The following is a 57,671-nucleotide window of genomic DNA, read 5'->3' as shown; positions in this document are numbered from 1 at the left end:
GGCGAACAGCTCCGTCGCGACGACCTCTTCGACGACGGCCTCGATGAGGCCGATCCGGCCGCCGAACCGGTTGAAGATCGTGGCCTTGCTGACCCCTGCCGCCTCGGCGACCTCCTCCAGCGGGACCGTCAGGCCGCGGCCCTGGAAGGCGCCGATCGCGGCGGCGCGGATCTGCTCGGAGTTGCGCCGGGCGTCGGCACGCAGCCCGGACTTCGCAGGAACCGCTCCGGCCATGGATCCGCACCCTCTTCCGCTGTCGTCGCGACGTAACTTGACTCCCTTGGTCAGCTTACCTACGGTCGTCGGCGGAAGAGAAACTGACCTGCTTGGTCAATTTATGGTTCCGCCCACCTCCGCTCCGGACGCCGTGGGCGCACGGAAAGGGGCCAGGAAGATGATCGTCGTCACCGGTGCCACCGGTAATCTGGGCAGCGCCACCGTCGAGCACCTCCTGCGGCGCGTACCCGCCGACCGGATCGGCGTCAGCGTCCGCGACACCGCCAGGGCGCGGCACTTCGCCGACCGCGGCGTGCGCGTGCGGCAGGGCTCCTACGAGGATCCGGCAGCGCTGCGCGAGTCCTTCGCCGGCGCCGAACAGGTCCTCCTGGTGTCCGGCAACGACCCGGCCGCCGACATGGTCGCCCTGCACCGCAACGCCGTCGAAGCAGCCGTCGCGGCCGGCGTCCGGCGGATCGTCTACACGAGCCAGCACGGCGCCGTCCCCGGCAACCCGTACCGGCCCTCCGACTTCCATCTCGCCACCGAGGCGCTCCTGCGCGGCTCCGGCGTCGCCTGGACCGCGCTGCGCAACGGCGCCTACGGCCCGCTCGACCTGGTGCTCGGCCCGTGGCGGCGGACCGGCGGGATCGCCGGGCCGCAGGACGGCCCCGTCCCCTACACCGACCGCGCCGACGTGGCCGAGGCCACCGCGGTCCTCCTCGCCGGCGACCGCGCCGTCGACGGCCCCGTCGCCCTCACCGCACCGGCCGCCGTCACCCTCGACGATCTCGCCGAGACCGCCTCCCGCCTCACCGGCCGCACCGTCGCACGCGTCGTCCAGGACGACGAGGAGTGGGTCGCCGGACAGCTTGCGGCCGGCGTCCCGGAGCAGCCGGCCCGGCTGATGCTCGGCTGGTACCGGGCCGCCCGCGCCGGCTTCTTCGCCGAACCCGGCCCCCTGCTGACCGAACTTCTCGGCCGCGAGCCCCGCACCGTCGCCGACCGGCTCGCGGCCGGTGCCGACGGCTGAGGCGCGCCCGGCTCAGGGGAAGTCGAGGGCCCCGGCGGGCAGCTGCGGGACGAGGCCGACCTCGGCCGCGCGGTCCAGCAGTCCGCGGACGGCGGCGTAGCCGTCCTCGCCGAGGTTCTCGGTGAACTCGTTGACGTACAGCGCGATGTGCTGGTCGGCCACCGCCGGGTCCATCTCCTGCGCATGGGCCAGCACGTACGGGCGCGAGACGGACGGGTCCTGCCAGGCGGCGCGCACCGAGGCCCGCACGGTCGCCGCCAGGGCGCCCAGCGTCTCCGGGCCCAGCTCCCGCTTGGCGATGATCGCGCCGAGCGGGATCGGCAGCCCCGTCGTCCGCTCCCAGTGCTCGCCCATGTCGGCCAGGCAGTGCAGCCCGTAGTTCTGGTACGTGAAGCGGGCCTCGTGGATGACGAGCCCCGCGTCGACGGCGCCGTCCCGCACCGCGGGCATGATCTCGTGGAACGGCAGGACGACGATCTCGCCGACGCCGCCCGGCACCTCGTCCGCCGCCCACAGCCGGAACAGCAGATACGCCGTCGACCGCTCGCTGGGCACCGCGACCCGCTTGCCGCTCAGCCCGGCCGGCGAGGGCGTGCCCGCGGATCCGGGGCGGGTCAGCACCAGCGGGCCGCAGCCCCGGCCCAGTGCTCCGCCGCAGGGCAGCAGCGTGTACCGGTCGAGGACCCACGGGAGTTCGGCGTACGAGACCTTCAGCACGTCGAGCTCGCCCCGCTCGGCCATGCCGTTGGTGACGTCGATGTCGGCGAAGGTGACGCGCGGCGCCGCGGCCCCCGGCACCCGGTCGTGCGCCCAGGCGTCGAAGACGAAGGTGTCGTTGGGGCACGGCGAGTACGCGATGGACAGCGCGGGCAGCGGCACGGAGCCGGAGCCCGCGGCCTCGGCGGCGGCCGAGGGAGAGGAGGGGGCGGGGGTCGCGGGGTCGCTTACGTCCATGGTGGTGCTCCTGCTGATGACCGGATGAGCGGCCCCATGGCGGCCGTGAGGGCGTCCAGGGCCTCGGCGATGCGCCAGGCGGACCGGTCGCGGGGCCCGACCGGATTGGAGACGGCGCGGATCTCCAGCACGGGAACGCCGTGGCCGGCGGCGGCCTCGGCGACGCCGAAACCCTCCATGCCCTCGGCGACGGCCCCCGGGTGACGGGCGCTCAGCTCGTCGGCGCGCTCGGCGGTGCCGGTCGTCGTCGAGACGGTGAGCACCGGCCCGGTACGCGCGCCGACGGCCCCTGCCACGGCGCGCACCAGGGCGGGATCGGTGCGGTGCTCGGCGGTGCCGAAGCCGAGTTCGGCGACGGAGGTGAAGCCCGTCGCCGTCCCGGGGGTCTGCGAGCCCAGATCGGCGGCGACGATCCGGTCGGCGACGACGAGATCGCCCGGCCGGGCCCCGGCCGCCGCGAACCCGCCGCCGATGCCCGCCGAGACGACCAGGGTGAACGGCCGGCCCTCGCTCCCGGCCAGGGCCAGCGCGGTCGCCGTCCCCGCCGCTGCCGCCGCCGGGCCCACACCCGGGGCACGGACCTCGACCTCGGTGCCGGCCTCGGCGGCCAGTCCCGCGCGGACGGCGTCCCGCTCCGGAGCGACGGCCGTGACGACCAGCACCCGCTGCGGCCCCCGCGGGGCCGGGACGTCCTCCCGGCGCACGGCACCCGGCACGCCTCGCTCCTTCCCGGACCCGGACCGGCGCCCGGTCCCCCGGGACGCCGCGGTCGTACGGGCCCGCCCCGTCGTCCTAGCCGTCGCTGTTCTTCAGGTGGAAGTGCCAGATGCCCTTGAAGTCGCCACCCGAGGTCTCCACGACGCTGACCTGCACGCTCTTCTTGGCGCCAGCGGGCTGGCCGGTCGCGGACTGCTGCTGGAAGAAGGCCTCGCCCGGGAAGGAGTAGTACGTCTTCTTCACCGCGTCGGGCAGCGCCGGCTTGCCGTCGACGAGGACGAGCCAGCCCGAGTCGGCCGTCTCCGGCTCGACACCGATCCGCAGCTTGTCACCGGTACCGACGGAGACGGTCTCCTCGGCCTTCTTCTCCAGGCAGCTGCGCACCTCCTTCTCCGGGATGGCCTTGCCGTCGTCGTAGCAGGCGGCCTCGGTGGAGACCGAGTCGCCGTTGACCGCCGCCGTCACCATCGGGGTCGGCTTGTCGCACGCGGAGAGCGCGACGAGGCCGAGGGCCACGGTGCCGAGTGCGGTGGCGGTGCGCACGCTCCGCCGCGACTGTGACGACATGCGGCTGTGCCGCGTGAGCTTGCTCATGCGGGCAGGCTATCGGGCGGCCCGGGCCCCGCGACGCGGGGGTGCGGCGTGCCGCCGTGCCGCCCGGACACCACGACCACCCGGCCCCACGAGCCCCGACGCGCCCTCCGGCCACCGCCTTCCTCTCTTCCCTCTCTTCCCTCTCCTCCTCTGGGACGCGCCCCTCCTCCGTCCTTCGGCGCGCTCGGCCCGTCGGTCCGTTCCTCCTGTCGGCCCGTTCCGCCTGGAGGTGCGTGACGCTCGATCAGCCCGCTGAGGTGCGACACGCGCCCGCGCCCCGGGTGGCCGGGCCCGTCCGTGTGCCCGTCCGCGTGTCCGTCCGTGTGCCCGTCCGTGTCCGTCCGTGTGTGTCCGCGCCCGCGCGCGGGAGCCGTGCCGAAGAGAGCCGCACCGCCGGTCACGGCGCGGAGCACGGAGTGGGGACGTGGTGCGGGCGGCTGCGGATTCCCCGCGCCGGGCCGTGGGGTAGCGTGGGTGGCCGGTGCGCACCGCATGGCCCCCGAGCACGGGCGCGGACGTCGCAGCGGCCACCCGGTCCCGCTCCGTCCCCGATCCCGCCACCTTTCTCCGTGGCCGTACGGGAGGCGCACGCCGACAACGGCGCGACGGCGTAGGAGAGACGATTCTTGTGAGTGCTGCATGAGTGCCGCGACGCGGAGCGCGCCCCGTGGCGCGCGGAGCCGACGCGCCCCGGACCGGCTGTGTGCCGAGGCCGTCGACCTCGCGCGCGAGGCGGCGGAGGAGACGGCGGCGCCGAGCACGGTCGGCGAGTGGATCGAGGCCGTCGCCGACGGGGACCGCGTCGTCACTCACTACTTCGAGGCACATGAGCCCGGCTACCGCGGCTGGCGCTGGGGCGTGACCGTGGCGCGTGCTTCCCGCGCGAAGAAGGTCACCGTCGACGAGTCCGTGCTCCAGCCGGGGCCGGACGCACTGCTGGCCCCCGCCTGGCTGCCGTGGAACGAGCGGCTGCGCCCCGGCGACCTCGGCCCGGGCGACCTGCTGCCCACCGAGCCGGGAGACGTACGCCTGGAGCCGGGCTGGACGGGCGAGGACGAGCCGCCGCCCAATTCCGTCGTCGCGGGGGAGGAGCCGGCGGCGCCGGGCCGTGCCGCCCTCGGAGCCGTCGCCGAGGAGCCGGGCATGGGACGCGCCCGGGTGCTCTCGCGGCTCGGGCTCCAGGAGGCGGCCGACCGCTGGGAAGAGGCGTACGGCCCCCGCACGGCCATGGCCCAGTCCGCCCCGGCGAACTGTGTGAGCTGCGGATTCCTGATGCCGCTCGCGGGCTCGCTGCGGCAGGCGTTCGGCGTGTGCGCCAACGAGTTCAGCCCGGCGGACGGCCATGTGGTCTCGCTCGCCTACGGCTGCGGCGGCCACTCCGAGGCCGCGCTCATGCCGCGTACGCCGCAGCCCCCGCCTCCCGTGATCGACGAGACGCGGAACGACCCGTTCTCGCTGACGGCGGGCCCGGCCGTGGCGGAGCCGTCCGACGGCGAGGACACGGGCCGTGCAGCGGACGCCGACGGTGCGGGCGAGGCCCCGGGCGCGGGCGAGGCCGGTGACGCGGGTGGTGCCGCCGCGGCCGAGGGCGCCGACGCCGGAGCGTCCGCGGAGGCGGCCGGGGCTGAGAATTCGGTGAAGTCGGCGAAGTCGGCGAAGTCGGCGACGACCGCCAAGTCGGCGAAGCCGGTGAAGGCCGCGAAGTCCGGCAAGGCCGGGGCGGCCGAGAAGACCGGGACGACCCGGAAGTCCGGCAAACGGTCGGCGGATTCGGCGGAGCCGGGTGCGGCTGCCGAGGCGTCGGAGCCGGCGGAGCCCTCGACGCCGGAGGCGTCCGGGAAGACCGGAGCGACCCGCAGGTCCGGGGCCGCCAAGAAGGCCGGAGCGTCCCGCAAGTCGGCTGAGCAGTCGGCGGCGTCGGCGGAGTCCGCCGAGGCGCCGGAGCCGGAATCCTCGAAGTCCTCGAAATCTTCGAAGTCCTTGCCGTCCGCGAGTTCCTCGGCGTCCTCGGCGTCCTCGGAATCCGGGGCTTCCGGCAAGTCCGGGAAGACCGGGGCATCCCGTCGGGGCGGGGCAGCCAAGAAGACCGGAGCCGCGCGGAAGTCCGGTGCGCGGTCGGCCGATTCGGCGGGCCCGGAGGAACAGGCCGAGGCGGAGCCCTCGGCGCCGAAGACGTCCGGGAAGACCGGGGCGTCCGGCAGGTCCGGAGCCTCCAGGAGGTCCCGGGCGTCCGGGAAGTCCGGTGAGCGTTCGGCGGACCCGGACGGAACGACGGAGTAGTCCGGGACAGCGGGCCCGACGGAGGCACAGCCCTCGAAGCCCGCGGCACCCGGATCCCGGCGGAACCGAGTGCCCGGCGGAGTCCGGTGCCTGGCACGTCCCGGGTTTCGGGCGTGCCTGCGGCGTCCGGCAGTTCCCGCGTGTCCGGCAACTCCCAGGTGCCGGGCAGGGCCTGAGCGTCCGGCAGCTCCCCGGGGTTCGGCACGTCCCAGGCTTCGGGCAGGCAGCTCCAGGTGTCGGGCCGTCCCAGGCAGGGGCGATTCCGGGTGTGGGGCCGTCCCCGGTACGGGCTTCCGGGTTCCGGCACATCCCAAGTGCCGGGCGGGCCCGAGGCGTCCGGCAGCTCCAGGCGTCGGGCCGTCCCAGGCACGGGCAGCTCCAGGCGTCGGGCCGTCCCAGGCACGGGCAGCTCCGGGTGTCGGGCCGTCCCAGGCAGGGGCGATTCCAGGTGTGGGGCCGTCCGAAGCACGGGCGAATTCGGGTGTCGGGCCGTCCCAGGTGTGGGTGTGTTGCGGGGGCCGGTGGCTCGCGGGTGTCGGGGGGTGGGAGCGGGGGGCGGCGGGGGTGGGGGGTGTCGTGCCGTACTCTCTGGTGGCCCTGGAGACCGTCGTGGACGCGGCCGGTGCCGGGCCGGGGCGGCGGGGAGGGTTCCCGCCGGTTGTCGGACGCGCGGGCGGCCGCGTGGATGAGGAGCCGAGTGGTGACGGACACGTACGGGACCGAGCGGTTGCGGCGCGGTGTGCTGGACGCCTGGACGGCCTCCAGCGCCCGTTTCCGGGAGGATGCCAACGCCGAGCAGGACCTCGCGCTGGGCGGGTACCGCGACCGGCTCGTCGTCGAGCTGGCGCAGAACGCCTCGGACGCGGCGGCCCGCGCGGGCGTCACGGGCCGGCTGCGGCTCACCCTGGACGGTGACGCGCTGACGGCCGTCAACACGGGGGCGCCGCTGGACGCGGCCGGTGTGGAGTCGCTGTCGACGCTGCGTGCCTCCGCGAAGCGGGAGACGCCGGACGCGCGGGCCGTGGGCCGGTTCGGGGTGGGGTTCTCGGCCGTGCTGGCGGTCACCGACGCGCCGGCCGTGGTCTCCCGTGAGGGGGGTGGCGAGGGGGTGCGCTGGTCGCTGGAGGAGGCGCGGCGGCTCACCCGGGAGGCGGCGGCAGGCAATCCGGAGCTGGCGGCCGAGTTGGAGCGGCGCGAGGGCCATGTGCCGCTGCTGCGGCTGCCGTTGCCGTACGAGACCGGGCCGGGCGCGGTCCCGGAGGGCTACGACACGGTGGTCCGGCTGCCGTTGCGGGACGAGGCGGCGGTGGCGCTGGTGCGCCGGCTGCTGGATGCGGTGGACGACTCGCTGCTGCTGGCGCTGCCGGGCCTGGTGGAGGTCGTCGTCGACGACGGTGCGGGCACGGTGCGGACGCTGCGCCGGCACACCGACCCGGACGGCCCGTATGTGCGGATCGAGCGCTCGGGCGGCCCGTCCGGCGAGGAGCCGGGCACCACCCGGTGGCGACTGTGCTCGGACAGTGGGACGGCCGACCCGCAGCTGCTGGCGGACCGTCCCGTGGAGGAGCGGGCGCGGCCGTACTGGTCGGTGACGTGGGCGGTGCCGGTGGACGCCGAGGGCGCGCCGGTGCGTCCGTCGACGGCGGCGTGTGTGTACGCGCCGACGCCCACGGACGAACCGCTGGGCATGCCGGCGCTGTTGCTGGCCTCGTTCCCGCTGGAGCCGACGCGGCGGCATGTGGCGCCGGGTCCGCTGACCCGTTTTCTGCTGGAGCGCGCGGCCGAGGCGTATGCGCGGCTGCTGCGCGAGTGGCGGCCGGTGTCCGCCGGCACGGTCGGCCTGGTGCCGGGCCCGCTCGGACTGGGCGAGCTGGACGGGCAGTTGCGCGGCCTGGTGCTGGAGCGGCTGGCCGAGGTGCCGTTCCTGGCGAGCGCGGCCGTGGCGGACGAGGCGACGGGCGAGCCGTGGCCGCTGCGTCCGCGGGACGCCGAGCTGATCGAGGGGGCGGGGGCGGAGACCGTCGCCGTGCTCTCCGAGCTGTTCCCGCAGCTGTTGCCGGCCGGGCTGGAGCGCCGCAGCGAGCTGCGCGTCCTGGAGGTCGCGCGGGTGCCGCTGGGTGAGGCCGTGGACCGGCTGGCGGGTGTGGAGCGTCCGGCGGAGTGGTGGTGGCGGCTGTACGAGTCGCTGTCGGGCGTCGATCCGGACCGGCTGACGGGGCTGCCGGTGCCGCTGGCGGACGGCCGGACGACGGTGGGCCCGCGGCAGGTGCTGCTGCCGCTGCCGGACGGGACGGTGCCGGCGCGGCGGCTGGCCCGGCTGGGGCTGAAGGCCGCGCACGCGGACGCGGTGCATCCGCTGCTGGAGAAGCTGGGCGCGACGGCGGCGACGCCGCGTGCCGTGCTGACCACGCCGCAGGTGCGGGCCGCGGTGGCCGCCTCGCTGGAGGCGGACGACGACTGGGACATGGGACCCGCCGACGCCGACGACGCCGACGGCCTCGGTGGCGGCGGCCCCGTCGGCGCCGAGGAGCTGGCAGAGATCGTGCTGACGCTGGTGCGGGACGCGGCGCTGGCGCCGGGCGACGAGCCGTGGCTGGGCGCGCTGGCGCTGCCGGACGAGGACGGTGAGCCGGCGCCGGCCGCCGAACTGGTCTACCCGGGCAGCGCGTTCGCCCGCGTCGTCCGGGAGGGCGAGCTGGCGGCCTGCGACCAGGAGCTGGTCGACCGCTGGGGCGAGCAGCCGCTGACGGCGGTCGGTGTCCAGGCCGACTTCGCGCTGGTGCGCGCCACCGATGTGGTGCTCGACCCGGACGAGATGGAGCCGCGCGAGGGCGACTGGCCGGAGCCGGACGACGTCGGCCTGCTGGACGCGGTGGACGTGTGGTGCGAGGACGTGCTGGACCGGATCGCGGCCGAGGACGGCACCGGGGGCGGCGGCGCCCCCGCCGTGCCGCCGACGGCCGCCGAGCTGGTCGCCGTCCGCGATCTCGACCTGGTCGACGACGACGCCTGGCCGGAGGCGCTCGCGATGCTGGCCCGCCCGCCGCTGCGGGACGCGCTGACGGCGCCGGTGCGGGTACGCCTCGCCGACGGCACCTCGACCACCGTCCGCCCGTACACGGCCTGGTGGCTGCGCGGCCATCCGGTGCTCGACGGGCGGCGCCCGGCGGGCCTGCGCGCCACGGGCGGCGACCCGCTGCTGCGCGGCCTGTACGAGGAGGCCGACGCCGGGGACGTGCGGGACGCGGCCGTCCTGCGGGCGCTGGGTGTGCGTACCTCGGCGGCGGCGCTGCTGGACGAGCCCGGCGGCCCGGCGGAGCTGCTGGCCCGGCTGGCCGACCCGGACAGCGAGGTCGAACCGGACCAACTGCACGCCCTGTACACGCTGTTGACGGAGGCGGGGCTGGACGCCGAAGCGTTGACCCTGCCGGACGCGCTGCGCGCGGTGCGGGCCGCCCGGCCCGGTGAGACGTGTGTGGTGGACGCGGAGGAGACGCTGGTGGCGGACGCACCGGATCTGCTGCCGCTGGCCGGGGACCGTCCGCTGCTGCCGGTGCGGCCGGAGGGCGCGGGCGAGCTGGCGCATCTGCTGGAGGTGCGCCGGCTGAGCGAGGCCGTCCCCGGCGAGGTCGCGGGAGAGGGCACGGAGCACGAGGTGCCGGCGGCGGTGCGTGCGCTGCTGCCGCAGGCCCCCGCGCACTACCGGGAGCACGACGAACTGCGCGTCGACGGCGTCGAGCTGGACTGGCGTCTGGCCGCCGACGGGACGCTGCACGCCGCCACCCTGGAGGGTGTCGCGGCCGGGCTGGCCTGGGCGGCCGGGCACTGGGCGCGCCGCTTCGAGGTGGCGGCCCTGCTGGAGGACCCGACCCGCACCGGGGAACTGGCCCGCGACCGCTGGTTCGACTGAGCGGCCGGCCTCCCTCCGGGCGGCCCCGCGTCCCCGGCGAACCGCACGGGGGCGCAACTCCCCGGTGCCTACCGCCCGTTGGCACCGCCCGCTGTGTCGTCCCCCTGTGTCGTCCCGCTGTGTCGTGCCGCTGTGCCGGAGGGCCCGCCTCACCCCCGTGAGCGGGCCCTCCGGGGCCTCGGCGCCGGTCAGCCGGCGCGGCCGAAGACGGCGGCGAGCGGCGGTGCCTTCGACCCCGCGGAGGGCGAGGTGATCTCGTCGGCGCCCAGGTACAGCCGTCCCTCGGCGTACCGGTACCGGTTCTCGCCGATCTCCATGTCGGACTCGACCTTGTACGTCTCCGAGGCGTTCTGGAGCAGCTGCTTCTTCGTGCCGCCGGCCGGGTCGAGCCGCCAGACGCCGCCGCCCCGCTCGTCGAACATGTCGCTCTTCTGATAGGCGAGCACCTTGCCGGAGCCGTCGAGGCCCATCGGGATCAGCTCGCCGGCTTCGGTCCCCTCGACGGTGCCCTTGGCTTCGCCGGTCTTGAGATCGAAGCTGACGAGGGAGTTCTCGGCGTCCGAGCCGCTCCCCACGGGCTTCTCTGTGGCGAGGTGCAGCAGCCCGGCCTTCGGGTCGACGGCGAGCTGCTTGCAGCCGGTGATCTCGGAGGAGGGGCAGTCGGCGGTGTACTTCCCGTACTTCCCGCCCTTCGCGTCGATTCTGCCGCGGAGCCGGCCGCGCGGCCCGCTGTCGTCGACGCTGAGGAACTCCGAGACGCCGGAGCCCCCTTGGGCCTTGCCGTCGTCCACGGCGAGGACGAGCGGCCGGACGGAGACGACGTGCACGTACTCGGTGCCGGCGGGCAGCGGGAACGTCGACTTCGGGGTGCGGCTGCGCGGGTCCAGGGTCTGCACCTTCAGCCGCGGGTGGTCGGTGCTGCCGCAGTCGCGCACGGCGACGAGGCCGTCGCCCTCGCCGGCGTAGCCCCGGACGCCGCACGTGCGCTCGTACTCGGGTGCCCACAGCGGGCGCCCGCCGAGCGTCCAGCCCGCCGTGCCGCTGGTGCCGCCGGCGGCGACGGTGCCGGCCCCGATGGTGACCTCGTCGAACATCTGGGCGCTGCCGTCCTCCTTGCCTTCGCGCTGCCAGCGCAGCCGGCCCCGGTTCAGATCGACGAGGCCGACCCGGGTGCAGCCCTTCGCCGCGTCCTTCGGGTCCTTGAAGAGAACGGCCACCATGCCGTCCTCGGTGGCCTCCGGCGTGGACCAGCACAGCTCACCGCCGAGTCGCACCGTCCACGCGGCCTGGCCGCCGTCCAGCGGATATCCCACGATCTTTCCGAGGTCCGCTTTCACGAAGTGCTTGTCGGTCGTCCACATTCCCATCGTGCCGGCCGCGTTCCGCACTTTCGCGGCCGGCGAGGGGACCTTGTGCAGCAGCTCCGCCCGCGGTGCCCGCGCCGCCGCGTCGCCGTCCGCCCCGTCCGCTCCGCCGCCGTCCTCGCCGCAGCCGGCCGCGAGCAGGGTGACCGCGAGGGCCGCGCCCCCGAGGGCCGCCCTGCGGGGGTCGCGGGCGCGGGCGGGGCCCACCGGACGGCCGGTGGCCTCCCGGCGCCGCCGGACGGACAGGGGAGACGGATGGGACATGTCCTGCTCCTTCGCACATGCGCACCGCCGTGCGCGCGCACGCCAACCGCGGTGGGAATTCCTGGGATTGATTTCCGGGCCGCTGAACGACGGCAGCGGCCGCCCGGGAATTCTGCACGGCGGCTTGTTCCGGTTCAACGGAATTCGCCTGTCAATTGGTTCAGTTGAAATGTCCGGGAGTGCATTTCGGTATTCCGTCCGCCCGGGCCGGAATCCGCTCAGGCCGGAAAACTGCGTCCCACCCGCCGCCAGGCCACCTCCAGCAGCACGGCGGCGACGGCCGCGACACCGACGGCCGTCCACGGCAGCGTCGTCCCCACCAGCCGGAGCGCGAAGAAGTCCTGGAGCCAGGGCGTCACCAGCACCACGACGAACGCGAGCCCCATCGCCAGCACCAGTCCGATCCGCCACCAGGTGTACGGCCGGGCCACGATCGCCAGCACCCACATCGCCGTCAGGAAGAGCGTCAGCGTCGCGGCGCTGGTCTCGGCCGACAGCGCACCGGCGCCGCTGTAGTGGTGCCGCGCCAGCAGATACGTCACGAAGGTCGCCACCCCGGCGATGAGCCCGGAGGGAACGGCGTACCGCATCACCCGCCGGACGAAGTGCGGGCGTGCCCGCTCCTTGTTGGGCGCCAGCGCGAGGAAGAACGCGGGCACGCCGATGGTGAGCGAGGACAGCAGCGTCAGATGGCGGGGCAGGAACGGGTAGGGCACCTGCCAGCAGATCACCAGCAGCGCCAGCAGCACCGAGTAGACCGTCTTCGTCAGGAACAGCGTGGCGACGCGTTCGATGTTGCCGATGACGCGGCGCCCCTCGGCGACCACGGACGGCAGGGTGGCGAAGCTGTTGTCGAGCAGCACGATCTGCGCGACGGCCTTGGTCGCCTCCGAGCCGGAGCCCATGGAGACACCGATGTCGGCGTCCTTGAGAGCGAGCACGTCGTTGACGCCGTCCCCGGTCATCGCGACGGTGTGCCCCCGCTTCTGAAGCGCGCCGACCATCTCCCGCTTCTGCTGCGGCGTCACCCGGCCGAACACCGCGTGCGCCTCCAGCTCCTGAGCCATCTCCTCGGGCTGCTCCGGGAGCCGGCGCGCGTCCACCGGGGACTCGGCGCCCGCCACCCCGAGCTTGCCGGCCACGGCGCCGACGGAGACCGCGTTGTCGCCGGAGATCACCTTCGTCCGTACGTCCTGCTCGGCGAAGTACGCCAGGGTGTCCGGGGCGTCCGGCCGCAGCCGCTGTTCGAGGACGACGAGCGCGACCGGCTCGGCGGCCGAGGCCGCGTCCGGGGCGTCCAGCGCGCCGGACGCCCGGGCCAGCAGCAGCACCCGCAGCCCCTCCCGGTCCAGCCGGCCGGTCTCCTCCAGCGCCGGGTCGCCCTGCGGCAGCAGCACATCGGGCGCACCGAGCAGCCAGGCGCTGCGCTCGCCGCCCGGCTCGGTGAAGGCGGCGCCGCTGTACTTGCGGGCCGAGGAGAACGGCAGCGTGTCCGTGCAGCGCCAGCCGGCCCGCTGCTCCTCGCCCAGCGGATAGGCGTCGATGATCGCCTGGAGGCTGGCGTTCGGGTTCGGCTCGGCGGCGCCGAGCGCGGTGAGCACCTCGCCGACGCGGTCCGGCTCGGCCCCGCCCAGCGGACGCACCTCGCTCACGTCCATGCCGCCCTCGGTGAGCGTGCCCGTCTTGTCGAGGCAGACGACGTCCACCCGCGCGAGGCCCTCGATGGCCGGCAGCTCCTGCACGAGGCACTGCTTGCGGCCCAGCCGGATGACGCCGATCGCGAAGGCCACGGAGGTGAGCAGCACCAGCCCCTCCGGCACCATCGGCACGATGCCCGCGACCATCCGCCGGATCGCCTCGTCGGCGTGGTGCCGCTCGACGACGAGCTGGCTGAGCACCAGCCCGATCGCGGCCGGGACCATCATCCAGGTGATGTACTTGAGGATCTGGCTGATGCCGCCGCGCAGTTCGGAGTGGACGAGCGTGAACCGGCTGGCCTCCTCGGCGAGCCGCGCCGCGTACGCCTCGCTGCCCACCTTCGTCGCGGTGAAGGCCCCGCTCCCGGCGACGACGAAGCTGCCGGAGAGGATCGCGTCGCCCGGGCGCTTGACCACCGGGTCGGCCTCACCGGTCAGCAGCGACTCGTCGATCTCCAGGCTGTCGGCCTCGGCGACCTCGCCGTCCACGACGCACTTGTCGCCGGGGCGCAGCTCCACCAGGTCCCCGAGCACCAGCTCACCGGTCGGCACCTCGGTGCTCCTGCCGTCCCGCCGCACCCGTGGCCGGGACTCGCCGATGACGGCCAGATTGTCCAGGGTCTTCTTCGCCCGCAGCTCCTGGATGATCCCGATGCCGGTGTTGGCGACGATCACGAAGCCGAACAGCCCGTCCTGGAGCGGGCCCACGATGAGGATGATCAGGAAGAGGACGCCGATGATGGCGTTGAAGCGGGTGAAGACGTTGGCGCGGACGATGTCCGCCGCCGAGCGGCTGCTGCGCACGGGCACGTCGTTGACCTCGCCGCGCGAGACCCGCTCGGCGACCTCGGCCGCGGTGAGCCCGCCGGCCCGCGCCCCGGCCCGTCCCCGGCCGTCCTCACCGTGCTGACCGGATGCGCCGGGCTGCCCGGATCCGCGGTGCTCGCCGTGCTCGCCGCTGCCGGCGCGGTGCGTCGTCATGCAGCGACGGTACGGCGGGTTCGGGGGTTTTCGGGACGATCCGTACGCGGTTCGGCCGCCGCCTGTCGTGAAACCGCCGTACCGTGCCGCCCGGCCGGGCGGCGGGTGCTACTCGCGTTCGGCCGCGGCCCTGCGGATCGCCGCGTCCCGCTTGCGCACGTACCAGACACCGACGCAGCCGAGGCCGGCGCCCGCCGCACAGGTCCACAGCCACCAGGTGTGGCCGTGGTCGGCGAACCAGCCGTAGAAGGGCAGTTGGCCGAGGAAGAGAACGAGCCAGGCAATGGTGCCGGTGACGATGGTGGCGACGACGTTGCCCTCCAGCGGCTCCGGCGCCTCCCGCTTCCCGTCCGTCCACTTGCTCATGAGACCCATCGCGGCGCTTCCCTCCCCTGTGCACAGTGCCCTCGGCGGCCCGTGGCAGCCCGACGGCAGCCAGCCTACCGAGTGGCCCGACCGGGCCCCGCGGGGACCGACCGGGCCGCTCCCGGGAGGTCTACGCGCGGAGATGGCGATCACGCCATTTGTTTGTTCATACTGAAGCCAATTGGATCTGACTGGTTTCTTTCGTTCGATCAACCAAGCTGATCCATCCGCTGACCGCGGTGCCGCGCGGTCAACGCAGTCCCCAGCCTCTCCAGGCCAGCACGCAACCCGAGGTCACGCATGTCCGCTTCGGCCGAACCGGTCGATTCCGAGGCGTCCCCGACGCCTCCGTCCGCCCCCCGCTCCCCGCTGGACCGCTTCTTCCAGATCACCGCCCGGGGCTCGACCGTCGGCCGGGAGCTGCGGGGCGGGCTCGCCACCTTCTTTGCGATGGCGTACATCATCGTGCTGAACCCGATCATTCTCGGGGCCGGTCACGACAAGTACGGCCACTATCTCGACAACGGGCAGCTCGTGACCGCCACGGCGCTGATCGCCGGGCTCACCACCGTGCTGATGGGCGTCATCGGCAACGTGCCGATCGCGCTCGCCGCCGGGCTGGGCATCAACGCCGTCGTCTCGCTCCAGCTCGCGCCCAAGATGAGCTGGCCCGACGCGATGGGCATGGTCGTCCTCGCGGGCATCGTGCTGATGCTGCTGGTCGTCTCCGGGCTGCGGCAGCGGGTGATGGACGCGATCCCCGACGGGCTGCGCCGGGCCATCGCGATCGGCATCGGCATGTTCATCTCGCTGATCGGCCTCGTCGACTCCGGCTTCGTCTCCCGCAACCCCGACTCCGCCGACACGACCGTGCCGCTCGGTCTCGGCCAGGGCGGGCAGCTCCAGGGCTGGCCGGTGCTGGTGTTCGTGCTCGGGCTCGCCCTGATGTTCATCCTGACGGTGCGCAAGGTGAAGGGCGCGATCCTCATCGGGATCGCCTCCATGGCGGTGCTCGCGATCGTCATCAACGCCGTCGCCGAGATCCCGGACAAGGCGTGGGGGCTGTCCGTTCCGGACGTGCCCGACTCCATCGTCGGCTCGCCGGACTTCGGGCTCGTCGGCAACATCAGCCTGTTCGGCGGCTTCCACGAGGTCGGCTGGCTGACCGGCTGCCTGTTCGTCTTCACCGTGCTGCTGTCCGGCTTCTTCGACGCGATGGGCACGATCATCGGCGTCGGCCAGGAGTCCGGGCTGGCGGACAAGCACGGGCAGCTGCCCCGTATGGGCCGCATCCTGTTCATGGACGGGATCGGTGTCGCCGGCGGCGGGCTGGGCTCCTGCTCGGCCAACACCTGCTTCGTCGAGTCCACGGCGGGTGTCGGTGAGGGCGCGCGCACCGGCCTCGCCAACGTCGTCTCCGGCGGGCTCTTCCTGCTGGCGCTCGTCTTCACCCCGCTCGCGAAGGTCGTCCCCTCGCAGGCGGCGACGCCCGCGCTGCTCGTCGTCGGCTTCCTGATCATGTCCTCGAACGTCCGGGACATCGACTGGAGCGACGCCTCGGCCGGCATCCCGGCGTTCCTGACGATCGCCTGTATGCCGTTCACCTACAGCATCACCAACGGCATCGGCATCGGCGTCATCGCCTACATCGTGCTGCGTGCGGCCAAGGGCAGGCTGCGCGAGGTGCCGTGGCTGCTCAATGTGGTCGGGCTGTGCTTCCTCGTCTACTTCCTGCTCAACCCGATCGAGCAACTGGTCGGGGTGGTGTAGCCGGTGGCGGGCCGGCGGGGCCGTGCGGCCCCGCGGAAGCCTCAGGCCGAGCGGCCGTAGAAGCGTTCCGTCTCGTCGACGGCGGACTGGAACCGCTCGTCGAAATCCTCGCGAATGAGCGTCCGGACGACATAGTCCTGGACGCTCATTCCGCGTTTTGCGGCGTGCGCGCTGATGCGGTCGAAGAGCTCCGTCTCCACGCGCAGGCTCAGCACCTGGGAATCCGGGCGGCCGCCGTGCCGGCCGTGGCTCGTCGGGATGGTCATACGAACCACCGTCGCGGGGCGCCCCCGACCGCTGTCCGCGAAATGTGGCAGGTCTCACCCGAACGTGTGAGGTCCGACCCCGAATTCCGGTAGTAGTTAGGCGCAGTAATGAGTTAAGCTAACGACTATGTCGGAACAGCTCTCCCCTCCGCCTTCGGCGGGCGGGCCCCCGCAGGGTGCCGCAGACACCACCGGCGAGACCGGGACGCCCGGCGCGTCCGATCCCGCCGGTGCGCACGGGGCGCCCGGCGACCCCGCGGACGACAGCGGCATCGGCGCCGACGGCGGCGTGAGCGGAGCCGACCAGGCGGCCGTCAACGCGCTGCGGTCCTCCGTGATGCGGTTGTCGCGGCGGCTGAAGCACCAGCGGGTCGACGAATCGCTGAGCCCCACGGAGATGTCCGTGCTCGGCACCCTCGCCCGCTGCGGCAGCGCCACCCCCAGCGAACTGGCCCGCAAGGAACATGTGCAGCCGCCGTCGATGACCCGCATCGTCGCCATGCTGGAGGCCAAGGGGCTGGTGCGGCTGGATCCGCACCCGGAGGACCGCCGGCAGAAGGTGGTCAACCGCACCGAGCAGGCCGAATCGATGCTCGCCGCCGCGCGCACCAAGCGGAGCGCATGGCTGGCCGAGCTGTTCGCCTCGCTGGACGAGGACGAGCGGGCGACGCTGCGCGCCGCGGCGCCCGTGCTGGAGAAGCTGGCGCACTTGTAAGGAGCACGACCGAGCAGGCAGGAGGCGAACCCCCACGTGAGTACGGGCAACGGAGCAGACTCCGCACCCGCACCATCCCCGACCGATTCCACTTCCCGCATCCCCCACCAGACCCGCGGCCCGGCGCCCGGCGCCCCCGCCGCACCCACCCCGCCTCCTGCCGAGCCGGACGGCCCGGACACCGGTTCCGTCCGCGACGATAAGAACCCCCCGGAAACCCCGGACGAGAAGGACACCCCGGCCGGGAAGGACTCACCCGCCGGGAAGGACGCTCCGGCCGGGAAGGGCTCCCGGGGCGAAAAGGGCGCCAGGACCTCGATGTTCAGCTCGTTGCGGATACGCAACTACCGGCTGTTCGCGATGGGTCAGGTCGTCTCCAACACCGGCACCTGGATGCAGCGCATCGCCCAGGACTGGCTGGTGCACAGCCTCACCGGCTCCTCCACGGCCGTCGGCGTCACCACCGCACTCCAGTTCCTGCCGATGCTGCTGTTCGGGCTGTACGGCGGTGTCATCGCCGACCGCTGCTCCAAGCGCAAGCTGCTCCTCGTCACCCAGGGAGCCATGGGCGTCACCGGCCTGGTGCTGGCCGCGCTCACGCTCAGCGGCCAGGTGCAGGTCGCGCACGTGTACGCGCTCGCCTTCGTGCTGGGCCTCGTCACCGTCGTCGACAACCCGACGCGGCAGACCTTCGTCTCCGAGATGGTCGGCCCCGCGCAGATCCGCAACGCCGTCTCCCTCAACTCGGCGAACTTCCAGAGCGCCCGGCTCGTCGGCCCCGCCGTCGCCGGGGTGCTGATCTCGGCCGTCGGCGGCGGCTGGGCGTTCCTGCTCAACGGGCTGTCCTTCGCCGCGCCCATCGCCGGGCTGCTGCTGATGCGCTCCGCCGAGCTGTACCCGGCCAAGCGCGTCGAACGCGGCAAGGGGCAGCTGCGCGAGGGGCTGCGCTATGTGCGCGGACATCCCGAACTGCTGTGGCCCATCGTCCTCGTGGGCTTCATCGGGACCTTCGGCTTCAACTTCCCGATCTGGCTGACCGCCTTCACCAGCGACGTCTACGACGCCGGACCCGGCACCTACGGCACGCTCAACTTCCTGATGGCCGTCGGCTCCGTCGCCGGTGCGCTGCTGGCCGCGCGCCGCGGGCACTCGCGGATGCGGCTGATGGTGGGCGCCGCGCTGGTCTTCGGCGTGCTGGAGATCGCAGCCGCGCTGTCCCCCTCGTTCTGGCTGTTCGCCGCCCTCATGGCGCCGATCGGACTGGCCGGCCTGACGTTCAACGTCACCGCCAACTCCAGTGTCCAGATGGCCTCCGACCCGGAGATGCGCGGGCGGGTCATGAGCCTGTTCATGATGGTCTTCGTCGGCGGCACCCCGATCGGCGGGCCCGTCACCGGCTGGATCACCGACACCTGCGGCTCCCGGGCCGGCTTCCTGTCCGGCGGGTTGATCTCGGCGCTCGCCGCCGTCGCCGTCGCCGCCGTACTGGCCCGGCTGGCGGGCCTGCGCCCCGCCATCGACCTGCACCGGGGCCGGCCGCACGTCCGGTTCGTGCCGACCCGCGGCGCCGCCGAGGCCGACAAGCCCGTGCCCGAGCCCGCGTGAGCCGGGGCCCGGCGCCGGACGGCCGCGAAGGGCCGGACACGGCGCCGGGCGCCCCGCCGCGTGCCTTTGAGAAGGTGCCCCCATGAGACTGTTCGCGGCCGTGTTCCCGCCGTCGGACGCCGTGGGGGAACTCGCCCACGCGCTCGTCCCGCTCGGGCGCCTGCCCGGGGCCGAGGCCCTGCGCTGGACCGGCCGCGACACCTGGCACTTCACCCTCGCCTTCTACGGCGAGGCGGACGAGGAGGAGACGGCCGACCTCACCGCCCGGCTCGCCCGCGCCGCCCGCCGCTGCGCGCCCGTGCCCCTGCGCCTGGGCGGCGGCGGACGCTTCGGCGACCGCGCCCTGTGGGCCGGGCTCGCGCCGGACAGCGGGCGGACCGGGCTGATGCGGCTGGCCCGCTCGGCGACCGCCGCCGGCCGCCGGGCCGGGCTCGTCCCCGAGGAGGACCGCCCCCGCTTCCGGCCGCACCTGACGGTGGCGCGCTCCCGCGGCCTCGTCGATCTGCGGCCCTACGTGGACGAACTCCAGCGCTTCCAGGGCTCGTTGTGGACGGCCGGGGAGCTGGTGCTCGTGCACAGCGTGCCGCCTCCCGGCGGGGTGCCCGGAGCGCGGCCCCGCTACGAGGCGCTGGAGCGGTGGGCCCTGGAGGGCTGAACCTTGCCGCACCGGCTGCACCGGCTGCACCGGCTGCACCGGCTGCACAGGCCGAGCAGGCCGAGCAGGCTGTGCAGGCCGAGCAGGCTGTGAGGTCGTGCAGGTCGTGCCGGTCGCACAGGTTGAAGCAGGCCGGGCGCGCTGATGCGGCCGGAGCCGACGGGGCTGCCGGGGCCCTCGGAGCAGGGGGTGGGCGACGTGGCCCGGTGCGGCCGGTCTACCGTATTGGGCGTGAATGCGAAGACCAGGATCCGGATCGTCACCGGGGGGCTCGTGCTCCTCTTCGTCGTGGTCGTGGTGGCCTCGGCGCTGGGCGGGCACTGAGCGGACCGGCGACGCACGCCGGCCCGCCCGGGCGCCCGCCGTCTCACCAGGCGAAGGACTCCGGGGACGGACCCGTCCCGGGGAAGAGCCCGTCGAGCGCCGTGAGCAGCTCCGGGTCGAGGCGCAGCCCGACGGCGTGCAGTGCCGAGGTGAGCTGGTCCTCGGTGCGGGGGCCGACGATCGGGCCCGTCACCCCGGGCCGGGTGAGCAGCCAGGCCAGCGCGACCTCGCCGGGCTCCATGCCCCTCTCGGCCGCCAGCTTCTCGTAGGACTCGATGCGCTCGCGCACCGCGGGATCGGCGAGCGCGTCCGCCGCCCGGCCCGAGCCGGTGCGCCCGGCACCGCCCTCGCGTGCCTTGCGGACGGCCCCGCCCAGCAGGCCCCCGTGCAGCGGTGACCAGGGGATGACCCCGAGCCCGTACGCCTCGGCCGCCGGGATGACCTCCATCTCGGCGCGGCGCTCGGCCAGGTTGTACAGGCACTGCTCGCTGACGAGGCCGAGGGAGCCGCGGCGGGCGGCCGTCTCGTTGGCCCGGGCGATGTGCCAGCCGGCGTGGTTGCTGGAGCCGGCGTAGAGGACCTTGCCCTGCTGCACCAGGACGTCGATGGCCTGCCAGATCTCCTCCCACGGCGTCGCACGGTCGACGTGGTGGAACTGGTACAGGTCGATGTGGTCGGTCCGCAGCCGGCGCAGGCTGGCCTCGACGGACCGCCGGATGTTCAGCGCGGAGAGCTTGTCGTGATTGGGCCAGACGCTCTCACCGTCCGCGGCCATGTTCCCGTACACCTTGGTGGCGAGGACCACCTTGTCGCGCCGGCCGCCGCCCTGCGCGAACCAGCTGCCGAGGATCTCCTCGGTACGCCCCTTCTCGGCGCCCCAGCCGTAGACGTTGGCCGTGTCGAAGAAGTTGACGCCCGCTTCGAGGGCCGCGTCCATGATCGAGTGGCTGTCCGCCTCGCCCGTCTGCGGCCCGAAGTTCATCGTTCCGAGGACGAGCCTGCTGACCTTGAGTCCCGTACGTCCGAGCTGTGTGTACTCCATGCGGTCACGCTAGGCACTTGGAGTGCGCTCGAAGCAAGGGCGCGGGGAGGTCGTGCCCGCCGCTCCCGCCGCCTCGGTCGGCCCGGCCGCCCCGTGTTCCGCCCCGGCGGGCGGATCACGCGCGGGTGAAGACGCCGGCGACCGCCGCGTGGTAGGCCGCCTCGGCCGCGGTGTGGACGAGCTGGTCGTCGAGGGGACGGCGGACGATCAGGAGCCGGTAGTAGAGCGGTGCGCCCAGCGCGGCGATGACCTCCTCGCCGTCCGTCTCCGGGGGCAGCTCACCGCGCTCCACCGCGCGCTGCACGAGCGTCGAGACGTACCGCAGCCGCTCCCCGAACGCCTCGCGCAGCACGGTGTCGGCACGCGGGTCCCGGGCGGCCGCCGCGACGACGGAGGAGAGGAGGTGCTCGTTGCGCGGGACGCCGTGGAAGGCGGCGATGGACTCGGCGAGCGCACGCAGATCGGAACGGAACGCTCCGGTGTCCGGCACCGGGATGGTGGTCCGGCTGCGCTCGGCCAGCAGATCGCACAGGACGCCCTCGACGGTCTGCCAGCGCCGCCGGATCGTGGCCGCGTGCACCCCGGATCTGCGGGCGATTCTCTCGACCGTGAGCCGGGCGAACTCGTCGTGTTCCAGCTCCTCAAGAACTGCTGCCAGTACGGCGATTCGGGTGCGGGCCGTGCGTCCGCCGGGGCGTACGGAACCGTGCGGGCGTGGTTGTGTCATGGGCTCAGCGTTGCGTAGAGGCTTACGTTCCGGTTAGTGTCCCACTCAGTTAGTGCGCGTCAAAGTGCATTAGTCGGGGGGATCGCGAGCGCTCCGTTTCCCGGTTCGGAAGAGCCGGGCGGGGCGCTCGCGGCGTTTCCGGGGCGCTGCCCTCCCCGGCGCGCCGTGGGGGCACTGTCCTCCCCGGCTCGCGGCCGGCCGCCGTCGCGTGCGTACCGGCCGCCCACGCCCCAGCCCTGGTGCAGGGCCTGCGCGAAGGCCGCGGCGATCCGGTGCTCGCCCTCGGGGGAGGGGTGTGTGCCGTCGTAGGTGTCGCGGGTGAGCGTCCAGTCGGGCGGGGGCGAGGCGCACAGCAGCGGCGAGCGCGGCCCGGACCGCTCGGCGACGGTCTTCTCCAGCAGGGTGTTGAAGCGGGCGCACGCCTCGGCGAAGGCGGCGTCGTGCGCCGCGCGGACGTTGGGCACGACGGGCAGCAGCACGGCCGCCGTCCCGGGACGCGCCTCCACCACACCGTCGAGGAACCGCTCGACGTTCTCCAGGGTCTGCTCCGGATCCGTGTAGAACCCCAGATCTATGAGGCCGAGCGCGACGAGCAGCACATCCGGCGCATACCGGCCGACGGCCTCCCCGACGAGCGGCGCCATGTGCAGCCAGCCCTCGCCCCAGCCGGCCAGATGGGCACGGGCGTGCGGCGGAAAGTCCGGACCGGCGTAGACGTGCGACCCCTCGTGCAGAGCCGTACGGGGGCCGACGAACCGGGGGCCGGTGGACCGGGGGCTTGCCCGTTGCCCGTCGGTGGGCTCTGCGCCGGTGGGCTGCTGAACGGCCGTCGTCGGGGCCGGGGGTGTGAGTGTGCGGGTCAGGTGCTGCCAGAGGCGGTACCGCCAGGTGAAGTCGCCGGCGGCGCCGATCGTCATGGAGTCGCCGACGAGCAGGAAGCGCATCCGCACATCCTGCTCGATCATGGTGCGGCGGCACCGTGACCGGGGCCACCTTCGATGCTGGAGACTGGTGCGCATGTCTGTGCGTGCGCGTGCTGTCGGGGCGGGAGTCGGTGCGGTGCTGTTCGGCGGGGTGATCCTGGCCCAGGGCGCCGGGCCGGCCGTCGCGGCGGCCGGGGCGAAGAGCCCCGAGAAGTTCACCATCGAGGACCCACGGATCACCGAGTCGAGCGGCCTCGCCGCGAGCCGGGCCCACAAGAACATCTACTGGACGCACAACGACTCCGACGACGGCCCCTACGTCTACGCCGTCGACGGCCGCACGGGAAAGACGGTCGCCACCGTCACCCTGCGCGGCATCGACCCGCGCGACGTCGAGGCCGTCTCCGTCGGCCCGGACGGCGACGTCTACGTCGGCGACATCGGGGACAACCTCGACGGCACCTGGCCCGAGGTGTGGATCTACCGGTTCCCGGAACCGGAGAAGCTGCGGGACACGACCGTCACGCCCACCCGCTACACCGTCCGCTACGAGGGCGGGCCGCGGAACGCCGAGTCGCTGATGGTGCACCCGAAGACGGGACGCGTCTACATCGCCAGCAAGAGCAGCAAAGGCAAGGGCGGGCTGTACGCCGGCCCGCGGAAGCTGACCGCGTCCGGCGTCAACACCTTCCGGCGGATCGCCGGAGTCGACTTCGAGGCCACGGACGGCGCCTTCTCGCCGGACGGGACCCGGCTCGTGCTGCGCGCGTACTTCAGCGCGACCGCCTACCGCTGGAAGAGCGGAGGAGACGGCGGAATCGAACGCCTCGGCTCGGTGCCGGTGCCGTTGCAGCGCCAGGGCGAATCGGTGACGTTCGCACCGGACGGCCGGACCGTGCTGTTCGGCTCGGAAGGCCGGGCCAGCGAGGTCGAGCCCGTCGAACTGTCGGGCTCCGCGCTGCCGTCGTCCGCGCGGGAGGGCGGCGGAGGCGGCGGCGACGGGAGTGCCGGCAGCGACGGCAGCGACGATAAGGGGGGCCGCGGGGCGGGTGAGGGCGAGGACGGGCACAGCAACCTGCTGCTCGCCGGGGCGACGTTCGCCGGGGCGGTGGTGGTGTGGGCGGCGCTGCGGCGGGGGGTTCGGAGGGGGAGGGGGTGAGGGGGTGAGGGGGCATGGGGGTGCGCTTTGTGGGCCCACCCATCAAGGAGCCGCGCCCACCACCCGCCACCCCCTGACCTGCGAAAACCCTACCCCCAGCCGACCGCACTCCCAGCCGCTCGCCCCACCGCCCCCACCCTCACTCCCGCCAAACACCCGGATCGAGTGAACCCGGCCTACGCCTCACCCCCCAACTCCCGCAGCGCCTCCGGGAGTTCACCGGTGTGCAGGACGCCGAGCCGCTGGGTGGCGCGGGTCAGGGCGACGTACAGGTCGCTGGTGCCGAGGGCGGCGGGTTCGACGACGAGCACGGTGTCGAATTCCAGGCCCTTGGCCTGCCGGGGGCGCAGGAGCACGACGGGGCGGGTCAGGTCGGGTTCTTCGCCGGCGGAGGCGTGGGGGAGTGCGGTGAGCAGTTCCTCGTGCAGTTCCGCGGGGGCGATGACGGCGCAGCGGCCGTGGGTGTCCTGGGCGTCGTGGGCGCCGTCGTCCGGTCCGGGGGCGGCCGCGGCGACGGCGGCTGCCAGGTCCCGGGTGTTCTCGGCGCGCCGCGACCAGGGCCGGTTTCCGGTGGAGCGGATGGAGCGGGGCCCTTCGAAGGCGGGGTCCTCGGCGCGGCGGACGGCGGCGGCGATCTCCATGATTTCGGCGGGTGTGCGGTAGTTGACGCCGAGCCGGGTGTGTTCCCAGCGGTCGTCGACGTACGGCCGGAGCATGGTGTCCCAGTCGCCGCAGCTGCCGGGTTCGGCGGTCTGTGCCGGGTCGCCGACGAGGGTCATCGACCGGGTGGGGCAGCGGCGCATCAGGACCCGCCAGGCCATGGGGGAGAGTTCCTGTGCCTCGTCGACGATGACGTGTCCGAACGTCCAGGTGCGGTCGGCCGCGGCGCGTTCGGCGGCGCTGCGGTGGTCTGCTTCCTCGTACCGTTCGGCCAGCCGTTCGGCGTCGACGAGGTCGTGGGCGGCGAGCACCTCGGACTCCTCGTCGTCCTTGTCCTCGAATTCCTGGGTGCGGGAGCCGTAGGAGAGTTCGAGTACGCCTTCCGCGTATGCGATCAGTTCCTGCCGTTCGCCTTCCGCGGCGGCTTCGGCGGCGCTGTTGTCCTCGCCGAGCAGTTCGGCGGCCTCGTCGAGCAGCGGCACGTCGGCGGGGGTCCAGTCGCCGTCGTCGCGGCGGATGGCCGCCGCGTCGGCCTCGCTGAGGTGGGTGGGTTCGGCGAGGTAGCGGGCGAGCAGTTCCTGCGCGGTGAGGGTGGGCCACAGCTCTTCGATGGCTTCGTGCACGGCGGGGTCGGCGGCGACCTCCTTGCCGAGTTGGGCGGCGTCGTCGGCGCCGAGGAGGTTCGGGCCGCCGTACGGGTCGGCGCCGATCCGTTCGACGAGCTGCCGGGTGAGCCCGTCGATGACCTCGAAGGCGAAGTGCGGCCGGGCCAGGTTGTGCGGCAGGTCGGCTTCGCGGGCGCGGCGCCGGGCGCGTTCGGCGATCTCCCGGTCCAAGTACAGTTCGCCGTCGTCGTGTTCGATGACGAGGGTGGGTTCGGGCAGCCGCTGCTGGTCGGCGACGAACCGGGCGAGCACGTCGGCCATGTCGGCGCGGCCCTTGATCTCGGCGGCTTCGGGGGTGTCGGTGCCGGTGGCGGTGACGCCGGGGTACAGCTCGCCGGGGGTGAGGGCGAGGACGCCGGTTTCGCCGAGGGAGGGCAGGACGTCGCCGATGTAGCCGAGGAAGACCGGGCTGGGCCCGACGATCAGTACGGCCCGCCGGGCGAGCGCTTCGCGGTGTGCGTACAGCAGGTAGGCGGCGCGGTGCAGGGCGACGGCGGTCTTGCCGGTGCCGGGTCCGCCTTCGACGACGAGGATGCCGTGCCGGGGCGCGCGGATGATCTCGTCCTGTTCGGCCTGGATGGTGCGCACGATGTCGTGCATGCGCCCGGTGCGGGCCGCGTCGAGGGAGGCGAGCAGCACGGTGTCGGCGTCGGAGCCCTCGTGGCCGGTGCGTTCGGGGTCGGCGAGGTCCATCAGCTCGTCCTGGAGCGCGGTGACCCGGGTGCCCTCGGTGGTGATGTGGCGCCGGCGGCGCAGCCCCATGGGCTCGTGTCCGGTGGCGAGGTAGAAGGGCCGGGCGACGTCGGCGCGCCAGTCGATCAGCATCGGTGTGCGTTCCTCGTCGTCCTTGCGTACGCCGATCCGCCCGATGTGGTGGTCGCTGCCGTCCCGGAAGACGAGTCTGCCGAAGCACAGGCCCTGTTCGTCGGCGTCGAGCGCGGCGGCGAGGCCCTGTGCTTCCGCGCTGCGTACGTCGCGTTCCAGCATGGCCTGGTAGGTGGAGCCGCCGCGGCTCAGCGCTTCTTTCGCGGCCTGCCGGGCGTCCGCGCGCAGTTCGGCGACGCGCGCGTGCAGCCGGTCCAGGTACTCCTGTTCGCGGCGCAATTCCGTATCCCGCTCCGCTTTCTGCGCGTTTGACAATTCGACTCCCGCCCGCTTAGAATGAGTTCATCGACTTTCTGCTGACGTCCCTTCTGTGACGACGCAGAATTCCCCAAGATACACCTGGAATTCCCGCCCGGCAAAGCGTGCGGCAAAAGCGCACGGTAAACGTGGGGCAGGGTACAGGAGAGGCCGCCGGGCAGGCGGCCTTTTTGCTGTGCGGGGGCTTCCTCCCGCGCGGCGCGTCCGCGCGGGCGGGACCGGACCGGTTCGGGTCGGCCCGGTCCGGGCCGGCCGGTTCAGGCGCCGGTGCCGGGGCCGGAAGCGGTGCCGGAGGCGGAACCGGACGGGGAGCCGGGGCCGGGCGCTGAGCTGCGTGTGGTGATCAGCCGGTCGAGGCCGTCGAGCAGGGTGGACAGGCCGAACTGGAGCAGTGTGTGGTCGTCCGCGTCGAAGGTGTCCTCGGGCAGGGCGGCGATCCAGGGGTAGTCGCCGCTGACGACGGCACGTTCCAGGTAGGGGTACTGGGTGCGCCAGAACTCCTCGTCGCTGATGCCGGATTCGGTGGCTGCCTGGTGGGCGAGCACAAGGGTGCGTGCCGAGCCCTGGACGAGATTGTCGAGGGCGACGAGGGCGGCGGTCTTCTCCTGGCCGGAGAGCGGCACCCCGTCGAGTGCCTTGATCGCGATCTCGAATCCGGCCAGTGAATTGGGGCCGAGCAGCGGTCTGGCCTGATTGACCTGGAGCAGCCAGGGGTTGTCGGTGTACAGCTTCCAGGAATCGGCGGCGACGAGTTCCAGCGTGGAGCGCCAGTCCGATCCGGAGTGTGCGGCGAGCTCCTCCGACGGCAGCTGGACGTGGTCGACCATCAGGTCGAGCAGTTCGCCCTTGCCGGGGACGTAGCGGTAGAGCGACATCGTGCCGACGCCGAGCCGGGCGGCGACCTTGCGCATGGACAGCGCCGCCAGGCCCTCGCTGTTGGCCAGTTCGACGGCCGCCCGCACGATCTCCTGAAGGGTGAGCCCCGGTTTCGGCCCGCGGGCGGGGCGGGCCTTGCCGGTTCTGCCCCACAGCAGGTCGAGGCTGCGGACCAGGCGCGGGACGCCCCCGGTGCCGCCGCCGTCCGCCGCTTCGCCGGCTGCTCCGTTCGCCGCCCCGCCCGCCGCCCCGCCCGCTGTTCCGCCCGTTGTCCCGTCCGCGGTCGTGGCTGCGGGGGTGTGTTCGCTCGTGTGCTCGGTCGCCATGGTGCCGCCATCCTAGAAAACCGCTCGCATCCTTCTGCGTAGTCTGTACGCTGTTTATTACTGGGTACGGCGTACCCGGTTTTCCGGTGCCGCACCCCGCGAACGTGTGCGGCCGTCCCTCGGGGAGGACGATGTGACAGCGACAAGACCCTCGGAAGCGGACCCGGACGGCGAGTTCTCGGTACTCGCCCAGGGGCTGCGCAAGTGGTACGGGCCCGGAGGAAAACCGCCCGGAGCCGGTGGAGCCGGCGCGGACGGTACGAGCGGTGGGGGCGGCAGGGACAGCGAGGACGGCGGCAAGGGCGGCAAGGGCAGGAAGAGCGGCAGGACCGGCAGGTTCGCGTTGGACGGGCTCGATCTCGCGGTGCCGCGCGGCACGGTCTTCGGGCTGCTCGGGCCCAACGGCGCAGGTAAGACGACCGCCGTACGCATCCTGACCACCCTGGTGCGGCCGGACGGCGGCAGCGCCCGGGTCGGCGGCCACGACGTACGGCGTGAGCCGCGGGCGGTGCGCCGCCGGATCGGGCTGACGGGGCAGCACGCCGCGGTGGACGAGATCCTCTCCGCCCGGCAGAACCTGGAGATGTTCGGCCGGCTCTTCCACCTCGGGGCCGCCCGCGCCCGCCGGCGCGCGGACGAACTGCTGGAGCACTTCGCGCTGACGGAAGCCGCGGACAAGCAGCCGCAGGGCTTCAGCGGGGGTATGCGCCGGCGGCTGGATCTGGCCGCCAGCATGATCCTCGCGCCGGAGGTGCTGTTCCTGGACGAGCCGACGACGGGGCTCGATCCGCGGGGCCGCAGCGAGGTGTGGGAGTCGGTGCGGTCCCTGGCGGCGGCGGGCACCACCGTGCTGCTCACCACGCACTATCTGGACGAGGCCGACAAGCTCTCCGACCGTATCGCCGTCATCGACCGGGGCCGCACCATCCGGGAGGACACCCCGGAGGGCCTCAAGCGTGCGGTCGGCGGGGCGCGGATCGAGGTGCGCGCCGCCGCGCCGGAGGACGTCCCGGCGGTGGTGCGTGCCGTCGCGCGGGTGGCCGCCGACGGGGCGGAGCCGCGGACCGGTGCCGAGGTGCCGCTGGTGCACGCGCCGGTACGGGACGGTGTCGCGGCGCTGACGGAGGTGGCGGCACAGCTGCGTGCGGAGGGCGTCACCGTGGAGGACATCGGGGTGCGCCGGCCCACGCTGGACGAGGTCTTTCTGCGGCTGACGGGCGCACCCGCCGAGGAGCCGGGCGCCGCGCCGCCGCCCGATCCGGATGCCGACGGCTCCACCCGGAGCCCGGAAGGAGCCGCCGTATGACCGCCGCACCGGACCCGGCACCGTCCGCCGTGCCGTCCCCGGCTGTGTCCCCCTCGGCGTCCTCGTCGGCGTCCCCCTCGGCGTCCTCGTCGGTGTCCCCGGCGGCATCCTCGGCGTCCTCGGTGTCTCTCGCGCCGCGGGAGCCGGAGGGGCGGGAGCGGCGCGTCTACTGGGCGGTGGCCGACAGCTGGACGATCGTCCGGCGGGATCTGACGCATCTGGTGCGGCAACCTGCCAACATCGCCTGGCAGTTGGGCTTCCCGATCGTGTCCGTGCTGCTGTTCGTCTATGTCTTCGGCAGCGCCATGGACGTCGGCGAGGGCGTGGACTACAAGGCGTACGCGATGCCCGGCATGTTCGCGATGACCATGGCGTTCGGCTTCATGAACACCGCCATGGCGGTCGTCGTCGACAGGGAGCGCGGGGTCACCGACCGGTTCCGTTCGATGCCGATGGCGCCGTCCGCCGTGGTGACCGGCCGCGGCGTCTCCGATGTGGTGCACGCGGCGCTCGATCTGGTGGTGCTGGCCGTGATCGCGCTCGTCGTCGGATGGCGCTCGGACGGTGGCCCGGTGGCGACGCTGGCCGGGTTCGCGCTGCTGCTGTGGCTGCGGTTCGCGCTGATCTGGATCGGTGTGCTGCTCGGGCTGCTCGTCCCCAACCAGGAGGCGGCGGGGAACCTGTTCGCCGTGGCGTTCCCGTTCGGCATGGTCTCCAGCGTCTTCACGCCGCCGTCCGCGATGCCGGACTGGCTGGGCACCGTCGCCATGTGGAACCCGGTCTCCTCGACGGCGAACGCCGTCCGGGAACTGTTCGGCAACCCCCTGCCCGCCGGGGACAGTTGGATCGAGCAGCATCCGGTGCTGATGGCCTGGGTGTGGCCGGTGATCGTCACCGCCGTCTTCCTGCCGCTCGCCGTGCGGAGGTTCCAGCGGCTGGGCAGGTGAGAGCTCCGGCGGAGGCCGGGCGGAGGCCGGGCGGCCGTGGTGGCCGCCCGGCCGGTGCGGTCAGAGGCGGTCGATGACGTGGTCGACGCAGGCGGTCAGGGCCTCGACGTCGGCCGGGTCGACGGCCGGGAACATCGCGATGCGCAGCTGGTTGCGGCCCAGCTTGCGGTAGGGCTCGGTGTCGACGATGCCGTTGGCGCGCAGCACCTTTGCCACGGCGGCGGCGTCGACGCCTTCGTCGAAGTCGATGGTGCCGACGACCTGCGAGCGCTGTGCCGGGTCGGAGACGAACGGCGTCGCGTACGAGGACTTCTCGGCCCAGCTGTACAGGCGGCCGGAGGAGTCGGCGGTACGGGCGGTCGCCCACTCCAGGCCGCCGTTGCCGTTGAGCCACTCCAGCTGCTCGTTCAGCAGGAAGAGCGTGGCCAGCCCGGGGGTGTTGTACGTCTGGTTCTTGCGGGAGTTGTCGATCGCGGTCCGCAGATCGAAGAAGGCGGGGATGTGGCGGTCCGAGGCGGCGATGCGCTCGGCCCGTTCGACGGCCGCGGGGGAGAAGACGGCGAGCCACAGGCCGCCGTCGGAGGCGAAGGACTTCTGCGGCGCGAAGTAGTAGACGTCGGTCTCGGTGATGTCGACGGGGAGGCCGCCCGCGCCGGAGGTGGCGTCCACGAGGACGAGAGAGCCCTCGTCGGCGCCGGACGGCCGGCGGATCGGCATGGCCACACCGGTCGAGGTCTCGTTGTGGGTGAGCGCGTAGACGTCGATGCCTGCCTCGGCGCGGGGCTCCGGGTGGGTGCCGGGGTCGCTCTTGATCACGCTCGGCTCGCCGAGCCAGGGGGCCTGGGTGGCGGCCTTGGTGAACTTGGCGGAGAACTCGCCGAACGACAGATGCTGGGACCTGGCGGAGATGAGGCCGTGGGTCGCCACGTCCCAGAAGGCGGTGGAGCCGCCGTTGCCGAGCACCACCTCGTACCCCTCGGGCAGCGAGAAGAGGTTCCGCACCCCCTCGCGCACCGAGCCGACCAGGTTCTTCACGGGCGCCTGGCGGTGGGAGGTGCCGAGCAGTGAGGTACCGGTGGCGGCCAGGGCGTCGAGCGCCTCGGGGCGTACCTTGCTGGGGCCAGCGCCGAAGCGACCGTCGGCGGGCTTGATGTCAGCGGGAATCTGGAGATCAGCCACCCCACCAGCGTAGTGCCGGGGCACCGCCCCCGGACCAGGCCGTCCGGCGCCTGAGACGACACTCACGTCGCACGGGATGCCTCAAAAGCCCCGGCGTGCGCCTCCGGTTCCCCTCCCGCGCCCCTCCGGTTCCGCCCGCACGTGCCCTCTTCGGATCTTCCACGGGCCCCCTTCGGATCGTCCCCCGCGCTGACTCCTGGCGGCTTCTGTTGGGTTCCGGCAGCTTTCGGCAGTATGCGGCGGCTTCCGGCGGATCCCGGTGACTTCAGGCTGCATCGGGCGGGTTCGGGTGGCTTCGGGCGGCTTCCGGTGGCCTCTTGCGGCCCGGGGAGGCTGTCCGGGGTGCCGCCTAGGCTTGGCGCATGAGCGGACCGAGGCCAGGGCCCGAGGATGTGCGCCGTCTCTCTCTCGCGCTGCCGGAGACGAAGGAGGTGCTCGCCTGGGGCATGCCCACCTTCCGTGTCGCGGGGAAGATGTTCGTCACCATGCCGGACGACGAGTCGTCGTTCGCGGTGCGCTGCCCCAGGCTGGAGCGCGAGGAGTTGATCAAGGCGGAGCCGGAGAAGTTCTGGGTGCCGCCGCACGAGGCGGGCTCCGCCTGGGTGCGTGCCCGGCTGGCGGCGCTGGAGGACATGGTGGAGCTGCGCGACATCCTGGCCGACTCCTGGCAGCAGGCGGCGCCCGCACGGCTGTTGGAGCACTTCACGCCGCCCGCGCCGGGGGTGTGAGCCCGGGCGCCGGACGGCCGGAGCCGGGCGCGGGGCGGTCGGCCCCGGGCGGCTGACGATCTCTTTCCGGCGACTGCGCACGGAACGCAGACCGGCGGGCCCCGCAGGATGCACGCTGGGGCCATGGCCGACGCAGTGGACGGACAGCGACAGGAACCGGCACAGCAGCACGGGGCGGCGGGGCGTACGCCGGACGCCGAGGAGGCGCGGGAGGTCGAGCGCGCGCTGCGGGGCGCGGTGCGCGGGGAGGTGGCCTTCGGCGCGAAGGACCGCGCCCTGGTGACGATGGACGCCTCCAACTACCGGCGGGTTCCGCTGGGTGTGGTGGCGCCCCGGGACGCGGAGGACGTGGCGGCCGCGCTGGCGGTCTGCCGCGAGCGGGGTGTGCCGGTGGTGGCGCGCGGGGCCGGCACGTCGATCGCCGGGCAGGCGACCGGCACCGGCGTGGTGCTGGACTGCACGCGCCATCTGCGCGGCATCGAGGAGATCGACCCGGAGTCCCGTACGGCCGTCGTCGGGCCCGGCGTCGTCCTGGACGAGCTGCGTGCCGCGGCCGGTGCGCACGGGCTGACGTTCGGCCCCGATCCGTCCACGCACAGCCGGTGCACGCTCGGCGGCATGATCGGCAACAACTCCTGCGGCTCCCACTCGGTGGCCTGGGGCACCACCGCCGACAATGTGCGTGAAGTGGACGTCGTCACCTACCGGGGCGAGCGGGCGCGGCTGGCGCCCGGTGGCGAGGGCGTGCCGGAGCGGCTGCGCGACGGCGTACGCTCCCTCGTCCGGGGCGAGTTGGCGCGGCTGCGCACCGGTTTCCCCGAGCTGCCGCGCCGGATCTCCGGCTACGCGCTCGACGAGCTGCTGCCGGAGAAGGGCGAGGACTGGGCGCGGGCGTTCACCGGCAGCGAGGGCACGCTGGGGGTGCTGACCCGGGCGAGGGTCCGGCTGGTGCCGGTGCCCGGGGCGCGGGTGCTGGCGGTGCTCGGTTACCCGGACGAGAGCGCGGCTGCGGAGGCGGCGGCCGGGCTGCTGCGGCACGGTCCGCTCACGGTCGAGGGCATGGCGGAGGACCTCGTCGGCGAGGGCGCGCGGGCCGCCCTGCCACGGGGCGGCGCCTGGCTGTTCGTGGAGGTCGGCGGCGACACCCCGGCGCAGGCGCGGGCGCACGCCGAGGCGCTGTGCCGGGACGCGGCGGACGGCACCACGGGGCACACGCTGGTCACCGGCGCGGCGGAGCAGCGGGCGCTGTGGCGGGTGCGGGAGGACGCCTCCGGCACGGCCACCCGCCGGCCGGACGGCGGTGAGGCGTGGCCCGGCTGGGAGGACTGCGCGGTGCCGCCGGCCCGGCTCGGGGCGTATCTGCGGGACTTCCGCGCGCTGCTGCGCGAGTACGGGCTGCGCGGGCTGCCGTACGGGCACTTCGGGGACGGCTGCATCCATGTGCGGATCGACTTCGATCTGCTGGACCGCTCCGGCATCGCCCGCTTCCGGGAGTTCTCCGCCGCGCTGGCGGACACCGTCGTCGCGCACGGCGGCTCCCTGTCGGGCGAGCACGGCGACGGGCAGGCGCGCGCCGAGCTGCTGCCGCGGATGTACGGGGACGCGATGGTCGGCCTGTTCGGCCGGTTCAAGGACCTGTGGGACCCGGACGCGGGCCTCAACCCGGGCATGCTCGTGCGGCCCGAGCCGATCGACGCGAATCTGCGCTTCGCGCCGCTGCCGCGCCGCCCCGTCGACGTCGAGTTCGGCTACCCGCACGACGGCGGGGACTTCTCCGCCGCGGTGCGCCGCTGCGTCGGCGTCGCCAAGTGCCGCGACGAGTCCGTGTCCGGTGCCGGTGTGATGTGCCCGTCGTTCCGGGTGACGGGGCAGGAGCAGCACTCCACACGCGGCCGGGCGCGACTGCTGCACGAGATGCTCGCGGGGGAGGTCGTCACCGGCGGCTGGGGCGCCGAGGAGGTGCACGAGGCGCTGGATCTGTGCCTGTCGTGCAAGGGCTGCCGCAGCGACTGCCCCGTCGGGGTGGACATGGCCACCTACAAGGCCGAGTTCCTGCACCACTACCACGAGGGCGACGGCGAACACCCGGGCAGGCGCCGCCCGTTGGCGCACTACTCGATGGGCTGGCTGCCGCTGTGGCTGCGGCTGGTGTCGGCCACCCGTACGGCGCCGCTGCTGAACGCGGGCGCCCGGGTGCCGCCGCTGGCGGCGCTCGCCAAACGGCTGGGCGGGCTCGCGCCCGAGCGGGACGTGCCGCCGCTGCCGCGGGAGAGCTTCACCCGATGGTGGCGCAGGCAGCCGGGCCGGGCCCGGGAGCGCGGCCGCCCGGTGGTGCTGTGGCCGGACACCTTCACCGACCAGCTGTCCCCCGAGGCGGGTTCGGCCGCCGTGCGGGTCCTGCGGGACGCGGGGCTGCGCCCCGTGGTGCCGCCGGGGCGGGTGTGCTGCGGCCTGACGTACGTCTCCACCGGGCAGCTGGACCGGGCGCGCGCCGTGCTGCGCCGCACCCTGGACGCGGTCGAGCCGGCGCTGGACGCGGGGCTGCCCGTCACCGTGCTGGAACCGCCGTGCGCCGCGGCCCTGCGCTCCGACGTGCCGGAACTGCTCGGTGACGACCCGCGCGCCGCGCGCCTCGCCGGTGCGGTCCGCACGTTCGCGCAGACCCTGCGGGAGCAGGCGCCCGGCTGGACGCCGCCGCGCCTCGACCGGGCCGTCGCCGGGCAGACGCACTGCCATCAGCACGCCGTCATCGGGGACGACGCCGACCGGTGGCTGCGCGAACGGGCCGGGCTGCACGGCACGTTGAGCGGCGGCTGCTGCGGGCTGGCCGGGAACTTCGGCTTCGAGAAGGGCCACTACGACGTGTCGGTGGCCTGCGCCGAGGACCGGCTGCTGCCGGATCTGCGCGCGGCCGACCCCGGTACCGAGCTGCTGGCCGACGGCTATTCGTGCCGGACACAGATGGCACAGCTGGGCGGGTACCGGGCGCGGCACCTCGCGGAGGTCCTCGCGGAAGGGCTGGACCGGCGGACGGCGCGGGGCACGGCGGAGAGCCGGGGGTGAGCCGGCCCGCGCACGCAGGCGGCAGCTCGTGCAGCTGAGACCCTTCGTGCACAGCTGTGGTTGCTCGTGCAGCTGAGGCCCCTCGCGCACAGCTGTGGTTGCTCATCCGGACGAGTCCGCTCGCGCAGCTGTGTCCGCTCGCACACCTGCGGCCGCTCGGACAGCCGCCGTAGCCCGCGCACAGCTGTGGCCGCTCACGCAGCTGTGGCGGCTCGGACAGCTGTGGCCGCTCGCAGGCCGGTCCGCTCGCGCAGCTGTGGCGGCTCGGACAGCTGTGGCCGCTCGCAGGCCGGTCCGCTCGCGCAGCTGTGGCTACCCGCGCAGCCGTACCCCGTGGCGGGTGCGCAGCCGGTGGATCTCCCACCAGACGACGAGGCTCACCGAGAGCGGCCCGCCCACGGCTGAGCAGATCCCGAGGGCGGCCGGTCCGGGCGGCATGCCGGTGAGGACGAGGTCGGCCAGGGCGAGTTCCCACACGAGGAAGCCCGTCAGCAGGGCCGGGAGCGCGGGATGCACCCGGTGGGTGCCGAGCCCGGCGGGGATGAGCGTCGCGGTGGCGAAGCCGGCGAAGGCCAGCAGCCACACCAGCGCGACCAGCGCGCCCCCGGCGAACAGCAGGGTGAGCAGGGGGTTGGCGGGCAGCACGTCGAGGAGCAGGGACGATCCCGGCGCCGCCAGCGCGAAGGCGATGACGGCGAGGAAGTACCAGCAGGCGGTACGGACGACGGGACGCAGCCGGGCGCGCATGTCCGGGCGTTCGTGTGCCGGCCGGAGCAGGAACACGGTCACGATGACCAGGGGCGAGGTCACCAGCAGCAGCCACGGGGTGACGAGGACGCGCAGCAGGTACTGGTCCTGGAGCTCCGCGAAGTCGTCCGCCGTGCCGTAGGCGAGCAGGAGCACGGCGGAGGCCACCAGCGCCGCCCAGGCCCTGACCCGCTGCACGCGCAGTACGGCCGGGTCCAGGGGCCTGCGGAAGGCGTGCGGGGGGAACGCGCGGTGTGCGTACCTGCGGGCCGAGCGGACCAGCGGATAGGCGAGGACCGGCGCGACCAGCGGCAGGGTGGGGAAGAGCAGCGGGACCCATGCGCAGCCCCGGACGGGGGCCCGGCGCACGACGCTGTTCAGGGGCGGCCAGTCACCGGAGCGGAACTGCGCGACGAGGGACGAGAGAGGCGGCGGGGGCGGGCCGGGCGGCCGGCGGAGCGGGAACGGGATGCGGTTCAGCTGCGGCGGGAAGCCGGGCGGCCCAGGCGAGCCGTCCGGGCGCCGGGGCGGACCGTAGGGGTGGTGTCCACGGGTGGGCACGGCGGTGTCCTTCCTGTGGGAGCGGTGCTGCGGGCGGGCCCGTGCGGGCCCGGTGTCGTGCAGTCAACTGCTCCGTGCCCGGGGCGCGCAGGCGCCCACGCGCCGCCGACCGGTACTCGCCCGGACAACGACCCGGGGCCGCCCCGGCGGGCGGAGGAAGGCGAAGGAAGGTAAAGGAGGCAAAGGAGGCAAAGGAGGGCGCGGCAACGCGCAGGGCCGCGCGGGCTGTTGCGCCCGCGCGGCCCCCGGAAGGTGCCCAGCTGTCGGCAGTGGTACCGGGCCGGCGTCAGCTGTGCCCGGCTCTGTCAGCCGTGCCCGGTGGGTGTCGGCCGAGCCCAGCTGTCGCAGTTTTCCCAGCTGTCGTCAGACGTCGAGGACGAAGTCGAACGAGGCGACGAGCCCCCCGCCCTCCTGCTTGACGGTCATCAGCAGCCGCGGGTCGAAGATCGGGTCCGTCTCGTTGCGCGGCTCGCCGGGGAAGTACAGCTGGGTGGTGAGGATCGGCTGTCCCGGCGCCTGCACCTTGACGTGCAGATGGCGGGTGCGCCCGGGGTAGAGGCCGGGGTGCAGCGTGGTGAGGGTGAAACCGCCGTCGGCGCCGGTGAACTGGTGGCCGCGGAAGTTGAACCCGGTGTTGTCGTACTGGCCGTTGGGGTCGGCCTGCCACCAGTCCAGCAGCACGTCGGACAGGGGCTCGCAGCTGACGCCGAAGACGTACCCGCTGACGGAGAGCGCGGTGCCGGGCACGCCGGGGACGGTGAGGTCGTCGCGCTCGGGCGAGTTGGGCTTGAAGTAGGGCCCCTCGATCTGCGGCGGCGTGGGGTCGTCACCGTCGTCGCAGGACGGGGTGGCCTCCAGACGGCGCTGGGGGCCGCGCCGGTCCCGGGCGAGCGCGGGGCCGGCAGCGGCGGCGGAGGCGCCGAGCAGCACGGCCGCGGGCGCGGCGGCGACGGCCGCGCGCAGCACGCTCTTGCGGGTCAGCCCGCGGCGGGCCGGTGCCGGGCCGTCGCCCTCGGGCCGGTGCGCGGGGCTTGCGGGGGACGGGTCTCTGGCTTCGTCCATGACTGTGCCTCGCTCCTTCGAAGGTGGGGGAAGTGCGGGGACGGACACGTCGCGGCCCGGCGGCGGGGGTTGCGGCCGCCGCCGGGGGGACGCCGGTGCGGCGCGGTGTGAACGCCGGGAACGACGTTAGGAAGGGCTCCCGGCGGGGTCGATGGACAGACTTCCCGGACCGTGGTGAATTCCGTGCGCCCCCGTGCCCGCGCCGCGCCGGAACTCGCCGGGGCTGACGCCTGCTTCGCGGCGGAAGAACCGGCAGAAGTAGGCGGGGTCGGCGAAGCCCACCTCGCGTGCCACCCGGCGCACCGGCAGCTGGGTGCCGGCCAGCAGCCGTTTGGCCTCCAGCACCTGGGTGTGCCGGATCAGCTGTGCGGGGGTGCGGCCGGTGGCGGTGCGTACGGCGGCGGTCAGATAGCCCGCCGAGACGCCGAGTTCGGCGGCGCACTCCCGCACGGTGCGGGCGGCCTCCGGCCCGGAGCGCTCCAGGAGCCGGACGAACTCGCCGGACAGCGCGGCCGCCCTGCCCTCGGCCGTCGCCGGGTCGGGGCCGTCGTCGGCGGGCACGTGCGTGGCGTCCGGCGGCATCCGGCTGGCGTGCACGAGCAGGATGTGCAGGTACGCCTGGAGGACGGAGAGCATCTCGCGCTGCTCGGCGCGGTACTCGTGCCGCATCCCGCACAGCAGTTCCTCGACGCGGTCCGCGTGCGCCCCGGTGAGCGGCAGGGAGGGCCGCCGGCCGAGGGTGCGCAGCAGTGCCCGGTCGCCGGGGTGTGCGAGCAGAAACGCCGGGTCGAACAGCACGACGCAGCCCTGGATTTCGTCGGTCTGCTGCCAGTGGTGCACCTGGCCCGGTGTGATGACGCACAGATGCGGCGGTCGCAGCGGCCAGCGGTGCAGGTCGACGACGTGGGTGCCGCTGCCGCTGGTCACATACGCCAGCTCGTAGAAGGTGTGCCGGTGCGGATAGGCGGCGCGGGAGAGCGGGCCGATGGTGTCGAACGTCCCGATGGCGAACGGCAGGACGTGTGGTGCGGGCACGTCGAGCCGGTGCAGGGGCATGGTGCGGTGGCGGCGCCGCTGACTGCCCACCGCGACCACTCTCCCGTCCTCGGATCCGCCGGCCCGCGCAGATGTGCCCGGGCGCGGTTGTGCGTGCCGCGCCCAGCGAGAGCTACCCGGGGTGCGGCCGAAAAAGGCAATGCAAGCACGCTTGCTTGTTTTTCCGGAGGCTGCCACCCTCGTTGCCACGGCGGGCAGTTGGGCCGCTGAACCGCGTCCCGGCGCGGCGGACGAGTGCGGCGCACGGCGGAAGGGGAGGGCGGATGAACGGTCCCGACGGTGTCTTCGACGATCTGCGGGACGAGGGGGAGGCGCTGGACGCCCTCGTCGCGGAGCTGGACGAGGCCGGCTGGGCGGCCCCCACCCCGGCGCCGGGCTGGAGCGTGGCCCACCAGATCGCGCATCTGGCGTGGACGGACCGGCAGGCGCTGCGCGCGGCCACCGACCCGGAGGGCTTCCGGCGGGAGACCGAGCAGCTGATGGCCGGGGCGGATCCGATGTCCTTCGTCGACGAGGGCGCCGCCGAGGGCGCCCGGCGCGCTCCCGCCGCCCTGCTGGGCGAGTGGCGGGCGGCCCGCGCACAGCTGCGCGAGGCGCTGTGCGCGCTGCCGGAGGGCACCCGGATCCCGTGGTTCGGCCTGCCGATGAGCGCGGCCGGTCAGGCGACCGCGCGGATCATGGAGATGTGGGCGCACGGCGAGGACGTCGCCGACGCGCTCGGCACCGTCCGGGAGCCGACGGCCCGGCTGCGGCACGTCGTCCGTATCGGCGTACGCGCCCGCGACTTCGCCTACGCGGTGCACGGTCTGACGCCTCCCGCGGGGCCGTTCCGCGTCGAAGTGACCGGTCCGGAGGGCCAGTTGTGGGCGCACGGCCCGGAGGCCGCCCCCTTCGGCAGGGTCACCGGCGACGCCGTGGAGTTCTGCCGGCTCGCCACCCGGCGGGTGCACCGGGACGACACCCGGGTGCGTGCCGAGGGCGAGGAGGCGGAGCGCTGGCTGGGCATCGCGCAGGCGTTCGCCGGTCCGCCCGGACCGGGGCGGCCACGCGTCCGGGACACCGGCGCGGGCGGCACCGGCGGCGGCACCGACGACGGCCGGGGCCGGGCCGCGGAGGGCGGCGCGGCATGACGGGAACCGGCGGCAGCGGTGCCGGGACCGGTGCGGGCCCGGGCGTCCTGCGGATCGGCAACGCCTCCGGCTTCTACGGCGACCGGTTCGACGCGCTGAAGGAGATGCTCACCGGCGGCCCCCTGGACGTGCTGACCGGCGACTACCTCGCCGAGCTGACCATGCTCATCCTCGGCCGTGACCGGCTGAAGGACCCAGGCCGCGGCTACGCGCGCACTTTTCTGCGTCAGCTGGAGGAGGGACTGGGCCTCGCCAGGGAGCGCGGGGTCGCGCTGGTGACCAACGCCGGCGGCCTCAACCCCGCCGGACTGGCCGCGGCCATACGCGAGTTGAGCGCCCGGCTGGGCATACCGGCGCGGGTCGCGCACGTGGAGGGCGACGATCTGAGCGGGCGCTCCTTGTGGGGCGAGGGCGTGCTCACGGCCAACGCCTACCTCGGCGGTGCCGGGGTCACCGCCTGTCTGCGGGCCGGTGCCGATGTCGTCGTCACCGGCAGGGTCGCGGACGCGGCGCTGGTCAGCGGTGCCGCGGCGGCCCACTTCGGCTGGGCCGGTGACGACTGGGACCGGCTGGCGGGCGCGGTCGTCGCCGGGCACGTCCTGGAGTGCGGCACCCAGGCGACCGGCGGCAACTACGCGTTCTTCGACCGGGACGGCCTCGATGTGCGGCACCCCGGCTTCCCGCTCGCGGAGATCGCCGCCGACGGCTCCTGCGTCGTCACCAAGCACCCCGGCACCGGCGGCGCGGTGACCGTCGGCACGGTGACGGCACAGCTGTTGTACGAGACGGCGGGCCCCCGCTATCCGGGGCCCGATGTGACCGCCCGCCTGGACTCCGTGCGGCTCAGCCAGGCGGGCACCGACCGGGTGCGGATCGACGGCGTGCGGGGCGAGCCGCGCCCCGGCACGCTCAAGGTCGGCCTCACCCGACTCGGCGGCTTCCGCAACGAGGTGACGTTCGTGCTCACCGGGCTCGACATCGAGGCCAAGGCGGCCTTGGTGCGCGGGCAGATGGAGCGGGCGCTGGCCGGGCGCCGGCCCCGGGAGGTCTCCTGGAGCCTCGCACGCACCGACCGGCCGGACGCCGCCGTGCAGGAGGAGGCGAGCGCGCTGCTGCGGCTCGTCGTCCGCGACGACGACGCCGAGGTGGTGGGGCGGGCCGTGACGGGCCCGGCGGTGGAGCTGGCGCTGGCGAGCGTCCCGGGCTTCCACGTCACGGCGCCGCCGTCCCGGGGCGCCCCGTACGGGGTGTTCACCGCCCGGTACGTGGCCGCGACGGACGTCCCGCACGTGGCGGTGCTGCCCGACGGGGAACGGGTGGACGTGGCGTTCCGCTCGGCGCCCCCGCCGGACGGCGCGCGACAGCCCGACCCGCCGCGCCCGGTGCCCGAGCCGGACCCGTCGGGGCCCGTACCGGAGCCGTCCGGCGCCCCCGCGTGGCCGGCCCGCCGGGCGCCGCTGGGCCGCGTCGTCGGGGCGCGCAGCGGCGACAAGGGCGGCAGCGCCAACATCGGGGTGTGGGCGCGGGACGGCGACGAGGCCGTCTGGCGCTGGATGCGTGCGATGCTCACCGAGGAGCGGCTGCGCCAACTCCTGCCGGAGGCGGCCGGGTTGCCCGTGCGTCGGTACGAGCTGCCGAATCTGCGGGCGCTCAACTTCGTGATCGACGACATCCTCGGCGAGGGCGTCGCCGCGCAGCACCGCTTCGACCCGCAGGCCAAGGCGCTCGGCGAATGGCTGCGCGCGCGGCACGTGGAGATACCGGAGGCATTCCTCAAGTGACCAGCACCCCGAGCCGTTCCCCGGGCGCCCCGGCGGTCCCGGCCGCGCTGCCGACCGCCGTCGATCCCCGCGCGGAGGCGTACACGGCACGCCGCGAGGCCCTGCTGACCAAGCTCGGCGCACTCGCGGACGAGCACGCCAAGGCGCTCGCGGGCGGCGGCGAGAAGTACGTCGAGCGCCACCGCGGCCGCGGCAAGCTCCTGGCCCGGGAGCGCATCGAGCTGCTGCTGGACCCGGACACCCCGTTCCTGGAGCTGTCGCCGCTGGCGGGATGGGGCAGCGACTACACCGTCGGCGCCTCCCTGGTGACCGGGATCGGCGTCATCGAGGGCGTCGAGTGTCTGATCACCGCCAACGACCCGACGGTGCGCGGCGGTGCGAGCAACCCGTGGACGCTGAAGAAGGCGCTGCGGGCCAACGAGATCGCCCGCGCCAACCGGCTGCCGTGTGTGAGCCTCGTCGAGTCGGGCGGTGCCGATCTGCCCAGCCAGAAGGAGATCTTCATCCCGGGCGGCGCGCTCTTCCGTGACCTCACCCGGCTCTCCGAGGCCGGCATCCCCACCGTGGCCGTCGTCTTCGGCAACTCCACGGCGGGCGGGGCCTACATCCCGGGCATGTCCGACCACACGGTGATGGTCAAGGAGCGCGCCAAGGTGTTCCTCGGCGGCCCCCCGCTGGTGAAGATGGCCACCGGCGAGGACGCCGACGACGAGGAGCTGGGCGGCGCCGCCATGCACGCGCGCACCTCCGGCCTCGCCGACCACTTCGCCGCCGACGAGTACGACGCGCTGCGCCGCGCCCGCCGGATCGTCGCCCGCCTCAACTGGCGCAAGGCGCACCCGGATCCGCCGCCGGAGACGGTACGGGAGCCGCTGTACGACCCGGAGGAACTGCTCGGCATCGTCCCCGCCGACCTCAAGGAGCCGTTCGATCCGCGTGAGGTCGTCGCCCGGATCGTGGACGGCTCCGCCTTCGACGAGTTCAAGCCGCTGTACGGGGCGAGCCTGGTGACCGGCTGGGCGCGGCTGCACGGCTATCCGGTGGGGGTGCTCGCCAACGCGCAGGGAGTGCTGTTCAGCGAGGAGTCGCAGAAGGCGACGCAGTTCATCCAGCTGGCCAACCAGCGCGACATCCCCCTGCTGTTCCTGCACAACACCACCGGCTACATGGTGGGCACGGAGTACGAGCAGGGCGGCATCGTCAAGCACGGCTCGATGATGATCAACGCCGTCTCCAACTCGAAGGTGCCGCATCTGTCGGTGCTCATGGGGGCCAGCTACGGCGCGGGCCACTACGGCATGTGCGGCCGGGCCTACGAGCCGCGGTTCCTGTTCGCCTGGCCCAGCGCCAAGTCGGCCGTCATGGGGCCGCAGCAGCTGGCCGGGGTGCTGTCCCTGGTGATGCGCGAGTCGGCGGCGGCGAAGGGCAAGCCGTTCGACGAGGAGGCCGACGCGGGGCTGCGGGCGATGGTCGAGCAGCAGGTGGAGAGCGAGTCACTGCCGATGTTCCTCTCCGGCCGGCTCTACGACGACGGGGTGATCGATCCGCGGGACACCCGCACCGTGCTCGGCCTGTGCCTGTCCGCGATCCACACGGCACCGGTGCGGGGCGCCCGCGGCGGTTTCGGAATCTTCCGGATGTGATGCCCGATGAACGACTCCCGCATGGAGAGCGAGAACCGATCACAACCGGACACCGGGGAGCAGCCGTTGATCACATCCGTACTGGTCGCCAACCGCGGGGAGATCGCCCGGCGTGTCTTCGTCACCTGCCGCGCACTGGGCCTGGCCACCGTCGCCGTCCACTCCGACCCGGACACCGACGCCCCGCACACACGCGAGGCGGACGCCGCCGTCCGGCTGCCCGGCAGCGCACCCGCCGACACCTATCTGCGCGGCGACCTCGTCGTCCGGGCCGCGCTCGCCGCCGGGGCCGACGCCGTCCATCCCGGGTACGGCTTCCTGTCCGAGAACGCCGACTTCGCCCGCGCGGTGCGCGACGCCGGGCTGGTGTGGATCGGCCCGCCGCCGGAGGCCGTCGAGGCGATGGCGTCCAAGACCCGCGCCAAACGCCTCATGGCCGACGCCGGTGTCCCGCTGCTCGCGCCGCTGGACCCCGGAGCGGTGCCGCCGGACGCCTTCCCCGTGCTGGTCAAGGCGGCTTCCGGAGGCGGCGGCCGGGGCATGCGCGTCGTACGCGAACCGGCCGCGCTCGCCGGGCAGATCGAGGCCGCCCGCGCCGAGGCCGCCGCCGCCTTCGGGGACGGCGAGGTGTTCGTCGAGCCGTACGTCGAGCGCGGGCGCCATGTCGAGGTGCAGATCCTCGCCGACGCGCACGGCGAGGTGTGGGCGCTGGGCACCCGGGACTGCTCGCTCCAGCGGCGGCACCAGAAGGTCATCGAGGAGGCGCCCGCGCCCGGCCTGGACGCGGCGCTGCGCGGCACGCTCCGGGACGCCGCCGTCGCCGCGGCCCGCGCGGTCGGCTACACGGGCGCCGGCACCGTCGAATTCCTCGTCACCGGCGGCGGACCGGCCGAGCAGCGCCCGTACTTCCTGGAGATGAACACCCGCCTCCAGGTCGAGCACCCGGTGACCGAGTGCGTGCACGGCCTCGACCTCGTCGCCTGGCAGCTGCGGATCGCCGAGGGCGAGCCGCTGCCGCCCGGCGGCCCCCCGGCGGCCCGTGGCCACGCCGTGGAGGCCCGGCTGTACGCGGAGGACCCGGCGCACGACTGGCGCCCGCAGACGGGCGTCCTGCGGCTGCTGGAGGTGCCGGGCGCGGGAGGAGTGCCCGGCGCGGGCCCGGGGAGCGGCGTGCGCGTCGACGCGGGCGTGGAGAGCGGCAGCGAGATCGGTGCGCACTACGACCCGATGCTCGCCAAGGTCGTCGCCTGGGCACCCACCCGGGGCGCCGCCGTCCGGCTGCTCGCGCACACCCTGGAGCGCGCCCGGATCCACGGGCCCGCCACCAACCGCGAGCTGCTCGTGGCCTCCCTGCGGCACCCGGACTTCGTCTCCGCGCGCCTGGACACCGGCTTCTACGACCGGAACCTCGCACAGCTGACGAAGCCGCCCGCCGGAGCGGACACCTCGCGCGCACACGCGCTGCTGGCCGCCGCGCTCGCGGATGCCGTACGCCGTCAGCCGCCGCCCGGAGCGGCGGGCGGCGCGCCCCGGCCCGCTGTCGCGGCCCGCGTCGGCGGCTGGCGCAATCTCGCCTCCGGGCCGCAGCTGCGGCGGTACGCGGACCGCGGCACCGGCGACGGCTCCGCGTCAGGACCGGGGGAGGGCACGGTGCACGAGGTGCGCTACGTGTGGCGGCGCGGCCGGCCCGATGTGCTGCCCGGTGACCACCCCGGGGTGCGGGTGGCCGAGGTGCGCGAGGACGCGGTCGTCCTGGAGAGCGACGGGGTGCGGCGCACCTGGGAGGTCGCGGCCTACGGCGACGGCTCCGAGGTGTACGCGGGGCCCTACGCGTTCACCGCACTGCCCCGGCTGCCCGAGCCGGAGACGGCGCGGGAGCCCGGCTCGCTGCTGGCACAGATGCCGGGGACGGTGGTGCGGATCGCGGACGGTGTCGAGGCGGGCGCCGAGGTCCGCGCCGGACAGCCGCTGCTGTGGCTGGAGGCCATGAAGATGGAGCACCAGGTCACCGCCCCGGCGGACGGCCGCGTCACCGCTCTGCCCGTCGAGGTGGGCGGGCAGGTCGAGGTCGGCACGGTGCTCGCCGTCGTCAACTGACGCCCGGAACAGGGGCGTGCACCGCCGCCGGCCGCCGGCCGGCGCGCGGCACGGGGCCCGCGGCAGGCCGGGCCCCGGGAACCGACCGAGGGAGCAGCAGCATGACCGGACTCATCGAGAGCGACGAACAGCGCGCCCTGCGCGAGGCGGTGGCGGCGCTCGGCGCCCGCTACGGCCGGGACTACTTCGCCGAGGTCGTCCGCGAGGGGCGGCACACCCGTGAGCTGTGGACGGAGGCGGCCAAGCTCGGCTATCTGGGCGTGAACCTGCCCGAGGAGTACGGGGGCGGCGGCAGCGGCATCGAGGAACTCGGCATCGTGCTGGAGGAGTTGGGCGCCGCCGGCTGCCCTCTGCTGATGCTGATCGTCTCCCCGGCCATCTGCGGCAACGTCATCGCACGTTTCGGCACCGAGGAGCAGAAGCGCACCTGGCTGCCGGGCCTGGCGGACGGCGGGCGCATCCTGGCGTTCGGCATCACCGAGCCGGACGCGGGCTCCAACTCGCACCGCATCACCACGACCGCCCGGCGCGACGAGGCCACCGGTGACTGGCTGCTGAGCGGCAGCAAGGTGTTCGTCTCCGGTGTGGACATCGCCGAGGCGACACTGATCGTCGGCCGCACCGAGGACGCGCGCACCGGCAAGCTCAAGCCCTGTCTGTTCCTGGTGCCGCGGGATGCCACCGGGTTCTCCCGGCGGAGGATCGACATGGCGATCGACGCGCCGGAGAAGCAGTTCGAGCTGGTCCTCGACGAGGTACGGCTGCCGGCGGACGCGCTGGTCGGCGACGAGGACGCCGGACTCCTCCAGCTGTTCGCCGGGCTGAACCCGGAGCGCATCATGACGGCGGCCTTCGCGCTGGGCATGGCACGCCACGCGCTCGCGCGAGCCGTCGAGTACGCCAAGGTGCGCGAGGTGTGGAAGACCCCGATCGGTGCGCACCAGGCCATCGCACATCCGCTGGCACAGGCGCACATCGAGGTCGAATGCGCACGGCTGATGACGCAGAAGGCGGCACGGCTGTACGACGCGGGCGACGACGTCGGCGCCGGCGAGGCCGCCAACATGGCCAAGTACGCGGCGGGCGAGGCGTGTGTGAAGGCCGTCGACCAGGCGGTGCACACCCTCGGCGGCAACGGGCTCACCCGCGAGTTCGGGCTCGCCTCGATGATCACCGCGTCCCGGGTGGCGCGGATCGCACCGGTCAGCAGGGAGATGATCCTCAACTACGTCTCCCATCAGACCCTCGGCCTTCCCAAGTCGTACTGAGGAGGCGGCAGATGAGCGAGGAGAACACCCCGCGGGAGCCCGGCCCCGTCCGCACGGCGCGGGCCGACGGCATCACCACCGTGACCCTGGACGCACCGCACCGCCGCAACGCGCTCTCCGCCCGGCTGATGCGCGCCCTGTACACGGCGTTGGAGGAGGCGCGTGAGGACCCGGAAACCCGGGCGGTGCTGCTCACCCACACGGGCAACACCTTCTGCGCGGGCGCCGATCTGAGCGAGGCGGGCGCACAGCAGGCGCCCACGGAGGCGCCGCTCGCGCTCGCCCGGCTGCTGCGTACCGTCGTCGAGTTCCCCAAGCCGGTCGTCGCCCGCGTCACCGGGCACGTCCGTGCGGGCGGCACGGGCCTGCTGGCCGCCTGCGACATCTCCGTCGCCGGGCCCGGGGCGACGTTCGCGTTCACCGAGGCACGCATCGGGGTCGCGCCGGCGGTCATATCCATGCCGGTGCTGCCCCGTGTCGACCCGCGCGCGGCGGCCCGCTACTACCTCACGGGCGAGCGCTTCGGCCCGCGCGAGGCGGCCCGTATCGGCCTGGTCACCCTCGCCGCCGAGGACCCGCCGGGCACCGGTGACGTCGCCCCGCGGGACGCGGACGGCGGCGGCCCGCGCGGCCGGGAAGCCGTCGACGCCGCGCTCGCCCCGGTGCTGGACGGGCTGCGGCGCGGCTCCCCGCAGGGCCTGCGGGAGTCGAAGCGGCTGGCCGCCCGGGAGGTGCTGGCGGCCTTCGACCGGGACACCGGTACCCTCGCTGACCTGTCGGCGCGGCTGTTCGCGTCGGCGGAGGCCCGCGAGGGCATGACGGCCTTCCTCGAACGACGGGACCCCGAATGGGCAGTGCGGCAGGCGAGCGCGCGGTGAACGTGCGTGGCGCGGCGCCCAAGCAGGACCGCAGCCGCGCCACGCGGCAGCGGCTGCTGGAGTCCGCCGTGACCTGCCTCGCCGAGCACGGCTGGTCCGGCAGCACCGTGACGGTCGTCGCCGAGCACGCCGGTGTCTCGCGCGGCGCCGCGCAGCACCATTTCCCCACCCGTGAGGACCTGTTCACGGCCGCGGTCGAGTACGTCGCCGAGGAGCGCTCCCGTGCGCTGCGCGCCGCCATCGACCGCGGCCCCGCGGACGAGGCCGCGGCGTCGCCCGCCTACACGGCGGTCCGCACCCTGGTGGACCTCTACACCGGGACCCTCTTCCGCGCCGCCCTGCATCTGTGGGTGGCCGCGACGAACGAGCCGCAGCTGGGCCCCAGGGTCGCGGCCCTGGAGGCGCGCATCGGGCGCGAGACGCACCGCATGGCCGTCGAACTGCTCGGCGCCGACGAGCGGGAGCCCGGCGTCCGCGAGACGGTGCAGGGCCTTCTCGACATGGCGCGCGGCCTCGGCCTCGCCAATCTGCTGACCGACGACAGCGCCCGCCGTGAGCGCGTCGTCGCGCAGTGGGCCCGGCTCGTCGAACAGGGCCTCCAGGGCTGAGCGCCGGACGGCGGCCGTCCGCAGTCGACCGCAGTCGGCCGCCGCCGGTGCCGCCGACGGCCCGCCATTCACCGACATGGACGGCTCCGAAGCCGTCAACTCCCGTGCTGTGCACAGTCTTGACGCTCCCATGGGCCACTTCTAGTGTGAAGCGCTGTTCAGCGATCTGGCACGAGTTCATGTGTATGAACTAGGCAGGGAGCCGCCATGTCCGGTGTGGACTGGGTCGTCGTCGGCGCTTACTTCTTCGTGATGCTCGGGATCGGCCTGTTCGCCTCCCGGCGCATCGACAACGTGGCGGACTTCTTCACCGCCCGCGGCCGCATCCCCTGGTGGCTCTCCGGCATCTCGCACCACATGTCCGGCTACAGCGCCATCATGTTCGTCACCTTCGCCGCCGTCGCCTACGACTACGGCATCACCGTCTACTTCTGGTGGCCGCTGACCATCGGGCTCGCCGTCGGCATCGGCGCCTTCCTGTTCGCGCCGCGCTGGAACCGGCTGCGCGCCCGGCACGGCGTCAACTCGCCGCTGGAATACCTCGCCGTGCGCTACAACCTGCCCACCCAGCAGGTCCTCGCCTACAGCGGCGCCGCCCTCAAGGTCGTCGACATCGCCTCCAAGTGGGTCGCGATCGCCGTGCTGCTCCAGGGCTTCGCGGACATCCCGCTGGCCTGGGGCATCGTCCTGACCGGCGTGTGCACCATGATCTACATGGCCTTCGGCGGGCTGTGGGCCGATGTCCTCACCGACTTCGGCCAGTTCGTCATCCAGTTCGTCGCCGGCATCGCCATGCTCGTCGCCGTCATGGCCCACCTCAGCGGCTTCGCCACCCTGTGGACGATGTGGGACGAGTTGCCCGCCGACCACGGCGACCCGGTCAACGGCTCCGTCACCACCGGCCTGATCATGGCGTTCCTGCTGGTGAAGACGTTCGAGTACAACGGCGGCATGTGGAACCTCGCCCAGCGCTACATGGCGGCGCCCTCCGGTTCGCGCGCGAAGCGGTCGGCACTGCTCTCCAGCGCGCTGTGGCTGCTGTGGCCGCTGATCCTGTTCATCCCGATGATCGCGGCCCCGCTCATCGTGCCCGGCCTCCAGAACGGCGAGGAGTCCTACATCCGGCTCGCCCAGGAACTGCTGCCCACCGGACTGATCGGGCTGCTGCTGGCCGGTTTCTTCTCGCACACCATGGCGATGGTGGCCTCCGACTCCAACGTCATCACCGCCGTCATCACCCGCGATCTGGCACCCGTCCTCGTGCCGAAGGTCCGCCGGCTCGGCGAACGGCAGGACCTGCTGTTCGCCCGCCTCACGACCGTCGCGTTCGTGACGGCCAGCATGGGCTTCGCGCTCTTCGCCGACCCCGACGGCTTCATCATGACCGTCGTCGTCAGCATCGTCGCGGCCACCATGGGCCCGATCTCCATCCCCCTGATGCTCGGCCTGCTGCCCTGGTTCAAGCGGCACGGCCCGCTCGCCGCCATCGGCTCCTGGGCCGGCGGCCTGGCCGTCTGGTCGTATCTGTACTGGGGCGTCGACGGTGCGACGGAGGCCATGACGGTCGGGCTGCCCCTGCTGACGTCGCTGGTGCTCTACATCGTCCTCGGCCTCGTCAAACCCCAGGGCAGCGTGCGGGGTTCGGCCCTCGTCGACTCCCTCGGCATCCCGGACGGCCCGGACAGTCCCGATGCCCCGGACGACCCGGACGCCCCCGACGGCGGACTCCGGGGCGCCGCCGCCCCGTTCCCCGCACAGGGCGGCCCCACCGCACCGGACCCCCGTCCGGACGGCGGAGCCGCCACACCCTCACCGTGAACCGCGCCGCGCCGCCCGGCCGGTGTTCGCCGGGGCCCGGCTCAGCCGGTCACCTCGCGCGGATCGCGCGGACCCGGCCCCACATAGCGGGCGGAGGGGCGCACCAGCCGGCCCGTGCGCTTCTGCTCCAGGATGTGCGCCGACCAGCCGGCCGTCCGGGCGCAGGTGAACATCGACGTGAACATGTGCGCGGGCACCTCGGCGAAGTCCAGCACGATCGCCGCCCAGAACTCCACGTTCGTCTCCAGCACCCGGTCCGGCCGGCGCTCGCGCAGCTCCTTCAGCGCCGCCTGCTCCAGCGCGCGGGCCACCTCGTAGCGCGGGGCGCCCAGCTCCTTCGCCGTCCTGCGCAGCACCCGGGCGCGCGGGTCCTCGGCGCGGTAGACGCGGTGCCCGAAGCCCATCAGCCGCTCGCCGCGGTCGAGTTGACGGCGCACATAGGCGGCGGCGTCCCCGGTGCGCTCGATCTCCTCGATCATGCCGAGCACCCGCGAGGGCGCGCCCCCGTGCAGCGGCCCGGACATGGCGCCCACGGCGCCGGACAGCGCCGCCGCCACATCCGCACCCGTGGAGGCGATCACCCGCGCCGTGAACGTCGAGGCGTTCATGCCGTGTTCGGCCGCCGAGGTCCAGTACGCGTCCACGGCCGCGACGTGCTTCGGGTCCGGCTCACCGCGCCAGCGCCGCATGAACCGCTCGACGACGGTCTCCGCCTTGTCGATCTCCTTCTGCGGCACCATCGGCAGCCCCTGGCCGCGCGCCGACTGCGCCACGTACGACAGCGCCATGACGGCGGCCCGCGCCAGATCGTCGCGCGCCCTGGACGCGTCGATGTCCAGCAGCGGTTCGAGCCCCCACACCGGCGCGAGCATCGCCAGCGCCGACTGCACGTCCACGCGGATGTCCCCGGAGTGCACCGGGATCGGGAACGGCTCGGCCGGCGGCAGACCGGGATCGAAGCTGCCGTCCACCAGCAGCCCCCACACGTTGCCGAAGGACACGTGACCCACCAGGTCCTCGATGTCCACACCCCGGTAGCGCAGCGCGCCGCCTTCCTTGTCGGGTTCGGCGATCTCCGTCTCGAACGCGACGACCCCTTCGAGCCCGGGTACGAAATCGGACATCTGGCGGCTCCCTCGTGATGCGCCGCCGGACGTGCCGACGGCTGGCTGACCTGCTTGCGGACGGTGCGGCCCGTCCCGCGGGGCCACGGCAGCACGGACGGAAGGGCCGGTGGGCCCGCCACGACGCGTACCGCGCCCGCTGCCGCAAGGTGGACGGACCGGTTCCCTGCCGACCGGCTAGAGACCGCGCCGTCCTCAAGGGTGATGCCCGCGGTGGGGCGTACTCACCCGCCGTGGGGCCCGTGGCCCGGCCTCTCCCGCCCGGCCCCGGTCCTTTCCGGCCGCGGGCCGACGCGGATCCGGTCGCGACCGGATCCGACCGGTCCCGACCGGCCCCGGCCGGTCCTGCCCGGACGGCCGCCGGCGCGCGTGCCGTCCGCGGCACGGAACGGCCGCCACGGTGTCCCCGCGAGGATTCTGGAGGCTCGGCAGCCCGCCGGGCACCGTGCGGACCCGTGAGAAGAGGCACACCGGCCGATTCCTTGCGCTCGCGTGTGCAGCGGGTGTCCGGCGGGCAGACTGTCCGACCGCGGCTCGCCCGGATGCTGCAAGATAAGGCCCGTGCCACACGCCGACACCGACTCCGCCGCCGACACCCCTGTTCCCGGCCGTACGACCGCGAGTACGCACGCGGAGACGGCCACACTCGACCCGGCCGCCATGCGCGCCCACTACCGCGCCGAGGGCCTCGCCGAGCAGGACCTCGCCGCCGACCCGGTCACCCAGTTCGCGCGCTGGTTCGCCCAGGCCGAGGAGAGCGGGCTGCACGAGCCCAATGCCATGGTCGCCTCCACGGCCGACGAGCAGGGCCGGCCCAGCTCCCGGACCGTCCTGCTGAAGCGCTTCGACGAGCGCGGCTTCGTCTTCTTCACCAACTACGGCTCCCGCAAGGGCCGTGAGCTGGAGGTCAACCCCGCCTGTTCGCTGCTCTTCCCCTGGCACGGCATCGCCCGGCAGGTGATCATCTCCGGGACCGCCGAACGCACCGGGCGCGACGAGACGGCCCGCTACTTCCGCACCCGGCCGCACGGCTCCCAACTGGGCGCCTGGGCCAGCGAACAGTCCTCGGCCCTGGCCTCGCGCGAGGAGCTGGACCGGATGTACGCCCGCCTCGCCGAGCGCTACCCCGAGGGCGAGGACGTGCCCGCGCCGCCCCAGTGGGGCGGGGTGCGGGTGCGGCCCGAGACGGTCGAGTTCTGGCAGGGCCGGGAGAACCGGCTGCACGACAGGCTGCGTTACGTACGCGAGGAGAGCGCGGGGGAGGCGGACGCCTGGCGCGTGGAGCGCCTCTGCCCTTGAGCGCGCCTGCGCTTGAGCGCGCCTGCGCTTGAGCGCTGCTGCCCTTGAGTACGCGGGGCCTTGAGCGCTGCTGCCCTTGAGCACGCCGGGCCCTGAGCGCTGCTGCCCTGGAGCGTTCCTGCTCCTGAAGCGCCGGGCCCTGAGCGTGCCGGGCCCGGGCACGCAGACGGCCCGTGGGCGACTCCCTCCGCCGAGCGGCGGACGGCGTCGGTCGGACGAGTCCGACGAGCCCACGGGCCGGGTGACTGCTGTGGATTGGCCGGCGAACCGGCGTCACGGTGTGGCGCAGGCCCTCAGGCCGCAGCCACCTCACACGTCCGGTGATTGATCATCAGCCGGATCACCTCCTTTCCTGTGTGCCCCACACCGTAAATCGCACCGCGGGGGGCGGCAATCGAATTTCGGGGCCGCAACGATTTCCGGAAGTTCCGGGGAAACCGGTGTGCGCTGAGTCACGTTCGAGTTGAATGATCCGTGTACAGCCGGTGGCGTTCCGCGACGGAGCACACAGGGGGGTGCCCAAGTGGCGGCTCGATCCAGGACTCACTCCGCGTCGTCCCCGGACGGTGACGACGGCGGTCCCGACGACGAACTTCTGCTCGCCGCACTGCTGGACGGCATGGACGCCGCCCTGTGCGCGTTCGACGCCGACGGCGTCGTCACCCACTGGAACCGCGAGGCCGAGCGGATGCTCGGCTGGACGCAGGAGGAGGCCGTCGGGCGGCAGGGCCTGGCGGGCTGGGCGGTGCGCGCCGCCGACGCCGAGGAGGTCGAGTCGCGGCTGCTCGGCGCGATGAAGTCACCGGGCCGGCAGGTGCACGAGTTCGCCCTGCTGACGAAGGACGGCGGCCGGGTCCTGGTGCGCGTCCAGTCCTCCGGCGTGACCGGCGCCGACGGCAGCCCCATGGGTGTGTACTGCGCGTTCAGCGAGGTGCACGCGCAGATCGACCTGGAGCGCTCCATCGCGCTGAGCGAGGCACTGCTGGAGGACGCCTCCTGGGGCGTCGTCCTGGTGGACGCCGATCTGCGCCCCACGGTCGTCAACTCCTACGCCGCCCGCTCCTTCCGCGTGCCGGCCCGCGCCGCCCTGCTCGGCCGGCCGCTCGGCGAGCTGCTGGAGGAGGGCATGGAGGAGCTGGAGGGCGCGCTCCAGTACGTCCTCGGCGAGGGCCCGCCCACCGAGCCGGCGGAGCTGTGGGTGACGATCCGCGCACCGCAACAGGACGAGGAGCACGCGGAGTCCGGCGAACCCCACCGGGGTGAGAAGTCGGAGAAGTCCGGTACGTCCGGATGTGCCGGTGGTGTGGACGCGGACGGCGGGCGTGCGGGCTCCCGCAGGCGCTGCTGGCGCAGCGGCTTTCTGCGGCTGGCCTCGCCGCTGGCCGAGGAGCCGGTTCCGCTGGGCGTCGCCTGGCTGTTCCAGGACATCACCGGCAGCAAACAGGCCGAACGGGACGCCGCCAGGCTGCGCTTCCGGGACGGCCAGCTGCACCGCGCCACGCGCGCGGCGGGCGAGTGCGAGGACCCGCTGGAGGCGGCCCGGCTCCATCTGGACTTCGCCCTGGCCGGATTCGCCGATCACGCCCTCCTCGACGTGGCGCCCGAGCCGCTCGCGGCACAGCCGTCGGACGCGGTGCTCCCGCTGTCACCGCTGCCGCAGCCCCGGCTCGTCCGCGCGGCACAGACCCCCACCGGCGGCCCGGCGCGTGCCCCGGTGATCGAACCCGGCACCCGTACCGGTATCCCCGTCGCCTATCCCGAGGGGCACCCGGCGCTCCAGGCGTACCAGCGCTGCGGCTCCGTGCGCGCCGGGGCGGGCGCGGGGCGCGCACCGGAGAACTGGGCGCGGACCCGGAAGTGGCCGGAGGGGACGGTCTACGGGCTGTGCGCCGTGCTGCGCAGCCGGGGGCGCACGCTGGGCGTCGTCACTTTCCTCCGGGACACCGGACGCCGCCCCTTCGACCGGGCCGACGCCGACCACGCCGAACAGGTGGCCGCACACGTGGCCGCCGCCGTCGATCTCGCCGACCTGCCCCGCAGGGTGGCCCGGCCGGACGCCCCCGGCCTGCGGTAGCGCGGGCCCGGGCGACCGCGCACGGGCCCCGGCGGCCTCAGCGGTGGCCGGCCCCCGGTGCATCCGGTGTGTCCGGCGTATCCCGGCCGTACCGGCGGATCTCAGCGGTAGAAGATGCGGTCGGCGTAGGCGTCCATGACGCGGCCGTTCCAGTCGTGCCCGCCGTCCACGTTCCCCGAGCGCAGCAGCGGGGGTTCCACTCCGCGCCGCACCAGCTCCCCGGTCGCCGCGGCGATCACGGCCTGCATGACCGCGCTGGTGACGACCGTCGAGGCGGGCGCGAAGGGCGCGCCCACGCCTTCCGCCGTCAGTTCGGCGTCGCCGACCGGGATCCGGCTGTCGACGACGACGTCGCAGTGGTCCTTGAGGAAGGTGCCCGTGCTGTGCCGCGAGCGGGTGCGCTCGGCGTACGCGACGGAGGTCACGCCCACGACCTTCATCCCGAGGGCCCGCGCGTTCATGGCCAGCTCGACGGGGAGCGCGTTGCGCCCGGAGAGGGAGATGATGATCAGCACGTCACCGGAGCGGGCCGGGCTGGAGTCGAGCACGGCCCCCGCGAGCCCGTCGACGCGTTCGAGCGCGCTGCCGAGGGTGGCGGGGCGGACGTCGACGCCGACGACGCCGGGCACCGCCAGCAGGTTCATGACGGCGAGGCCGCCCGCACGGTAGACGGTGTCCTGCGCGGGGAGCGAGGAGTGCCCCGCGCCGAAGGCGAAGATCCGCCCGCCGTCGGCGATCACCTCGGCGAGCAGGCGCCCGGCCTCCTCGATGTGTCCGGCCTCACCCTCCTTGACCTGTCGCAGCAGGCCGATGGCGGCGTCGAAGAAGTCCCCCGCCAGCGTCTGGTCACTCATCCCCGGCCCCTCGCTTCCCGGACGACCGGCTGTCCCGGCCTCGCGGCGATCACGTTGAGGTCTGGACCTTTCTTTGTCAATACGGGTGACGTGTTGTGCCGATACGGGCGAGGTGCGCTCCTCGGGCCGCTTCCGCTCCGGGGCAGCCGGTTGTCGGTGCGATGCGTCAGAATTGATGCCAGGGCCACCGCACGAGCTGACTAGGGGCTACGCATGTCCGGACTCATCGACACCACGGAGATGTATCTCCGCACCATCCTGGAGCTTGAGGAGGAAGGTGTGGTCCCGATGCGTGCCCGCATCGCCGAGCGCCTCGATCAGAGCGGCCCGACGGTCAGCCAGACCGTGGCCAGGATGGAGCGCGACGGGCTGGTGACGGTCGCCGGCGACCGCCATCTGGAGCTGACCGACGAGGGCCGCAGGCTGGCCACGCGCGTGATGCGCAAGCACCGGCTCGCCGAGTGCCTCCTCGTCGATGTGATCGGCCTGGAGTGGGAGCAGGTGCACGCGGAGGCGTGCCGCTGGGAGCACGTGATGAGCGAGGCGGTCGAGCGCCGCGTCCTCGATCTGCTCCGGCACCCCACGGAGTCGCCGTACGGCAACCCGATCCCGGGCCTGGAGGAGCTGGGCGAGAAGGGCGCGGTGGATCCGTTCCTGGACGACGGCCTGGTGAGCCTGAGCGAGCTGAAGCCGGACGGCGGCAAGACGGTCGTGGTGCGCCGCATCGGCGAGCCGATCCAGAAGGACGCACAGCTGATGTACACCCTCCGGCGTGCGGGTGTGCAGCCCGGCGCCGTGGTGAGCGTGAACTCCGGCGTGGCCGGGGGCGTCCAGGTGGGCAGCAGCGGCGAGGCCGCCGAGCTGGGCTCGGACGTCGCCTCCCACGTCTTCGTCGCCAAGCGCTGATCTCTTCGCCGGGGCTCGTCCCCGGCCGGTGGTGCGGGCGCGGCCGGGGCTCGCCGTCCCCGCCCGCACCACCGGTCCGCGCCCCGGGCGCCCGTCTTCGCCCCGAGGCGCTGCCGTACGGTCCGGCCCTGCTCCTCGCGGCCGCGGCCGGTGGCCGGGCCTTCCCAATTGGCCGCCCACGTACCAGAGTTGCTGGAACACCGGCGCGCGACCGGGGTCGCGTGCCAGGCTGTTCCGAATGGCCGACGCACCGCGGGGGGTGCGGTCCGGGCGCACGGCCCCGGACGGCCGAGCCGCACGACGACCGGACGAACAGCACCGAAGCACGCCGACCGACGCCGACGACACCGACCGAACGCCGACGAGGCCGACGTGGACCGACCAGCGTTGGCGTACACCGACGAACGCTGACAGACGCCGACGCACGCTGACGAACAGAGCGGACCAGAAGATCGGACCGAGGACCGGGCCGAGGGCCGGAACGAGGGGCCGGGCCGAGGAGTCGGACCGAGGAGAGCGGATCACCGGGCAGACCGGGCCGGGCAGCGGGCCGGTGAGGTGCGGAAGCCGAACGGGAGCGCAGGCCGCCGAAGGCGGCGCCCGCCGCGGACCGGCGGCGGACGCGTACCGGGACGGGAGGGGAGCCGTCGATGCCGTGTCCCACGTATTCCCTGGGGCGTTCGCCGGGGTGCCGCGGTGTCCGGCGCCGCCCGGTCCGCGCGGCGGGCCCGCGAGGCGCGGCCGAGGGCGCCGCGCCCACTGAGGGAGCCGGGCACACAGCGGGGGCCCCGGCGCCGTCATTCGCCGGGGCCCCGCTTCCCCATGTCCCCCCGCGGCGACCCGGAGCCCCGAGCTCTCAGGGTCGGCCCCCCTCCCGGTTCCTGTCTCCCCGTGGGGGCGACGGGCAACCCCGGGGGCCCGTCACTCGAACGTGGGGTGTTCATCACGAACCCCCGCTGTTCGAATAGAGGTTCGATACGCTGACGCAGCGGCTGAGCGAGTGGGGGTGCACGACGTGGTGCAACGGATCGATCTGACCGGCGCGGACGGAATCCGGCTGGCTGCCTGGGAGTTCGGCGATCCGCTCAAGGACGGACCCACGGCCGGCGGGGACGGCGGAGGGCCGGCCGCCGGCGGACGCGAGGCGTCCGGCGCCGCCCCGGCCGGGCCGGAGGACGGCGGCCCCGCGCCGGGCGTCCTGTTGCTGCACGGACTGATGGGCCGGGCCTCGCACTGGGCCGCCACCGCCCGCGTCCTCTCCGGCCGCTACCGTGCCGTCGCCCTCGACCAGCGCGGCCACGGCCGCAGCGGCAAACCCGGCGACGGCGCCTACGACCGGGAGGCGTACGTCGCCGACGCCGAGGCGGCCCTGGAGCAGCTCGGCCTCGCGCCGGCCGCACTCGTCGGCCATGCCATGGGAGCGCTCACGGCCTGGCAGCTGGCCGCCCGGCGGCCGGATCTGGTGCAGGCGCTCGTCATCACGGACATGCGGGCCTCCGCGCTGGGCGAGCAGTCCCAGCACGAGTGGGACCTGTGGTTCCGCTCCTGGCCGGTCCCCTTCGCCACGCTCGCGGACGTCCGCAAGTGGTTCGGCGAGGACGACCCGGCGCTGGAGCGTCCGCAGCCCGCCCGTGGCGCGTTCTTCGCCGAGGTGATGGCCGAGGGCGAGGACGGCTGGCGGCCGGTCTTCACGCCCGAGCAGATGATGCGCGCCCGCGAGACGTGGGTGCACGACGCGCACTGGGACGAGCTGGCACAGGTGCAGTGCCCCACGCTCGTGGTGCGCGGCGTGGACGGCGAGTTGGGCCGCGCCGAGGCGCAGGAGATGGTGCGGGTGCTGCCGCGCGGCATCTACGCCGAGGTGCCCGACGCCGGTCATCTCGTCCACTACGACCGGCCGGACGACTGGCGCAAGGTCGTCGAGCCCTTCCTCCAGGCGGTGTTGCCCGCCGCCGGCTGAGCCCCGCGTCCCCGCCGGGCGCCGCCCCGCGAGCCGGTGCCTCCGTGCGGCGGCGCGCGCCGGGCGGGCGGCGCTGTGGTGCCGGGCGTGCGAACACCGGCTTCCCGCGCCGGGTGCGTCAGCCGGCCGGGGCGGTGGCGCCGGTGGCGTAGCAGGCGTAGACGAGCGCGGGCAGCAGCTCCGTGGCGTCCGGCAGCCAGCGGTTGGCGGCCGTCGGCTGCCGGGCCCACTGCACCGAGCCGCGGGTGCCCAGGCGGGTGGGCGGCGCGGCCACCCAGTCGCCCTCACCGCGCACGGTGAGGGGCAGCGCGCCCGGGGAGTGGCCCAACTTCCGGACGGCGTCGGCCAGT

At 74.0% G+C, this 57,671-nt stretch carries 42 protein-coding genes and 2 pseudogenes (2 of these 44 running past the window's edge); 24 read left to right on the top strand and 20 right to left on the bottom strand.

Annotation, left to right across the window (positions count from 1 at the left end; genetic code table 11):
* On the bottom strand, positions 1-234 hold the beginning of the coding sequence (locus SCA03_RS10530) for a TetR/AcrR family transcriptional regulator (protein WP_086816460.1). It extends 369 nt beyond the left edge of the window; only the first 234 of its 603 coding nucleotides appear in the window; its start codon is at positions 232-234; its stop codon lies off the left edge, out of view.
* Positions 235-394: 160 nt separating this feature from the next.
* On the opposite strand from SCA03_RS10530, the gene SCA03_RS10525 reads away from it, so the two are divergent.
* Positions 395-1,249 carry an NAD(P)H-binding protein gene (locus tag SCA03_RS10525; RefSeq protein WP_086816462.1) on the top strand — a complete coding sequence of 285 codons (855 nt, stop codon included), beginning with the start codon at positions 395-397 and terminating at the stop codon, positions 1,247-1,249.
* Positions 1,250-1,261: 12 nt separating this feature from the next.
* Here the strand turns inward: SCA03_RS10525 and SCA03_RS10520 are convergent, their stop codons facing one another.
* The 3 genes from SCA03_RS10520 to SCA03_RS10510 all read right to left on the bottom strand — a co-directional run bounded on the left by SCA03_RS10520 (position 1,262) and on the right by SCA03_RS10510 (position 3,514).
* On the bottom strand, positions 1,262-2,107 hold the full coding sequence (locus SCA03_RS10520) for a 1,4-dihydroxy-6-naphtoate synthase (RefSeq protein WP_086816467.1): 846 nt from the start codon (positions 2,105-2,107) through the stop codon (positions 1,262-1,264).
* Between the two features lie 86 nt (positions 2,108-2,193).
* Positions 2,194-2,919 (bottom strand): futalosine hydrolase, encoded by a 726-nt coding sequence (locus SCA03_RS10515; RefSeq protein ID WP_169729657.1) that lies wholly within the window; start codon positions 2,917-2,919, stop codon positions 2,194-2,196.
* Between the two features lie 76 nt (positions 2,920-2,995).
* The gene (locus SCA03_RS10510) at positions 2,996-3,514 is read right to left on the bottom strand and encodes a DUF2771 domain-containing protein (protein WP_230988573.1); all 519 of its coding nucleotides are present in this window, start codon (positions 3,512-3,514) and stop codon (positions 2,996-2,998) included.
* 639 nt (positions 3,515-4,153) lie between these two features.
* Here SCA03_RS10510 and SCA03_RS36045 point away from each other — a divergent pair.
* Together SCA03_RS36045 and SCA03_RS10500 are read left to right on the top strand one after the other, a co-directional pair.
* Positions 4,154-5,026: pseudogene (locus tag SCA03_RS36045) on the top strand (DUF3027 domain-containing protein); the annotation flags it as partial.
* A gap of 1,453 nt (positions 5,027-6,479) precedes the next feature.
* Positions 6,480-9,704 (top strand): sacsin N-terminal ATP-binding-like domain-containing protein, encoded by a 3,225-nt coding sequence (locus SCA03_RS10500; RefSeq protein WP_086818145.1) that lies wholly within the window; start codon positions 6,480-6,482, stop codon positions 9,702-9,704.
* A gap of 188 nt (positions 9,705-9,892) precedes the next feature.
* On the opposite strand, the gene SCA03_RS10495 is transcribed toward SCA03_RS10500, so the two are convergent.
* From SCA03_RS10495 to SCA03_RS10485, 3 genes are all read right to left on the bottom strand, one after another.
* Complete coding sequence (locus SCA03_RS10495) at positions 9,893-11,332, bottom strand: hypothetical protein (protein ID WP_086818144.1); 1,440 nt, start codon at positions 11,330-11,332, stop codon at positions 9,893-9,895.
* A 218-nt stretch (positions 11,333-11,550) separates the two neighbouring features.
* Positions 11,551-14,010 (bottom strand): cation-translocating P-type ATPase, encoded by a 2,460-nt coding sequence (locus SCA03_RS10490; RefSeq protein WP_078874114.1) that lies wholly within the window; start codon positions 14,008-14,010, stop codon positions 11,551-11,553.
* Positions 14,011-14,118: 108 nt separating this feature from the next.
* Positions 14,119-14,376, bottom strand: a complete 258-nt coding sequence (locus SCA03_RS10485; RefSeq protein WP_030891866.1) for a DUF2530 domain-containing protein — start codon at positions 14,374-14,376, stop codon at positions 14,119-14,121.
* Positions 14,377-14,676: 300 nt separating this feature from the next.
* Here SCA03_RS10485 and SCA03_RS10480 point away from each other — a divergent pair, with 300 nt between their 5' ends.
* A complete protein-coding gene (locus tag SCA03_RS10480; RefSeq protein WP_030891869.1) occupies positions 14,677-16,146 on the top strand; it encodes an NCS2 family permease in 1,470 nt (489 codons plus the stop codon).
* Positions 16,147-16,187: 41 nt separating this feature from the next.
* Here the strand turns inward: SCA03_RS10480 and SCA03_RS10475 are convergent, their stop codons facing one another.
* Positions 16,188-16,412 carry a hypothetical protein gene (locus SCA03_RS10475; RefSeq protein WP_030895328.1) on the bottom strand — a complete coding sequence of 75 codons (225 nt, stop codon included), beginning with the start codon at positions 16,410-16,412 and terminating at the stop codon, positions 16,188-16,190.
* A 337-nt stretch (positions 16,413-16,749) separates the two neighbouring features.
* Between SCA03_RS10475 and SCA03_RS10470 the strand changes: the two genes are divergently transcribed.
* The 3 genes from SCA03_RS10470 (at position 16,750) to thpR (ending at position 19,387) form a co-directional block, all read left to right on the top strand.
* The gene (locus SCA03_RS10470) at positions 16,750-17,127 is read left to right on the top strand and encodes a MarR family winged helix-turn-helix transcriptional regulator (RefSeq protein WP_141275336.1); all 378 of its coding nucleotides are present in this window, start codon (positions 16,750-16,752) and stop codon (positions 17,125-17,127) included.
* A 36-nt stretch (positions 17,128-17,163) separates the two neighbouring features.
* Positions 17,164-18,732 carry an MFS transporter gene (locus SCA03_RS10465; protein ID WP_141275325.1) on the top strand — a complete coding sequence of 523 codons (1,569 nt, stop codon included), beginning with the start codon at positions 17,164-17,166 and terminating at the stop codon, positions 18,730-18,732.
* Between the two features lie 82 nt (positions 18,733-18,814).
* Positions 18,815-19,387 carry an RNA 2',3'-cyclic phosphodiesterase gene (gene thpR, locus SCA03_RS10460; protein ID WP_030895333.1) on the top strand — a complete coding sequence of 191 codons (573 nt, stop codon included), beginning with the start codon at positions 18,815-18,817 and terminating at the stop codon, positions 19,385-19,387.
* Between the two features lie 367 nt (positions 19,388-19,754).
* Here thpR and SCA03_RS10450 read toward each other — a convergent pair whose 3' ends face one another.
* The 3 genes from SCA03_RS10450 to SCA03_RS10440 form a co-directional block, all read right to left on the bottom strand.
* Positions 19,755-20,753 carry an aldo/keto reductase gene (locus SCA03_RS10450; RefSeq protein ID WP_030891896.1) on the bottom strand — a complete coding sequence of 333 codons (999 nt, stop codon included), beginning with the start codon at positions 20,751-20,753 and terminating at the stop codon, positions 19,755-19,757.
* A 115-nt stretch (positions 20,754-20,868) separates the two neighbouring features.
* Positions 20,869-21,480, bottom strand: coding sequence for a TetR-like C-terminal domain-containing protein (locus tag SCA03_RS10445; protein WP_086818274.1), 612 nt, complete (start codon positions 21,478-21,480; stop codon positions 20,869-20,871).
* Positions 21,481-21,539: 59 nt separating this feature from the next.
* Positions 21,540-22,424 (bottom strand): GDSL-type esterase/lipase family protein, encoded by an 885-nt coding sequence (locus SCA03_RS10440; protein WP_086818276.1) that lies wholly within the window; start codon positions 22,422-22,424, stop codon positions 21,540-21,542.
* Between the two features lie 73 nt (positions 22,425-22,497).
* Here SCA03_RS10440 and SCA03_RS10435 point away from each other — a divergent pair, with 73 nt between their 5' ends.
* The gene (locus SCA03_RS10435; protein ID WP_230988570.1) at positions 22,498-23,562 is read left to right on the top strand and encodes an esterase-like activity of phytase family protein; all 1,065 of its coding nucleotides are present in this window, start codon (positions 22,498-22,500) and stop codon (positions 23,560-23,562) included.
* Between the two features lie 176 nt (positions 23,563-23,738).
* Here SCA03_RS10435 and SCA03_RS10430 read toward each other — a convergent pair whose 3' ends face one another.
* Positions 23,739-25,991 (bottom strand): HelD family protein, encoded by a 2,253-nt coding sequence (locus SCA03_RS10430; protein ID WP_141275324.1) that lies wholly within the window; start codon positions 25,989-25,991, stop codon positions 23,739-23,741.
* Positions 25,992-26,287: 296 nt separating this feature from the next.
* Positions 26,288-27,232: a TetR/AcrR family transcriptional regulator gene (locus SCA03_RS10425; RefSeq protein ID WP_086816994.1), complete on the bottom strand. Its 945-nt coding sequence runs from the start codon at positions 27,230-27,232 to the stop codon at positions 26,288-26,290.
* A gap of 133 nt (positions 27,233-27,365) precedes the next feature.
* On the opposite strand from SCA03_RS10425, the gene SCA03_RS10420 reads away from it, so the two are divergent.
* Positions 27,366-28,538, top strand: coding sequence for an ATP-binding cassette domain-containing protein (locus tag SCA03_RS10420; RefSeq protein ID WP_230988569.1), 1,173 nt, complete (start codon positions 27,366-27,368; stop codon positions 28,536-28,538).
* The gene (locus SCA03_RS10415; RefSeq protein WP_107429073.1) at positions 28,535-29,485 is read left to right on the top strand and encodes an ABC transporter permease; all 951 of its coding nucleotides are present in this window, start codon (positions 28,535-28,537) and stop codon (positions 29,483-29,485) included. Before SCA03_RS10420 ends, SCA03_RS10415 begins: the two co-directional genes overlap by 4 nt.
* A gap of 60 nt (positions 29,486-29,545) precedes the next feature.
* Here SCA03_RS10415 and serC read toward each other — a convergent pair whose 3' ends face one another.
* Positions 29,546-30,664, bottom strand: coding sequence for a phosphoserine transaminase (gene serC / locus SCA03_RS10410; RefSeq protein ID WP_030885200.1), 1,119 nt, complete (start codon positions 30,662-30,664; stop codon positions 29,546-29,548).
* A gap of 362 nt (positions 30,665-31,026) precedes the next feature.
* On the opposite strand from serC, the gene SCA03_RS10405 reads away from it, so the two are divergent.
* Positions 31,027-31,392: an MmcQ/YjbR family DNA-binding protein gene (locus SCA03_RS10405; protein ID WP_030885202.1), complete on the top strand. Its 366-nt coding sequence runs from the start codon at positions 31,027-31,029 to the stop codon at positions 31,390-31,392.
* 123 nt (positions 31,393-31,515) lie between these two features.
* A complete protein-coding gene (locus tag SCA03_RS10400) occupies positions 31,516-34,455 on the top strand; it encodes an FAD-binding and (Fe-S)-binding domain-containing protein (RefSeq protein WP_086816996.1) in 2,940 nt (979 codons plus the stop codon).
* A gap of 312 nt (positions 34,456-34,767) precedes the next feature.
* Here SCA03_RS10400 and SCA03_RS10395 read toward each other — a convergent pair whose 3' ends face one another.
* From SCA03_RS10395 to SCA03_RS10385, 3 genes and pseudogenes are all read right to left on the bottom strand, one after another.
* Positions 34,768-35,763: a hypothetical protein gene (locus SCA03_RS10395; protein ID WP_141275323.1), complete on the bottom strand. Its 996-nt coding sequence runs from the start codon at positions 35,761-35,763 to the stop codon at positions 34,768-34,770.
* Positions 35,764-36,129: 366 nt separating this feature from the next.
* Positions 36,130-36,825: pseudogene (locus tag SCA03_RS10390) on the bottom strand (dioxygenase family protein); the annotation flags it as partial.
* 126 nt (positions 36,826-36,951) lie between these two features.
* Entirely contained in the window at positions 36,952-37,881 is a 930-nt protein-coding gene (locus SCA03_RS10385; protein ID WP_037851029.1) for an AraC family transcriptional regulator, read from the bottom strand.
* Between the two features lie 263 nt (positions 37,882-38,144).
* Between SCA03_RS10385 and SCA03_RS10380 the strand changes: the two genes are divergently transcribed.
* From SCA03_RS10380 to SCA03_RS10345, 8 genes are all read left to right on the top strand, one after another.
* Positions 38,145-39,011, top strand: coding sequence for a TIGR03084 family metal-binding protein (locus SCA03_RS10380; RefSeq protein ID WP_086816163.1), 867 nt, complete (start codon positions 38,145-38,147; stop codon positions 39,009-39,011).
* On the top strand, positions 39,008-40,792 hold the full coding sequence (locus SCA03_RS10375) for an acyclic terpene utilization AtuA family protein (protein WP_086816161.1): 1,785 nt from the start codon (positions 39,008-39,010) through the stop codon (positions 40,790-40,792). Before SCA03_RS10380 ends, SCA03_RS10375 begins: the two co-directional genes overlap by 4 nt.
* A complete protein-coding gene (locus tag SCA03_RS10370) occupies positions 40,789-42,435 on the top strand; it encodes an acyl-CoA carboxylase subunit beta (protein ID WP_371863909.1) in 1,647 nt (548 codons plus the stop codon). Before SCA03_RS10375 ends, SCA03_RS10370 begins: the two co-directional genes overlap by 4 nt.
* Positions 42,436-42,441: 6 nt before the next feature.
* Positions 42,442-44,532 (top strand): acetyl/propionyl/methylcrotonyl-CoA carboxylase subunit alpha, encoded by a 2,091-nt coding sequence (locus tag SCA03_RS10365; RefSeq protein ID WP_230988568.1) that lies wholly within the window; start codon positions 42,442-42,444, stop codon positions 44,530-44,532.
* Positions 44,533-44,633: 101 nt separating this feature from the next.
* Complete coding sequence (locus tag SCA03_RS10360) at positions 44,634-45,800, top strand: acyl-CoA dehydrogenase family protein (RefSeq protein ID WP_030885230.1); 1,167 nt, start codon at positions 44,634-44,636, stop codon at positions 45,798-45,800.
* An 11-nt stretch (positions 45,801-45,811) separates the two neighbouring features.
* On the top strand, positions 45,812-46,678 hold the full coding sequence (locus tag SCA03_RS10355; protein WP_086816159.1) for an enoyl-CoA hydratase family protein: 867 nt from the start codon (positions 45,812-45,814) through the stop codon (positions 46,676-46,678).
* The gene (locus SCA03_RS10350) at positions 46,648-47,286 is read left to right on the top strand and encodes a TetR/AcrR family transcriptional regulator (protein ID WP_030885235.1); all 639 of its coding nucleotides are present in this window, start codon (positions 46,648-46,650) and stop codon (positions 47,284-47,286) included. The genes SCA03_RS10355 and SCA03_RS10350 overlap by 31 nt, the downstream gene beginning before the upstream one ends.
* Positions 47,287-47,493: 207 nt before the next feature.
* Positions 47,494-49,104, top strand: coding sequence for a sodium:solute symporter family protein (locus SCA03_RS10345; protein ID WP_086816157.1), 1,611 nt, complete (start codon positions 47,494-47,496; stop codon positions 49,102-49,104).
* A 41-nt stretch (positions 49,105-49,145) separates the two neighbouring features.
* On the opposite strand, the gene SCA03_RS10340 is transcribed toward SCA03_RS10345, so the two are convergent.
* A complete protein-coding gene (locus SCA03_RS10340) occupies positions 49,146-50,228 on the bottom strand; it encodes a citrate synthase 2 (protein WP_030885241.1) in 1,083 nt (360 codons plus the stop codon).
* Between the two features lie 660 nt (positions 50,229-50,888).
* Between SCA03_RS10340 and pdxH the strand changes: the two genes are divergently transcribed.
* The gene (gene pdxH, locus SCA03_RS10335; protein ID WP_030891112.1) at positions 50,889-51,527 is read left to right on the top strand and encodes a pyridoxamine 5'-phosphate oxidase; all 639 of its coding nucleotides are present in this window, start codon (positions 50,889-50,891) and stop codon (positions 51,525-51,527) included.
* A 523-nt stretch (positions 51,528-52,050) separates the two neighbouring features.
* Positions 52,051-53,601 carry a PAS domain-containing protein gene (locus SCA03_RS10330; protein ID WP_086816155.1) on the top strand — a complete coding sequence of 517 codons (1,551 nt, stop codon included), beginning with the start codon at positions 52,051-52,053 and terminating at the stop codon, positions 53,599-53,601.
* Between the two features lie 101 nt (positions 53,602-53,702).
* Here SCA03_RS10330 and SCA03_RS10325 read toward each other — a convergent pair whose 3' ends face one another.
* Positions 53,703-54,455 carry an SIS domain-containing protein gene (locus tag SCA03_RS10325; protein WP_086816154.1) on the bottom strand — a complete coding sequence of 251 codons (753 nt, stop codon included), beginning with the start codon at positions 54,453-54,455 and terminating at the stop codon, positions 53,703-53,705.
* 213 nt (positions 54,456-54,668) lie between these two features.
* Between SCA03_RS10325 and SCA03_RS10320 the strand changes: the two genes are divergently transcribed.
* Together SCA03_RS10320 and SCA03_RS10315 are read left to right on the top strand one after the other, a co-directional pair.
* Positions 54,669-55,361, top strand: a complete 693-nt coding sequence (locus tag SCA03_RS10320) for an iron-dependent transcriptional repressor DtxR (protein WP_030885250.1) — start codon at positions 54,669-54,671, stop codon at positions 55,359-55,361.
* 1,015 nt (positions 55,362-56,376) lie between these two features.
* The gene (locus SCA03_RS10315) at positions 56,377-57,321 is read left to right on the top strand and encodes an alpha/beta fold hydrolase (RefSeq protein WP_030885252.1); all 945 of its coding nucleotides are present in this window, start codon (positions 56,377-56,379) and stop codon (positions 57,319-57,321) included.
* A gap of 118 nt (positions 57,322-57,439) precedes the next feature.
* Here SCA03_RS10315 and SCA03_RS10310 read toward each other — a convergent pair whose 3' ends face one another.
* Positions 57,440-57,671, bottom strand: partial view of a bifunctional DNA primase/polymerase gene (locus SCA03_RS10310; RefSeq protein ID WP_030885255.1) — the end only. The gene runs 497 nt beyond the window's last position; only the last 232 of its 729 coding nucleotides appear in the window; its start codon lies off the right edge, out of view; it ends in the stop codon at positions 57,440-57,442.

This window comes from Streptomyces cacaoi (assembly GCF_006539165.1).
In the GTDB taxonomy this organism is placed as follows: Bacteria; Actinomycetota; Actinomycetes; order Streptomycetales; family Streptomycetaceae; genus Streptomyces; species Streptomyces cacaoi.
The sequence above is the reverse complement of the archived record's forward strand: the minus strand, read 5'-3'. Positions and strand labels throughout refer to the sequence as shown.

Bases quoted from the DNA above. Each gene is read 5' to 3' on its own strand.
- pdxH (WP_030891112.1), top strand. From the start codon at position 50,889: ATGCGCGCCCACTACCGCGCCGAGGGCCTCGCCGAGCAGGACCTCGCC.
- SCA03_RS10320 (WP_030885250.1), top strand. From the start codon at position 54,669: ATGTCCGGACTCATCGACACCACGGAGATGTATCTCCGCACCATCCTG.
- SCA03_RS10445 (WP_086818274.1), bottom strand. From the start codon at position 21,480: ATGACACAACCACGCCCGCACGGTTCCGTACGCCCCGGCGGACGCACG.
- SCA03_RS10425 (WP_086816994.1), bottom strand. From the start codon at position 27,232: ATGGCGACCGAGCACACGAGCGAACACACCCCCGCAGCCACGACCGCG.
- SCA03_RS10450 (WP_030891896.1), bottom strand. From the start codon at position 20,753: ATGGAGTACACACAGCTCGGACGTACGGGACTCAAGGTCAGCAGGCTC.
- SCA03_RS10360 (WP_030885230.1), top strand. From the start codon at position 44,634: ATGACCGGACTCATCGAGAGCGACGAACAGCGCGCCCTGCGCGAGGCG.
- SCA03_RS10365 (WP_230988568.1), top strand. From the start codon at position 42,442: ATGAACGACTCCCGCATGGAGAGCGAGAACCGATCACAACCGGACACC.
- SCA03_RS10485 (WP_030891866.1), bottom strand. From the start codon at position 14,376: ATGAGCAAGTGGACGGACGGGAAGCGGGAGGCGCCGGAGCCGCTGGAG.
- SCA03_RS10400 (WP_086816996.1), top strand. From the start codon at position 31,516: ATGGCCGACGCAGTGGACGGACAGCGACAGGAACCGGCACAGCAGCAC.
- SCA03_RS10495 (WP_086818144.1), bottom strand. From the start codon at position 11,332: ATGTCCCATCCGTCTCCCCTGTCCGTCCGGCGGCGCCGGGAGGCCACC.
- SCA03_RS10340 (WP_030885241.1), bottom strand. From the start codon at position 50,228: ATGTCCGATTTCGTACCCGGGCTCGAAGGGGTCGTCGCGTTCGAGACG.
- SCA03_RS10435 (WP_230988570.1), top strand. From the start codon at position 22,498: ATGTCTGTGCGTGCGCGTGCTGTCGGGGCGGGAGTCGGTGCGGTGCTG.
- SCA03_RS10470 (WP_141275336.1), top strand. From the start codon at position 16,750: ATGCGGTTGTCGCGGCGGCTGAAGCACCAGCGGGTCGACGAATCGCTG.
- SCA03_RS10375 (WP_086816161.1), top strand. From the start codon at position 39,008: ATGACGGGAACCGGCGGCAGCGGTGCCGGGACCGGTGCGGGCCCGGGC.
- SCA03_RS10345 (WP_086816157.1), top strand. From the start codon at position 47,494: ATGTCCGGTGTGGACTGGGTCGTCGTCGGCGCTTACTTCTTCGTGATG.
- SCA03_RS10415 (WP_107429073.1), top strand. From the start codon at position 28,535: ATGACCGCCGCACCGGACCCGGCACCGTCCGCCGTGCCGTCCCCGGCT.
- SCA03_RS10405 (WP_030885202.1), top strand. From the start codon at position 31,027: ATGAGCGGACCGAGGCCAGGGCCCGAGGATGTGCGCCGTCTCTCTCTC.
- SCA03_RS10510 (WP_230988573.1), bottom strand. From the start codon at position 3,514: ATGAGCAAGCTCACGCGGCACAGCCGCATGTCGTCACAGTCGCGGCGG.
- SCA03_RS10440 (WP_086818276.1), bottom strand. From the start codon at position 22,424: ATGCGCTTCCTGCTCGTCGGCGACTCCATGACGATCGGCGCCGCCGGC.
- SCA03_RS10500 (WP_086818145.1), top strand. From the start codon at position 6,480: ATGAGGAGCCGAGTGGTGACGGACACGTACGGGACCGAGCGGTTGCGG.
- thpR (WP_030895333.1), top strand. From the start codon at position 18,815: ATGAGACTGTTCGCGGCCGTGTTCCCGCCGTCGGACGCCGTGGGGGAA.
- SCA03_RS10385 (WP_037851029.1), bottom strand. From the start codon at position 37,881: ATGCCCCTGCACCGGCTCGACGTGCCCGCACCACACGTCCTGCCGTTC.
- SCA03_RS10480 (WP_030891869.1), top strand. From the start codon at position 14,677: ATGTCCGCTTCGGCCGAACCGGTCGATTCCGAGGCGTCCCCGACGCCT.
- SCA03_RS10490 (WP_078874114.1), bottom strand. From the start codon at position 14,010: ATGACGACGCACCGCGCCGGCAGCGGCGAGCACGGCGAGCACCGCGGA.
- SCA03_RS10350 (WP_030885235.1), top strand. From the start codon at position 46,648: ATGGGCAGTGCGGCAGGCGAGCGCGCGGTGAACGTGCGTGGCGCGGCG.
- SCA03_RS10525 (WP_086816462.1), top strand. From the start codon at position 395: ATGATCGTCGTCACCGGTGCCACCGGTAATCTGGGCAGCGCCACCGTC.
- SCA03_RS10325 (WP_086816154.1), bottom strand. From the start codon at position 54,455: ATGAGTGACCAGACGCTGGCGGGGGACTTCTTCGACGCCGCCATCGGC.
- SCA03_RS10355 (WP_086816159.1), top strand. From the start codon at position 45,812: ATGAGCGAGGAGAACACCCCGCGGGAGCCCGGCCCCGTCCGCACGGCG.
- SCA03_RS10475 (WP_030895328.1), bottom strand. From the start codon at position 16,412: ATGACCATCCCGACGAGCCACGGCCGGCACGGCGGCCGCCCGGATTCC.
- SCA03_RS10380 (WP_086816163.1), top strand. From the start codon at position 38,145: ATGAACGGTCCCGACGGTGTCTTCGACGATCTGCGGGACGAGGGGGAG.